The organism is Martelella alba (assembly GCF_006516955.1).
Classification (GTDB): domain Bacteria; phylum Pseudomonadota; class Alphaproteobacteria; order Rhizobiales; family Rhizobiaceae; genus Martelella; species Martelella alba.
The window spans coordinates 1-57,671 of record NZ_VHLG01000010.1; the positions used below are offsets into that span (position 1 = coordinate 1).

Here is a 57,671-nt window from a genome sequence, read left to right on the forward strand (position 1 = left end):
ATTGCCCTTGTCTGCTGCTTGCTGGAAGAAGTCGACAGCCTTGGCCTCATCCATGGGGACGCCGGTGCCGGACTGATAGGCCCGGGCCAGTGCGAGCAATGCGCCTGAATTGCCCTTGTCTGCTGCTTGCTGGAAGAAGTCGACAGCCTTGGCATCGTCCTGCTCAACGCCATCACCTGTACTGTAAGCTCGGGCGAGCTTCATCATCGCCGAGGCATCTCCGTCGTTGGCGCGTTGTTCCAATGCAGGTACATCAAGAGTGGCATCCTGAGCGAATGAGGCGGCAGGGGTCAGTGCGATCATGATTGCACCGATGGCTGATAAATAGGCTTTTTTAGGCATTTTTGCCTCTCCAGACTGTTGGTTTTGGCTACGAATTTTTCTTAATCCGGTCTTTGCTCCAGATGATTAGGTTAAGCGGTACTTACAAAAACTAAACACGACGGTCGTTTGTTTATCTGGTGAGCCGATGCGCAATGTTCAGGCGCTCAACGCGATCATGCTTTTCGCGACATGCGAGAGGTGCCGACACGTAAGGTGCTATAATGAATGGTTCTGACGTCTGCCTAAAGAGAAAATTTGATTTTTTGATATTCACTGGCATTTTGGTCCCCGCATCATGCTGGTTGCGGCTTTATTCGTGCCTTTCGTCCGCCTCCCTATCGTAAGGAAGTCATTATGGATTATGTCAAACTTGGCCGCACGGGCCTCGATGTTTCACGCCTCTGCCTTGGTTGCATGACCTATGGCGTGCCGGAGCGCGGAACCCATCCCTGGTCGCTTCCGGAAGAAGAAAGCCGGCCGTTTCTGAAGAAGGCCGTGGAACTCGGCATCAATTTCTTCGATACGGCTAATGTCTATTCCGACGGTACGTCCGAGGAGATTGTCGGGCGCGCGCTGAAGGAGCTTCTGCCGCGCGACGAGGTCGTGATCGCGACCAAGGTTTTCAACCGTATGCACAAGGGGCCGAACGGTGCGGGCTTGAGCCGCAAGGCGATCATGCAGGAGATCGATAATTCTCTGCGCCGGCTCGGGACCGACTATGTCGACCTCTACCAGATCCACCGTTTCGACTACCACACGCCGATCGAGGAGACGCTGGAGGCACTGAGTGATGTCGTGAAGGCAGGAAAGGCGCGCTATATCGGCGCGTCTTCGATGCATGCCTGGCAGTTCGCCACGATGCTGGCAACCCAGAAGGCCAATGGCTGGGCGCGCTTCGTGTCAATGCAGAATTATGTCAACCTGCTCTATCGCGAAGAAGAGCGCGAGATGCTGCCGCTTTGTGCTGCCGAGGGGATCGGCGTCATTCCGTGGAGCCCGATGGCGCGTGGCCGGCTGACCCGGCCCTGGGCGACGGTGACGGAACGTTCAGAGACCGATGATTTCGGCAAGTCGCTCTATGTGGCCAGCGAGGACGCTGACCGGGAAGTCGTGAATGTCGTTGCCGCCATTGCCAATGAACGCGGTGTTCCCATGGCCCGTGTGGCACTGGCCTGGATTCTGTCCAAGGATGTGATCACCGCCCCGATTGTCGGCGCGTCCAAGCCACACCATCTGGAGGATGCCGAAGCGGCGCTGTCGTTTCACCTGTCACCGGAAGAAATCGGGCGGCTGGAAGCGCCTTATATTCCGCACCGGGTGATGGGTTTTTCCTGAACACCTCAGACCATTTTCAGACCGGCCAGCACATCCGAAACGGCCGATATAAAGATGGATACTTTGGGTGGCAGCATCAGGCGGGTCGGGAAAATGGCATAGACCGCTGTCGTTTCCGGGCAGGCGTCGGTGAGCGTGATGGCGCGCAGGCGTCCGGCTTCCAGATCGTCGGCGACGTTCCAGTGCGCAAGCACAGTGATGCCGGTGCCAGCAAGGGCGGCGGCATAGATCCCCTCAATGGAATTGCAGGTGAAGCGACCGTTGATCTTCAGCCGCTTTTCCCCATTCGACGTTTCGAAATGCCAGTGCTGTGCCGATGCGACAGTCAGGCAGGAATGATGCGCGAGTTGGTCCAGCCTTTCAGGCACGCCGTTCCGCTCAAGGTAATCCGGGCTTGCGACAAGCAGGCGCCGGTTGTCGGCGAGCTTGCGGGCGATCATTTCAGAATCACGCAGCCGTGCAATGCGGATGGCGAGATCCGTTCCGTTGGCCACGAGATCGGTCATGCCGTCATTCATGTCGATGTCGAGGCTCAGTTCGGGATGACGGGCGAGCAGGCCCGGGGCAAGCGGGGCAATGATCTTGCGCGAAAAGGGGATGGATGCCGAGACCCGCAACCGCCCGGTCACCCGCCCCGGATCGGTGAACAGGGTTTCGGCCTGCATGGCATTGTCAATGATCGCGCGGGCATAGCCAATCAGGCTTTCGCCCTCCTGTGTCAGCGATAGTGAACGTGTGGTGCGATGGATGAGGCGAACTGACAATTCCGCCTCGAGGGCGGCCAGGCGCCGGCTCGCCAGCATCGGTGTGATGCCGAGCCGGCGTGCTGCGGCAGACAGGCTGCCGCTATCGGCCGCAGCGACAAAGACGTGAAGATCATTGGTGTTCATTATATCACATATCGTTATGCCAGATCATCATATTGGAAGACTACCGGAAAAGACGTTAAAATCATACCTTCCAGCCATGCTTCTTAATGAAAGGCTTTGAACATGAATTCGCAACGCCGGACATCACCGGGCGGGCTTACTCCGGTTGTGCTTTACGCCATGACGCTTGCAGCGGGATTGGCTGCAGCAAATGTCTACTACAATCAGCCTATGCTCGGCCTGATTGAAGCGGATTTTCCGGGTAGCGTGCTGGCCACCTATATTCCCACAGCGACACAGCTCGGCTTTGCCGCCGGATTGTTCTTCCTGTTGCCGCTTGGCGATATTCTCAACCGACGGCGGCTGATCATCACGCAATTCGCCGTGATCGCCGTGGCTTCGGCGTTGACGGCGCTTTCGCCGACACCGTTCCTTCTGGCGCTTGCCTCAATCCTGCTTGGCGCTGGCGCTGCCGTTGCGCAACAGATTGTGCCCTATGCCGCGGCACTTGCCAGCGACAACGCCCGTGGGCGGACGATCGGGACCGTGATGGCTGGTTTGCTGACGGGCATTTTGTTCTCGCGCACGCTTTCGGGTTTTGTCGGTGAGCTTGCAGGATGGCGCTCCATGTTCTGGCTTGGTGTGCCGCTGGCCATTATCGGCGTCGTGTCGATGGCGGCGACACTGCCGGATCATGCACCTGTCTCGCAGATGCGGTATCGCGCCGCGCTTGGTTCGCTGGCCCATTACTGGCGCCAGCATCCGGCCTTGCGCACGGCAGCTTTCGTTCAGGCGGGGCTGTTCGGTGCGTTTACGGCCTTCTGGAGTATTCTGGCGCTCTATCTGGCGACGCCGCTTTTCGGCCTTGGTGCCGACGTCGCCGGCCTGTTTGGTGTTGTCGGTGTTGCCGGCATTCTTGCCGCGCCACTTGCCGGTCGGCTGGCTGATCGGCGTGGACCGCATCTGGTCGTCATCGTCGGTGCGCTTCTGGCGCTGGTTTCCTGGTTGTTCTTCGGCCTGACGGCGTCGCTGATAGTGCTCATTGTCGGCGTTGTCGTTCTGGATCTCGGTATTCAGGGCGCCCTGGTGTCCAACCAGCATATCATCTACGCGCTTGATCCGGCGGCTCGCAGTCGCATCAATACGCTGTTCATGACGGTGATGTTTCTGGGTGGTGCTATAGGCTCTTCACTCGCTGCCTTCGCCTGGAGCCATGGTGGCTGGACACTGGTCAGTCTGGCCGGTATTGGCCTTGCCGGGATGGCCGTATTGCTAAAGCTTGGCAGCCTGATGAGCAGACGCAAGGCTGTTTCACAGCCGGGCGGATAGGAAACCGGACATTCATGACCGGTTAATGGCGGCTGTCGGACTTCGTCCGGCGGCCTTTTTCTGTGCGCAGAAAAACGGGCGGAGCTGCTCTATCGACGCGGCCCCTGAATAGCACAGTCGATGGCAGCTCCGCCTCCGACGCAGCGTTAGCGCGTCGATCAGCGATCCTTAATGTCAATAATATTGACGCTCTGGCTTTTTTTGAACGGAGCGCGGGTCCGGAATGATCTGCTTGCGCAGATCATTCCGGCTTGCTGCCCCTGGCATTGAGCGGAACAAGGTTTTTTTCCTAACCGTCAACAAGGTTGACACTATATGACATCTGATAAAATGACAATCACAGAAACATTAAAATCTGTTCATCTTGTCGGGTGTCGGAGAGGCGTCAGCTGCGCCGCCGCCGCCAGCTGCTCATGCGCTCGTTGGAGATGGATTCATTGGCGACGGTGACCCGCTGCAACATGTTGCGTAAGGTTTCCCGCTCTTCCTGGGTGAGCGTGGCGAAGAAGTCATCTTCCACACGTGCGATAACGGCGATGGCCGCCTTCATCAATTGACGGCCTTTTTCGGTGATGGCGATCTGCTTGGTCGCATGTCCGGTGGCCGGTACCCAGGTGACATAGTCGCGCTCGACAAAGGAGGCGACGAGTTTACTCATGGCCTGTTTCGAGATGCCGGCGCGCTCGGCCATGGAGGTGATACTGGCACCCTCGAACTGCAAAACGCGCACGACGTGAAACTGCGCCGCCGTCAGCTTCTCGAAACCTTCCTCGTGAAGATAAGTCAGAGCCAGCTTGTCAAAGCCAACATGAATGCGATCAAGCAGGCGACCAAAATTGTTCCAGCGGAAAGCTCTCAGTTCGTCATCCATCATATCTGCGTCGTCGCTAATCGGATCTGTCAATTTCGGCTCCCGGCTGATCCAGTCTGAAAGCTCAGCTTAGTATTATGTTCGCGTTAACGGAAGCTGAGCGGAACGTTTTCAGACCTTAGGCGAATATATGATACACCCGGAGGGCCTGTTTCCGGACTACGCAACCACCTGCACGAGACCATGTGGTGCCGAATTTACAATTTATGCAAGTGGCAAATGTTCGAATTCACTTAAATGTAGCCTTTGTTGCGCTACGATTTGAGTTCGCGGCAAAGTTTGGACTTTATGCAGGTTTGTCCATTGGTGATTCGTCTGCGACAGCTGGTAGTTGGGGCGAAGGCACCGGCCCCTTGTAATCGCCCAGGTCAATATTGTGCCGTTTGTAGCCTCTTCGCGATAGCTGGTGGGTGTGCTGTCGGAACCAATAGCAAGCCTTTGCGGAAACGGCCGGTCTTCCAGGCGGCCGAGCGCCGGATTTTCGCGGGTCTACTTGGCGGTTGCCGGTTCAAATATGGGCGGAAGCGGGCGAGGGAGAGCTTGTGTACCAACGTCGCTTTCGCTGACAGTCACCATGCGTTTGCGTTACCCCGTTCCCCAAGCCTGTTGTCTTGCATTGCTGCTGCACATATAGGTTGTTCTGGCCCAGAAGCTGTGTTTGGAAAAGCTTGCACTTGCGTTAAGGAATGGGCCCGGGCACATTTCTCGCTGGAGTGGGGGAGAGAATGCGGAATGGGACGTCGAGCGCTTTTCAGATTGCCCTTGCCGCCTGCCGTGGCTGAACCGCCTTTGATGTTCTGATCTATTTTCTCTCCGGTTGCACGGTTTTGCTACTGCTACGGGCGGAAGCCGTTCGCGCCGCCCGCCCGCGCGTCTCGCCCCGATCCGGTTGATGTCGTGTGACAGCGGCTTTGCGATTTCTATACGGAGAGAAAAGATGAAAAAAATACTGTTGCGGCTGGCCATGGCCAGCGCTCTTATTCTTGCAAGCCAGTGCGGTGCCAGCGCTGAGACCATGCCGCAGGCGGATGCCGGTCAGACGACGGAGGGAACCACCGTCATGCTTGGCGATCTTGCTCTTAGCGGTGCCTTTGCCCGGGCAACACTGCCTGGCGCCCCGGTTGGCGGCGGCTTTCTGACAATCACCAATCATGGTGATAGCGATGACCGGCTCATATCGGCGGCGGCGGATATTGCCGGATTGGTGCAGCTTCACAATATGCGCATGGAAGGCGATGTCATGCGGATGTATCAGATGAAGGATGGTATCGATATACCTGCAGGCGATACCGTGATGCTTGCGCCCGGGGGGCTGCATATCATGTTCATGAAGCTGCATGGGCCACTCGTGGAGGGAGAAACCATTAAGGTGGAACTGAAGTTTATTAAAGCCGGTTCTATAATGGTTGACTTTCCAGTCCTGTCCGTCGCAGCCAGCGCGGCAGCCGGCATGACTGGCAATGACAGTATGAACATGCAGGGCAACTGAGCATACACATCTGGACTTGACCGGGTGTCAGCGCCGTAGGGCGATGTGTGCCTGCGTGAGATGCGCGGACCATCGTCTTGCGGCGCTGTGTTGTCTGGCGCTGACCTGTCTCGGGAGACCGTAAGCCTGAAGCGGGTAGCGCGTGTTGATTGTTCGAAAATCATAACAATATTTTTATCAAGGAAGCTCATCGCTAATGTATTTAAGCTTTTGAATTGAATTGATAAAATTTCCTAAATGTAAAAATGTATATACTAGTAAATATAGACGTGTATAGATAAAATCTATACTATAGAATTTAGCAAATTCACCTTCTCCGAGCCTGATGGCAGCTTTCGGCCGTTAAATAGTCGGCTCGAATCGAATTCCGAAACCTGCACGAAACAGGTCTGTCTGCGTTAACGCGCGGCCCTGGGGGCTTTCGTCGGAACGCTGCTGTGCAATTGCCGCAGCAGTTGGAACTCACTCGAGACATTGGCGGGAACAGCCTGCCGGAATCTGGCTTGCCGGATGCCGGCTGCGTTTTCGCGTCCATTCGAATGCTGGAGTTGGGGACACTCATTTATGACATTGAAAAGATTCATGTTTCCTGGACAACCCGTCCGGGGAGACGGTCCTGCGCGTGCTTGTGCAAGGCCACCGTCATGCGCCGTACGCCGCAGGGAAAGCGTCGATCTTTCTATTGTTGCGGTCTTCTTTGCCGTGCTGCTGGTTACGCTGGCAGTGTGCTTCTCGGCTGCGCGCGTCATGGCGCAGGATGTGCCGACGCTGTCTTGTGACAGTGACAGCCAGATTTTCAATACCGGCTTTAATCCTGCTTCCGGGCAGAAGATTATGTCAGGACCGGATACCTATTGGGAGGTTTCCAACCGGATCGCACCCTATTCCGGCGCCGTGCCGCCAGCAAGCCTGAACTACCAGCGTGCGGTCATCGTTAATAATCCGGTTGGGATCTGGGCAAAAGCGCTCAAGCGGAACACGAACTGGATTTCCTACAGAAATGACGGCCTGCAGGAGCCGGGCAATGCTGCAGCCAACAACCGGGAGTCCAAGTATTACAAGGACGTGTTTTTTCGGTACCGCTTCAATATTGCGGACGGGATTGACCCGAATGCATTCTCTCTAGACATGAATTTTCAGGCCGATGACGTTGTCTATCAGGTCTGGGTCAATGACCGGGCGCAGAACGTACACTCCCCATATGGCGCCAATCCCTATAACAATGACAACTATTCAAGCGGCAAATATACCAACGGGAAGCTTGAGGGCGCCTTTCGTCAGGGGGCGAACGAGATCGTTGTGCAGGTCAAGACCCGGCCGGCACATATTGGCCTGCAGGCTTATTTTGCCGGCAATGCGGGTATCTGCAAGGCTTCGATCAGCGTCGAGAATCAAGCCACCTTTAGCGACGCCAATCGCAATGGTCTGGCCGATGCCGGCGAGACGATCAAATATGATGTCCCTGTCAAGAATACCGGCAGCCTGGATCTAACGGGCCTTTCCGTTTCCAACCCGCCTGTTGAATCGATGAACCCGTCCCAGATCGGCAGCCTGCCGATTGAACAAGATGGTGTCTCCCATGGCAGCTACAGCCTGACCCAGGCGGATATCGACGCTGGCAAGGTTCATGCCGAAGCGACGGTTTCCGGCAGGGATAGCCGCGGCAACACGATTTCCGGCAAGGCTGCGGCCGATACGGTCTTGCCCCGCAAGGCGGCGCTTGAAATCAAGAAAGAGGTTTCCGGCGGCGGTGCAGACTTCTATCCCGGTGCCAGTCTCTCCTACAAGGTCACGGTCACCAATACCGGCAATCTGACGCTCAGCAATGTCACGCTGACAGACAAGACCCTCGACGCACCGCTTGTCGCAAAGGGGGGCTTCGACGGCCGTATGAAGCCCAAAGATGTCGTCGAACTGACGGGCAGCTATACGCCGAGCCAGGCGGAGATCGACAAGGGTTCGCTGACCAATGTGGTTGACGTGACTGCAACCACGCCGCCCGGCGCCGGTTCCAACGGCGGCAACCAGATTTCGGCAAGGGCCGAAGCGACGACCCGCTTTCCTGTGGATGCAGGCATCAAGGTTTTGAAGACCGGCACGCTCGATGACGCGAATGGCAATGGTCTTTACGATGTTGGCGAGACCATCAACTACCTGATTACGGTCACCAATACCGGCGGCGTCACGCTGCGGAACATCCTGCCTGAGGACACGCTGAAGCGGGATGACGGCACAACGCAGAAGATCGCGCTCACGCCGGCAACGCCGCAGGTTCTGGCGCCGAAAGATCACGTTGAGTTCCGGGCCCGCTACGAGGTTACCCAGCATGATATCGATGCTGGCGGCATGACCAATACGGTGATCGCCAGCGGTACTCCGCCCGGTGACGATACGCCGCCGGTTTCAGACGGCGATGAAGCGCGCATCGGTGACCCCAACAACCATGCAGCCATCGACGGTGTTCTGAAAGGAACGCTTGAAGATGCCAATGAAAACGGCATGGGCGACGAAGGTGAAACCGTCACCTTCACGATGGACGTCACCAATACCGGTGAGACCACGCTTGAATCGGTGAATGTCAGGCCAGCGCTTGCGGGCCTTGAGATGACGGCGTCAGAAACGACGCTTGGGCCGAAGGAAACGACGCATTTCACCGGGACCTACAAACTGGCCGCCAAGGATGCCGAAGATGGCCGCCTGCTCAACCAGGCGATCCCGGCGGGCAAGAAAACCGGGGGCGAAGAGGTCACCGGCGAACTGAGCAAGGTTGAAATCACCTGGGCCAGTCCGTCAACGCTCGTCACGCGCAAATCCGGCACGTTCAATGATGTCGACGGGGATGGTTTTGCCAGCGAAGGCGACATCATTTCCTATGCGATTGCCGTCACCAATGAGGGTGGCCAGCGGATCGAAAATGTGAAGCCGGTCGATGACGGGGTCGTGCTTCCGGGCGGTCAGAAGGGATCCGGCACGCTTGAACGCTTCAGCCCGGCTTCCGCCACGCTCGGCCCGGGTGAAACGGTCACCTTCAGGGCGGATTACCGCCTCAGCCTTTCCGATGTGGATCTTGCCGCCGGCGATCCTCAGGGGATTGTCAACAAGGCTACGGCCACAGGGGCGTCCGGTCAGCAGAAGGTTCCGGCCAAGCCGGGTTCGGCAACTGTGGTTCTGCCTGATCTGGCGCCATCGGAAATCAGCCTCACCAAGCAGGCCGGCGTCACACAGATCCGTCGTGGAGACCGGGCGCCATTCACCATCACGATCACCAATAACGCAAAAAACGAGGTTTCGGATCTCAGCGTTGAAGACATGCTGCCTGCCGGTTTCCGCTATACGGCAGACTCGGTCACCCTCAATGGCGAGGCGGTCAAGCCGGTCATTTCAGGCCGTTCGATCCGCGTCGACAAGATCACGGTTGGCTCCGGCGAGACGGCCTATCTCCGCCTCTCGATGACGGCGCTGCCGACGCTGGCACCCGGGGATTACGCGAACAAGGCCAATGTTTTCGACCGTTTCGGACGGCGGCTTGCACTGGAGGCGCGTGCCAAGGTGACGGTGATGCCCGATCCGGTCTTCGATTGCGGCGATATCATTGGCCGGGTTTTCGATGACCGCAATGGCGATGGCTATTTCGACAAGGGGGATCCCGGCATTCCCGGTGCACGGGTGGCAACGGTCACCGGTACGCTGATCACCACAGACAAGCATGGACGTTTCCATGTCGCCTGTGCGGATCTCCCGGACCAGCAGATCGGTTCGAACTACATCCTCAAACTCGATGAGCGATCCCTGCCGACCGGCTACAGGCTGACCAGCGAGAACCCCCGGGTTGTGCGTCTGACAGCCGGTAAGATGACCTCCATCAATTTCGGGGTCAGTGCTGGGCATGCGGTGAATTTCGACATCCTGCCCGAGGCTTTCACGGCGGATACGGCGCTTCTGAAGGGTGAATGGCAGCATGGCATCGATCAGCTGATCGCGACGCTGTCAAAAAGTCCGGCCCGGCTGCGTGTCACCTATCACACGGTTTCCACCGACTTGCTGGCTGACCAGCGGCTGGCCGCCGTCTCGCGCGCGATTGACGCACGCTGGACCGCCGTCGGAGCGCCCTACGAGCTCGATCTCTCCACACGCAAGCAAGTCTCGCAGTGAGCGGGTACCTGCGTCGAAACCTTATACAGGTTGGAACAAATCTCATGAATTCTTCAATGAAAACAAAATTCCTTCTTCTCGGACTCTATGCGTCCACGGCAATGTTCTCCTGGATTGAGGGGGCTCGCGCCGATGATGAACCGGTGCCTTTCGCGATCACCGTGGATGGTCAGCCACTGCTGTCAGGTAATGCGCCGCTTGTGCCATCGGCAGATGGCCAGACCTTCGCTGCACCGGCGGTGCCATCATTTGATCCGCTGGACAATGTCGACATTCAGGTCAAGTTTGATGGACTTGGCGCAAAGCCGGTCCTGAATGTTCTGACACGGGATGTCGAAAAGCCGGTCGGCTATGGTGACACGGTCGACTTCGTGACGAGTTCGAACTATCCCGACTTTATCCAGCGTGCTGAAATCCGCGTTTTCAAAGATGACAAGACCTTCAGTCCCGATAGTGTTCCGATGGATGTCATCCCGGCAAAAGTGAACGGGGACACGCAATGGGTCCTGCCGCCCATACCCGATGACGAGGAGAAGCTCGTCTATGTCCTGCGCGTCTATGGCCAGAACGGGCTTTATGACGAAACGCGCGCGCGCCTGATCCGCCTCAAGCCGACAACCGGTTATCTCAACCAGCCGGGTTCGAAGCTTTCGCGCAGGGCCGGGGCCAGCGGCCCTGAGGACCTGCAGGGCACGCTCGACATGTCGGAAGACTATGCCGGGATCCGCAATATGGTGCTGAATGGCGGCCAGGTCACGGTCTACGGCAAGAATGTGCCTGATGGCTACAGGGTCGAGGCATTGAACGACAATGTTCCAACCGAGGACGGTGCCTTTGTCATCCAGCGCATTCTGCCTGCCGGCCAGCGATCGGTGGATGTGTCGGTGCTCAGGCCCGACAGTCCGCAGGGGCTGGAATTCTCCCGTGATGTCGAAATTCCCGAGAGCGAATGGTTCTATGTCGGTCTGGCCGATCTGACAGTCGGTCAGCGCAGTGGTTCATCGCATATCGAAGATGTCGTTCCCGGCGAATATGACAAGATCTATACCAAGGGTCGTGTCGCCTTTTACCTGAAGGGCAAGATCAAGGGGAAATATCTGATGACGGCCTCTCTCGATACCGGAGAGGGCGAGCTGAAAGATCTGCTTCCCGGGCTCGGAGACAAGAAAAAGCGCGATCAACTGCGCAACCTGAAGGAGGATGACTATTATCCTGTCTACGGGGACGATTCCGTGGCCTATGAGGACGCGCCGACGCGGGGAAAATTCTTCGTTCGCCTTCAGGCGGACAGCAGTCAGGTCATGTGGGGCGAATATAAGGTCAAGATTGACGGAACCGAACTACAGAAGAGCAATCGTGCGCTTTATGGTGCCCAGGCGATCTATCAGCCCAACAGGGCCACGTCGTTCGGGGCGCCGCGGACCAAGGCCCAGCTTTATGCCGCAAAGCCCGACGAGCTGACGGCGACGGACCAGTTCAAGGCGACCGATGGTTCGCTCTACTTCCTCAACCATAATGATCTGGTCAACAGCAGTGAAACGGTGACGGTCGAAATCCGCAACCGCGACACCGGTGAGGTTCTCAGACGGCAGACACTTTCCTATGGCGAGGACTATACGATCAGCTACACGGACGGCCGCGTCCAGCTCATGCATCCGCTTCCTTCGCAGGCCGGCAGCACTGATACGGTCAGGGACGGTGCGATTGGTGGCAATGATGTCTATCTCGTCGTGCAGTACAACTATGAGCCGACCACAACGGATGTTGATGGTTATGTCTATGGTGGCCGGGCCGAGCAATGGGTTGGCGATCATGTCCGTCTCGGGGTGACGGGTTCCTCCGACAATTCAGATGGTGACAGATCCAAGGCCTATGGTGGTGATGTCAGGTTGCGCTATACGGACAAGACCTATCTTGACGCTGAAGTCGCCAAGACCGAGGGATCGATAAACAATCTGTCGACGTCGACGGATGGTGGTCTCAGCTTTGTGTCCCCAGGTTCGGACGGGTCCGGCAAACAGGCGCTTGGCTGGCGGCTTGCCGGTCAGGCCGATCTGTCGGATTTCAGCAGTTCCGCGACGGGGCTTATCAAAGGCTATTTCGACAGCAAGGAGGCAGGCTTCAGCTCCATCACGGAAGATCTGAGTGCTCCGCAGGAGAGCTGGGGGATCAGTGCACGTGAACTGCAGCTGACGCAGGATCTCTCACTGGATTTGTCCTATGATTATTTTGATCGGGACAGCTACTACAATGAGGATTCTGACAGTGTCGTTGCCGGCCGCACCAAGCAGAACGGAAAGGCGTCGCTGTCGAAGGAAATCAACGATCGGCTGACGATGTCCTTCGGACTTGGCTATGTCGTGCAGCGCGATCCGTCCGAACGTGAGGCCGGTCGCTATGGCACCGATGGACGACGCCTGGATACGGGTGTCAGAGCGTCTTATCTGCTCAACGACGAGGTCAGCAAGATCTACGGTTTCGGGCAGGTCACGGCCAACCGTCAGGGCAATATCATGCGCAATGACCGTGGCGGTATCGGTACCAATTATCAGCTCACCGAGCGGCTCGGGGCGAATGCCGAAGTCTCTTATGGGACGACGGGGCTCGGTGGTCTGGTCGGGCTTTCCTACAAGACCAGCGATACAGACCGCTATTATATGAATTATGTCCTGGATCCGGATCGTGCCTATGACTGGAACCGCTCCTATGACCTTTCCGGTCGTGATCTCGGACGGCTGGTTGTTGGTGCGGAAAAACAGCTGAATGACATGTGGAGTGCCTATGCCGAAAACAGCTATGATCTTTACGGCGAGCGCAATGACATGTCGAAAACCTATGGCATCAAATTTGCGCCTGACGCTGTCAGGACCGTTGAGGCCTCCTATGCTGGCGGCCAGGTGATCGACAACACGATCAACCCCAGCACCGGTCTCAAAAATGCCGATTCCAACCGTGATTCCTTTGCTCTGGCCTATAGCTATGATGACGACAAGAATTCCGGTATTTCAATGCGGTTGCGCGGCGAAACCATCTTCCAGAATTCTGATGATGGTCGCCGCGATGTCGACACCTATCTTGCAACCGGCTTCCTGAATTATCGCACGAATGACAACTGGCGTTTGCTGACCAGCATTGATGCCGCCTACAACAACAAGGGTGACAACGCCTATTCCACGGTGGGCGACTATATCAACGGCTCGATCGGCTATGCCTATCGGCCGATCGACAATGATCGTTTCAATGCCCTGTTCCGCTATAATTTCGTCTACAACCTGCCGGACAGCAATGGCAGAACGCGTAGCACCGAAAGAAACGACCCAGGTCAGCGTTCGCATATCTTCTCGGCTGATGTTGAGTTTGAAGCGGCCAAGATGCTGACGCTGGGGGCGAAATATGGTTTCCGCATCGGCCAGTCCAATCAGCAGGTCAGCGATCCGCAGAAGGGCCTTTATCTCGCAGGCTGGCAAAACTCCAACGCACAGCTGGCCGTGCTGCGGGCCGACTTCCATGTGGTGGAAAAATGGGACCTCCTCACAGAAGGGCGGGTTCTGTATCAGCCCAGCAGCGATAGTGTCCGCTATGGGGCGCTCGCCGGTGTCTATCGCCAGGTCGGCGAGAATCTCAAGGTCGGCGGCGGCTATAATTTCGGCAGTTTCAGTGATGACCTTGCAGATCAGACCTATAATGATCGCGGCTGGTTCATCAATATTGTCGGCAAGATCTAAGCTAAAGACCGGCGGCATCGGCCGCCGGTCTTTGACATTTGATGTGATTTCAGGCTCAAGTGCTGACGCTTTGTCTGTGTTCTCCAGGGCGGAGCCCGGAATAAAACCATAAAGTGTCCATATTTTAATATCAATCTATGATTGCTTTTTTGGCATTGCGGCAGCTGGCCGGGATGTGTCCTGATGAGAAAAGAGGGAGATTTGGATGATTTCGCGCAGAGGATTTCTTGCTGTCATGGGGGCAACAGTTCCGCTTCTGTCGGCAGGTATTGGCCATGCGGAAGAACAGCCAAGTCCCAGGGCCGTGCTGTTTGACAAAGACGCACCGGTTATCGGCAATCCTGACGGCGATGTCACCGTGGTGGTCTATTTTGACTATCAGTGCAGCTATTGCAAACGCGATTATCCGATGTTGCGCAAGGCGATTTCCGATGATGGCAATACACGGCTGGTGATGAAGGACTGGCCGATCTTCGGCCCGGTTTCTGCCTATGCGGCGCAATGTGTTTTAGGTGCTGCCCAGCTTGGCCAGTATGAGGCGGGGCTGGATGCCTTGATGCGGGCAACCGGGCGGCTGGAAATGACGACGGTTGACACAATCCTCACCAATGCCGGCCTTGACATGGATGCGCTATCCACGGCTGTGAAGCGCAATAGCCGAAAAATCAACGGTCTGCTGGATCGCAATTATCTTCAGGCAGATGCTTTCGGCTTTATCGGCACGCCCTCCTATATCGTCGACAAGACATTGTTCCCCGGTGTTATCGGTGCAGATGTCCTGAGCGCTGCCATTGCCGAGGCCCGCGCGACCTGAACACCGGCAGAAGGCAAGGGGTATGGTTCGGTTCGGCGTCACAGCGAGACCCGGCGACCGTCCTGCAATGTCAGCTCGACATGCGCTGCCTGCTCCATCGTGACAATGGCGCCGATATAGCCGAGGGTTTCGATTGGTTTCCCGTTGATGGCAGCAATCCGGTCTGTGGTGGCAAGCTTCGCTCTGGCGGCGGCCGAGCCGCGACGGATATAGACGATGTCGCTGGCGTCTGCCGTACTGATTTGCAGGCCATAGCGGCGCAGAGGTGCGGCTGCTTCCAGCGGCGTGTCCGGCTGGCGCGCCAGCAGCAGACGGTTTCCCGGTCCATCGATGCCAACCCGGAAGCGGTTGAGAAAGCTTCCACCGATGGCAGCCCATGAAGCTTTCTGGACAATCACATTGCTGGCACAGACCGTCTGCACACAGACAGGCATGGGGGCTGAAAGGGTCGTCTTTTCACGGCGCTTCATCTGGATGGAATATTCGATGCTATCGCTCCGGTAAGCCATGCCGGTTGTGCTCTTGACGCGGGTATAGGATGAGCCCGTATCGAGCAGAACCTTCTCGAAGGTGCGCCTGCCGACAGAAACAGCCATATGAGGGCGGCTTGTGTGATCGATGGCAAAGGGCAGGCTTGCGGTGTCCTTACCGGCGGGCAGGGTGCCGATAATCATGCGGCCAGCACGATAGTCGAGCGTGAACTGAAGTTTGGCGAGTGCGCTGTAGCCGATAAGGCCATTGATATAGCCGGGGCGCGCCAGGCTGTAGGGGCTATCGGCTGCCTTGAGGCTGTCGGAGACGCAGGTTCCGTCTTCAAAGCAAAGTGAAACTTTGCCCGGCCGGAAATAATCCGGCGCGACCATTGTTCTTGCCGCACCCGTGTCAACCAGCATGGCGATCGGGGCTGCCCCGTTGATGGAGACGCGGACAATCGGATGTACGCCGTTCAAGACGGTGAGCGGAACATCACCGGCGATCGCCAGAACGGGCCCGGCGCCGAGAAAAGCCAGAAAGACAGCGAAGAGGTGGCCAATGCCGCCTGTCAAGCAATCCGGTCTCATGCGTTTGTCCTCTCCATCGTCGGCGGCAGGAAACGGCCATATTTGCCGACAGGATCGCAAGAGCACAACCGAAATTTCAGAACTGTTGACGGACGGGGCCGGCTGCTGCCCGTCATTGCCGAATGCATCACATTGCGGAGGGGATTTCTCTCTGGAGCGGGTGCAGGGAAGGCCAAACGATGGGCGGAGGCTATGAACGCCGCCACAGGGGCGGCGTTCATGGCTGGCTATTTCTGCTTTTCGGCAAAGGCGGCACGGCCGGCGCTGTCGAGCGCAGCAAATTCGGCATCCGTCAGCTTGAGGGCTGCTGCGGCGACATTTTCTTCCAGATGTGCGCGCTTGGATGTACCGGGAATCGGCAGTATGACCGGGCTACGTCGCAGGACCCAGGCAAGAGCGACCTGGCCCGGCGTGGCATTATGGGCCTTGACGATGTCATCCATGATCGTGCCCGGCCCGGCCAGTGCGCCGGCAGCGAGCGGAAACCAGGGAATGAAGCCGATCCCGTTTTCTTCGCAATAATCGAGCACGGCTTCGCTGGTGCGATCGACGAGATTGTACCGGTTTTGCACTGTGGCGACCTTGAAATGGCTTGAGGCTGCCTTGATGTCAGAAACCGAGACTTCCGAGAGACCTGCATGGGCGATCAAGCCTTCTTTCAGAAATTCGGCAATAGCGCCGAACTGCTCGTCAGCGGGGACTTTCGGGTCAATCCGGTGAAGCTGCCAGAGCGGAATCTGCTCCAGCTTGAGGTTGCGCAGGCTCTTGTGCACCTGCTGACGCAGATATTCCGGTCGTCCGACAGGTGGCCAGATACCCGGTCCGGTGCGGGTCAGCCCGCCCTTGGTGGCGATGGTGAGCCCGGAATAGGGATACAGGGCCTCGCGGATCAGCCATTCGGACACATCCGGCCCGTAACTGTCTGCTGTATCGATGAAATTGACGCCGAGTTCGGGCAGGCGCTTCAGCGTTCTGAGCGCCTCGTCCCTGTCTGCGGGTTCGCCCCAGACGCCCGTGCCGGTGATGCGCATGGCGCCGAAGCCGAGCCGGTTAACCGTGAGATCGTCGCCGATTTTGAATGTGCCGGATTGAGCCGCGTCGGTCATGGAATTCTCCCTTGATGAAACGAGACGGATTTTAATGCCGCGGTGAGAAGTTGAGCGGCATGAAAGATCTTGGCTCTTGTCACATGGTCAGCTGGTGACCGCGTTTCAATGGAAGGGCGCGCATTTGCGACAGATTGCCGTTATGTGCGGTGTGTTTTCCCGAAGTGGGATCCATCCTATCCGCAAAAAGCGAGGCCATTTTCGCGCAGGCCCTGGGCAAAGGCATCGGTAACCTGCACCAGAGGGCTTGTGTCGACATCGCTTTGGCCGGCGGCGATCAGAGCGGCGAAATGACGGTAGAGCGTTGCATATTCCTGTTCAGCCTGATCGCAGATGATCTCGCCGTTGTGCTGCAGCCGCATGCCGCTGCGATCGATGGCAACGAGACCATCATCGGTCTCGATGAGGATGGTTTTGTTATCGTCACCGGTTTGCCGCCAGTCGAATTCTGCCGTGACGGGCAGGCCGTCAGCGCCTGCAAGCTTCAGATATGCGGCGATCGGCGCATTGCGGCTTTCGGGGTAAACGAGGCGGGCGGATTCTAGCTGCAACGGTACCGGCAGAATATGGTTCAAGAGCGCCAAGCCATTGATACCGCTATCAAAAACGCCAAAGCTCTCACGGCGCCAGATCCAGGTCTGGTGTGGATGCCAGCGGCGCACATCTTCATTCCAGCGCAACGTCGCGGACCGGACCATGCATTGCCCGAGCAACTGGCGGGCTGGTTCGGCAGCCGGGGCAAAGCGGCTATGCCAGCTGGTGAAGAGGGTAAGCCCCCGGTCTTCTGCCTCCCGTTTGAGCTTCGCCATGTCTGTCAGGCTTGTGGCGGGCGGCTTTTCGAGCAGCACATGGCAGCCAGCCTTCAGCGCCGCCATGGCCAGCGGGAAGCGGACATGCGGGGGAACGCAGAGGGCAAAGGCATCGACATTGCGATCGGCCTCAAGGAGTGCGTCCATCGAGGCAAAGGCGGGGCTGATATCATCGGGCAGGAGCGGGTCGACAACGCCAGCCAGTCGAAAGTGGCGATCGGCGGCGATCGCCGGCAGATGCTGGTCACGGGCAATCTTGCCGAAACCGACAATGGCAATGCCGATCTGTGTCATGCTCTCCCCCGTTTATCCGCCGCGCCGGTTCTCCCCGAACAGGAATCGCGCAGCGGATGCGCATATCTTCCGTTTATCCCTGCTTAAGCAGGAGGGGAAGCGGAGGCCATGATGCCGGTGCGATTTTTCTCCATTTGAACCAGGGCAGGGCGGTTATGTGGCGGCCTGGCGGGTGGAAAAGAGATTGGCGAGCTGTTTTTCGATCAGTGTCAGCACCCGCCAGACCGGCGGCGAGGGCGAACCGTCTGCGCGCTGGATCAGCGAATAGGGGCTGACATTGATCTCCTCCTTCAGCGGTAACTGGCAGACCCGGCCGCCGAGAATGCCGTCTTTCTGAAAGAAGGCGGCGACGGGCCGTGCCACCGGGCTGATCGCATCGGTCTCGGAGATGATGGCGAGCGTCAGCAGTGCCGAAGTGGTCACGAGAATATGTTTCGGCAGCATCAGCCCGTGAGCGAGAAGGTGGACCTCGATGGAGCGGCGCAATGGTGATCCGGCGGGCTGCAATACCCAGTCATAATCAAGGCAATCGCCGATCGACAACGTATCGGCACTGGCAAGCGGGTGATCGAGCCGCGCCATAAGGCTGACCGGTTCAAAACCGATCGGGCGCATGGTCACGGTCTTGGCATCCATGTCCTCCGGCAGGCGGCCGAGATAGAAATCGAGATTGTAGGAAAACAGCGCCTCCGACAGCTTGTCGGAGGTATCAACCTGCACCGTCAGCTCGATTTCGGGATAATCGCGGCGCAATTCGCGGATCACCGGCATGACGATCTCAAGTGAGGGACCGGTAACAGCGCCCATCCGCACCGAACCGCGCGCGCCGGCGGCCATCTGGGCGATTTCCCGATGGCTTTCATCGAGCTGATGCAGAATGACAACGGCGCGCTGGGCAATGGCATAACCGATCTCCGTCAGCACAACACCACGGCCGTGGCGGTCATAGAGCTTGGCACCGACCGTATGTTCGAGTTCGCCGAGCAGGCGCGACGCGGCTGACTGGGTCATGCCGAGCTGGGCGGCGGCGGCCGAGATCTGGCCGCTGCGTTCGAGGATCGAGATCAGCCGGAGTTGCGAAAAACGTAAACCCCTGCGGATAAACTCGTCTTCGAGGAAAATCTGCTCCTTGCCTGCCATAGGATATACCAATTTCGCTATATCTATTGAGTTATTATTCATTTGAACGTCTAGCACAAAATTGCAACTATGGCTTCAGCGATTTGGCCGAAATTTTTATTTAACGCCCTGAAATTAAATCGTTAAATGTGAAATTGCGGTTGCTCGCTCCATAGCTCGGGCGCTCTGTTTGCGGCCGAAGGGGAGGTTGACGAACAATCAGACTGCAGGCCCCGGCCGGAGGTTTCCGGAGCGGGACAGGACAGTTGTGCCCGAAACATCCGCTGGACGCTTCTGGAGGTGGAGGCGCGTGTGGTGAGGGTGGTGTTTGTCGCTAATTTACTGACCTGACGGCGAGTGGAACGCTTGCGTCATCGTCCGCTTTCTGGGTGGACATTCTGTCGGGTGTGAACCGGGGAGGACCGGTTGGCCCGACGATAACTGGGAGGACTTTTCATGAAAGCATTGCTTTTGACGACCGTTGCCGCGCTTGCAATGAGCGCTGCTGCCGCGTCGGCCGAAACGGTCGGCTTTTCGCAGATCGGATCGGAATCGGGCTGGCGCGCCGCCGAGACGACCATCACCAAACAGCAGGCTGAAGAACGTGGCATCGATCTGAAATTCTCCGATGCACAGCAAAAGCAGGAAAACCAGATCGCAGCAATCCGCTCCTTTGTGGCGCAGGGTGTTGACGCGATCTTTCTGGCACCGGTTGTTGCAACCGGCTGGGACAGCGCGCTGGAAGAGGCAAAGGATGCCGGCATTCCGGTGATCCTGCTCGACCGCCAGGTTGATGCGCCCGATGATCTTTACATGACGGCTGTCGGCTCCAATGTTGTCCATGAGGGCGAAGTTGCCGCCAACTGGCTGATCGATACGGTCGGCGACAAGGATTGCAACGTGGTTGAACTGGAAGGCACGACGGGCTCTTCCGTTGCCATCGACCGCAAGAAGGGGTTTGACGACACGGTCGCATCGCATCCCAACATCAAGATCATCCGCAGCCAGACGGGCGATTTCACCCGTTCGCAGGGCAAGGAAGTCATGGAAAGCTTCCTGCAGGCGGAAAATGGCGGGCAGAATATCTGCGCGCTCTTCTCGCATAATGACGACATGGCCGTTGGCGCCATTCAGGCCATCAAGGAAGCTGGCCTGAAACCCGGTTCCGACATTCTGGTGGTCTCGATTGATGCCGTCCCGGACTATTTCCAGGCGATGTCCGAAGGTGAGACCAATGCCACTGTCGAGCTGACCCCCAACATGGCCGGTCCGGCCTTTGATGCACTCGCTGCCTACTGGAAAGACGGCACCATGCCGCCGAAATTCATCCAGACGGAATCGAAGCTTTACACCCAGGCTGACGATCCGGCCGGCGAATATGCCCGCCGCAAGGACCTTGGTTACTGAGGTCCCCTCCCGAGCCGCCGGGGCCGTTTCATCGGTCCCGGCGGGTCAAGCCTGGGCCTTGCGCCCGAACCGGGGTGAAGTGAAATGCTACTGGAAATTCAATCTCTGACGAAAACCTTTCTGGGCATGACGGCACTCGATCACGTCAATTTCGAGCTGGTTGCAGGAGAGGTCCACGCGCTTTTGGGTGAAAATGGCGCCGGTAAGTCGACGCTGATCAAATGCCTGACCGGCGCCTATCACCGCGATGCCGGATCCGTCACGCTCAATGGCGAGCCGATCTCACCGCGCTCCACGTCGGAAGCGCAGGAACTGGGCATCGGAACCGTCTATCAGGAGGTTAACCTCCTTCCCAATCTGACCGTCGCGCAGAATCTGACCTTTGGCCGCGAGCCGCGCCGTTTCGGTGTGATCGATAACCGCGCCATGAAGATCGAAGCGCTGAAAATGCTTGAAGGCTACGGCCTTGATATTGATGTCAGTCGCGATCTCGGCAGCTATTCCGTCGCGGTACAGCAGATTATCGCCATTGCTCGCGCCGTGGCGCTTTCCGGCAAGGTGTTGATCCTTGACGAGCCTACGGCCAGTCTCGATACCCGCGAAGTGCGCATGCTTTTTGATGTTGTGCGCCGGCTGCGCGATGAGGGGTTGGGCATTATTTTTGTCTCCCACTTTCTCGATCAGGTCTTTGAACTGACGGACCGGATCACGGTTCTGCGCAATGGTCGCAAGATCGTCACCGAGAAGACGGCCGATCTCGACCGGGTCCGGCTGATTTCGCATATGCTTGGCCGTGAGCTGGAAGGCGAGGAAGGCGAGGGCGCAAGGCGGCCAACGGAAGGCCGGGTCGGTGCGGAACCGATCCTGACCATGCGTGGTCTCGGTCGCAAGAATGTGGTCGAACCCTTTGATCTCGATGTTCACAAGGGCGAAGTTGTCGGCCTTGCCGGGCTTTTGGGCTCCGGGCGAACCGAAACCGCACAGCTGGTTTTCGGCGTGCGCCATGCCCAGACCGGCACGATTTCGGATCAGAAGGGGCCGCTGAAAATCACAAGCCCGCGTGACGCGATCGCTGCCGGTTTCGGCTTTGCCCCGGAAGATCGCAAGACCGACGGCATTATCGCCGATCTTTCGATCCGTGAGAATATCGCGCTGGCCATGCAGGCCAGACGCGGCTGGGCGCGGCCGATCCCGCGCGCAGAACAGGACCGGATTGTCGCCGACTATATCGAAAAACTCGATATCAGGACGTCAGGTCCGGAGAAACCGATCGGCGAACTGTCCGGCGGCAACCAGCAAAAGGTGGTGCTGGCGCGCTGGCTGGCGATGAACCCGCGCTTTCTCATTCTCGATGAGCCGACGCGCGGCATCGATGTCGGCGCGCATGCGGAAATTCTGCATCTGATCCAGGAAATCACCGCCGAGGGCATGTCTATCCTGGTGATCTCGTCCGAGCTTGACGAACTGATCGCGGTTGCCGACCGGGTGATCGTGGTGCGCGATCGCGCCCATGTTGCCGAACTGGTCGGCGAAGAGATCGTCTCCGACAATATCGTCCGGGCGATTGCCACCTCGAAGAAACAAGAGGAGGTCGCGTGATGCCGCAGGGAATCAAGCGGGTCTTGCCGCAACTTGTCACGCTGGCCTTTCTGGTGGCACTGGTTTCGGTGTTCTTTCCGGCCTTTTTGCAGGTCGATTATTCCTCCGGCCGCTTTGTCGGTCCGGTCATTGATGTGCTGAAACGGGCAGCACCCGTGGCACTCCTGTCCATAGGCATGACACTGGTGGTCGCTACCAAGGGCATCGACCTTTCGGTCGGTACGGTGATTGCCATTACCGGCGCGGTTGCCGCTGCCACGCTGACGGCGGGCTACGGCATTCCGGCCGCGATCTTCATGGCGCTGGTCGCCGGGCTGATTGCCGGACTTTTCAACGGCACGCTGGTTGCCTTTATCGGCATTCAGCCGATTGTTGCGACGCTGATCCTGATGATCTCGGGACGCGGCATCGCCCAGCTGATCACCGAGGGCCGGATCCTCACCTTCAACGCGCCGGGTTTTGCCTGGCTCGGCTCCGGCGCTCTGTTCGGCATTCCGGTGCCAACCGTGATCTGGTTCCTGGCTGCCGTGATTGCCATTCTGGTCATGCGGCGCACCGCGCTTGGTCTTCTGGTCGAAGCCGTCGGCGTCAACATGAAGGCGGCCTCGCTTGCCGGCGTCAATGCGCGGGTGCTGCTGATCGCCGTTTATATGGCGTCAGGCCTTTGCGCTGCCGTTGCCGGCATCATCACCGCAGCCGATATTCGCGGGGCGGATGCCAATAATGCGGGCCTCTGGCTTGAACTCGATGCGGTTCTGGCAACCGTCATTGGCGGCAATTCGCTGCTTGGCGGCCGGTTCTCGATATCGGCTTCCGTCATTGGCGCACTGATCATCCAGACCATTGATACCGGCATTCTGCTGGCGGGCTTTCCGTCTGAATATAATCTGGTCATCAAGGCGGCGCTGGTGGTCATTATTCTGGTTATGCAGTCACCCAATATCGTTGGTGACCTGAAATTCTTCCGTCAGGATTTCTTCCGTCGCGGTGCATCTGCCACGACGAATGATCCGGCTGTTCGCAGGGGGGCAAAATGAAAAATCCGCGTCTTTATCCGCTGTTTGCCACCATCGCGATTTTCGTCGTTGCCTATGCGATCTGCTACACGCAATTCCCGACCATGCTGTCGACCCGTGTTGTCGGCAATCTGCTCACCGATAATGCCTATCTTGGCATTGTTGCCGTCGGCATGACGGTGGTGATCCTGTCAGGCGGTATTGACCTCTCGGTCGGTTCGGTGATTGCCTTTTCCGGGGTCTTCATCGCGGTTCTGCTGCGTGATACCGGACTGCATCCGCTGATCGTCTTTGCCATGCTGCTGGTGGTCACCACCGCTTTCGGTGCGGCGATGGGCTTTTTGATCCATAAACTTGCCATGCCGGCCTTTATCGTCACGCTGGCCGGCATGTTTCTGGCGCGCGGCGTTGCCTATATGATGACGATCGATTCCATTCCGATTGCCGATCCCTTCTTCAAGGCATTGCAGAAGACCTATTGGATTATGCCGGGCAAGGGGCGGCTGACGCTGATCGGCATCATCATGCTGCTTGCCTTTGTCATCGGCCATATCGTCGCCCACAAGACCCGCTTCGGCGCCTCCATCTTCGCCATTGGCGGCGGTGAGCAGACGGCCAAGCTGATGGGCGCAAAGGTAGGCCAGACGACGATCGCCATCTATGCCTTTTCCGGTTTCATGGCCGGGCTCGGCGGCATTGTTTTCGCCATCTATACCGGTTCGGGCTATCCGCTGGCCACCGTCGGCACGGAACTGTCGGCGATTGCCACCGTTGTCATCGGCGGAACGCTGCTGACGGGTGGCGCCGGCTATGTTTTTGGCACGCTGTTCGGCGTGTTGACCATGGGGTTGATCCAGACTTACATCGTCTTTGACGGGACGCTTTCGAGCTGGTGGACCAAGATGGCAATCGGCATTCTCCTTCTTCTCTTCATCTTGCTGCAGAAGGGGCTCCTCAAGCTGACCGTGGCGCGCAGCGCTCCGGCCTGATCTGATCACAAAGACCATCGGCGTGGTCAACGCGCCGATGGTGTCTACAACCCATAAAAACAGTCCCAGCAGGGAGTACACCGCAATGTCCAGGGCCAATAAAGCCTTTTCGATCGGCCTTGATTATGGCACGAATTCCGTTCGCGCCCTCGTCGTCGGCTGTGATGATGGCTTCGAATACGGAACCCATGTGTTCAATTATCCAAGCGGCGATCAGGGCGTGCTGCTCGATCCGGCAAATCCGCTTCTCGCCCGCCAGAGCCCGGCCGATTATCTCGCCGGTCTTGAAGCAAGTGTGAAGGGGGCACTTGCTGCCGCGTCAAGCCATCCCGATTTTTCGCCGGAGCGCGTGGTCGGTATCGGCGTTGATACGACGGGGTCGAGCCCGCTGCCGGTGGATGCTGAAAACCGTGCGCTCGCCATGGATCCGCGTTTCACCGACAATCTCAACGCCTATTGCTGGCTGTGGAAGGACCACACCTCATGGCGCGAGGCCGGCAGGATCACCGAGCTTGGCAAAGCGGAACGGCCGCAATATCTCGCCATGGTCGGCGATACCTATTCGTCGGAATGGTGGTGGTCGAAAATCTGGCACTGCCTCAATGTCGATCCGGCTGTCTTCGATGCCGCTGCGTCCTGGGTGGAAATTGCCGACTGGATCCCGGCCGTGCTTTCCGGCGTCGAAAAGCCCGCCGATATTCGCCGCGGTGTCTGTGCTGCCGGTCACAAGGGGCTCTATAATCCGAAATGGGGCGGGCTTCCCGACAAGGAATTCCTCGCAATGCTCGATCCGAAGATCGCCAGATTGCGCGACCGGCTTTACGAGACGGCGCAGGATATCGCCACACCTGCCGGGTCGCTTTCGGCTGACTGGGCGGAAAAGCTCGGCCTGCCGGAAGGGATCATGATTGCCACCGGTGCTTTCGACAATCATCTGGGCTCGATCGGCTGTGGCATTCGCGAAGGCATGCTGGTCAAGGTCATCGGCACGTCCACCTGCGACTGCGCCGTGGTGCCGCCGTCGAGCGGGACGGACACGATCCCGGGTCTCTGCGGCATTGTCGAGGGCTCGATCCTGCCCGGCTATTTCGGTATCGAGGCGGGCCAGTCTGCCGTCGGTGATATTTTCAAATGGTGGGTTGAACGCGTCTGCAAGGGCGATGCCTCGCTGCATGCCGAGCTGACGGAAGAGGCAACCGCCATGAAGCCGGGTCAGAGCGGGCTGATTGCGCTTGACTGGAACAATGGCAATCGCACCATTCTCGTTGACCAGCGGTTGACCGGTCTGATCATGGGGCAGACGCTCTACACCACGCGTTCGGAAATCTACCGCGCGCTGGTGGAGGCAACCGCCTTTGGTGCCCGCGCCATCGTCGAGCGGATGACCGATTTCGGGGTGCCGATCAATGAGGTGGTCTGCGCCGGCGGCATTGCCGAGAAAAATCCGATGCTGATGCAGATCTATGCCGATGTGATGAACCGCTCGATGCTGGTGACCCGCTCGGCCCAGACCTGCGCGCTGGGTGCGGCTGTGGCTGCCGCCTCGGTTGCCGGTGTTCATGACACACTGGCAGAAACCACGGCAGCAATGACGGGACTGAAGGATATCCGCTACGATCCGATCCCGGAAAATGTCGCCGTCTACGAGAAACTCTACGGGCTCTACATCACGCTGCATGACGGCTTTGGCGGCGTCACCCGCGATGCCGATTTCTCCACCGTGATGAAGGAACTCATCGATATTCGCGACGAAGCCAGGGCGTAACGCCCGGCCGTCGGCAAGCATTTGAAGTTTTGAAAGGGAATGATCATGCTCGGCTTGAAGCCTGTCAAAATCTGGTTCGTCTGCGGCTCGCAGCACCTTTATGGCCCGGAAACCCTGGCTCAGGTGGATCAGCAGCTGGCGAAGATTACCGACTATCTGTCGAAGGAAGCCGGTCTGCCGCTTGAAATCGTCACCCAGCCGGTGGCCAAATCCACCGCCGAGGTGACGGATCTGTGCATCCGCGCCAATGCCGATCCGGAATGCGGCGGACTGATCTTGTGGATGCACACCTTCTCGCCGGCCAAGATGTGGATCCGCGGCCTGTCGCAGCTCACCAAACCCTTCATGCATCTCCATACCCAATTTGCCCGCGAATTGCCGTGGGATACGATCGATATGGATTACATGAACCTCAACCAGTCCGCCCATGGTGACCGCGAGGCCGGTTTCATCCATTCGCGCCTGAGGCTTGGCCGCAAGGTTGTTGTCGGCCACTGGACCGACCCGGATGTTCACGCCCGCATTGATGCCTGGATGCGCGCCGCACGTGCCTGGCACGACTGGCAGGGCGGTCGCTTCTGCCGCTTCGGCGACAATATGCGCGAGGTTGCGGTGACGGAAGGCGACAAGGTCGCCGCCGAAATGGCCTTCGGCTTTTCGGTTTCCGGTTACGGCATCATGGATCTGGTCGACGTGATGTCCGGCATCGCTGACAGCGATGTTGCAGCGCTCGCCGCCGAATATGAGACGATCTATGATGTGATGCCGGTGCTGAAGAAAGGCGGCGACAAGCATCATTCGCTACTGCATGCCGCCCGCCAGGAACTGGCGCTCAAGGCCTTCTTCGCCGAAGGCGGCTTCAAGGGCTTCACCGACACATTTGAGGATCTGCACGGCGTTGAGCAGCTGCCGGGCATTGCCTCGCAGCGGATGATGGCGGCCGGTTTCGGTTTTGCCGGTGAGGGCGACTGGAAGACGGTGGCGCTGGTGCGTGCGCTGAAGGTGATGGGCCATGGCCTGTCCGGCGCCACCTCCTTCATGGAGGATTATACCTATCACATGGTCCCCGGCGCCGAGCAGGTGCTCGGCTCGCATATGCTGGAAGTTTGCCCGACGATCGCTGCCGACAAGCCCAAGGTGGAAATCCATCCGCTCGGCATTGGCGGCAAGGCTGACCCCGTCCGTCTGGTGTTCGATTCCCGTCTTGGTGACGCGGTTTCGGCGAGCCTGATGGATATGGGCAACCGTTTCCGCCTGCTGGTCAATGAGGTGACGACAGTCGAACATCCCGCTCTGCCGAACCTGCCGGTGGCCAGTGCGGTCTGGGAATGCAAGCCGGATTTCAAGACGGCGCTGCAGTCCTGGATCCTTGCCGGCGGCGCGCATCACACCGCCTTCTCCTTCGATGTCACCACCGAAATGCTGGAAGACTTTGCCACCATGGCCGGTATCGAGCTGGCGGTGATCAATGCCGACACGACGATCCCGCAATTCAAGCAGGACCTGATGACCAACGAAGTCTACTGGCATATCGCCAAGGGCTTCAGGTCTTAAGGAGGGGCGGATGTCTGTATACAAGGAGATCCGGCGCGAGGCCTATGAAGCCAATATCGCGCTGCCGAAACACGGGCTGATTAACCTGACCTTCGGCAATGCCAGTGCGGCGGATCGTGACCGCGCCGTTTTCGCCATCAAGCCGAGCGGTGTCGATTACGACGAACTGTCGCCCGATAACATGGTGGTGGTCGATTTCGAGGGCAAGATCGTCGAGGGGAATATGCGCCCCTCGTCGGACACGCCGACCCATCGCTGCCTGCTGATGGCATTTGAGAGTATCGGTGGTGTGGTGCATACCCATTCCAGCCATGCCACCGCCTTTGCCCAGGCGGGCAGGCCGATCCCGAATTTCGGCACAACCCATGCGGATTATTTCTACGGCGAAATTCCGGTGACCCGGAAAATGACTGCCGAAGAAATCGCCAGCGCCTATGAATGGGAAACCGGCAATGTCATCCTTGAGCGCTTCAAGGGGCTCGATCCGCTGGATTTCCCGGGCGTTCTGGTCAATCGCCACGCGCCTTTCACATGGGGTAAATCGGTGGCCAAGGCGGTTGAAGTCGCGGTTGCCGTCGAATGCATCGCCCATATGGCGATGATGTCGATGCAGCTGAACCCCGGCCTGCAGCATATCGAGCAGGAATTGCTGGACAAGCATTTCCTCAGAAAGCACGGCAAGAACGCCTATTACGGCCAGCCGGGCTGAATGGTGTTTTTGAGGCTGTTTCAGGCGGGCGCGACTTCGGTTTCGCCCGCCTGTTCATTTGCGCCGCGTTGGTGACGACGGAATAATGATGCGGCTAACGCCAGTACGCAAAATTCTAGACGATCTTTCCGCAGTGAGCCTGCATAGGATCTACAGCGGGGCATTGCAGATCTAGACGGAGCAGCGATATTCCTTCGAAAGGTAGAGAGTTTGCCACCTCATTTCTGATAGCCGCTATATCAGGCTCTGGCGCGCAGAGCTTTTACGAGGGGCAGCCGGGTGGCGGAGAAGGCGGGAATTAAGCCTCCGATCATGCCAATTGCAAGTCCCAACAGGCCAGCCGTCAACATCACATGCGCATTCACAGCAAGCTGGAAAGCCATGTTGACATTGTTGGCACCGATCGTGCTGGCGCGCCAACCGTTGAACAGGAGCCATGATGCGGCAAGACCGATCGTGACACCGGCTGCGGCAAGCACAATGGCCTCGACCCAGGTCGCGACAAAGGCCGACAGGCGGCTGAACCCGAGCGCACGCACCGTAGCGATTTCGACCGTTCGGTCGGATACTGAACTCATCATCGTGGTGAATGCGCCGGCGGTTGCGCCAAGGGCCATAAGCAGTGCAAGCGGCCATCCGAACAGCCGGATGAGATTGGCTGTTCTGGACGACTGCCCGGCATATAGATCAGCCTCGGACAGGATGACCAGAGGCGTTGCGGTGATGCCGTCCAACGCGGTTTTGAGTTTGGTGATCCCATCCCCGTTTATAAGACGCAGACGCAAACTCTGCACCTGGCCTTGTTTGTCGAAGGTCGAACGGACGGCATCGAGATCCGCCCACAACTCGGACTCAAAGGCGCTGCCATGCGCTGAAAAATGCCCGACCACCGTCCAATCCACCGCACCCAGCCGCACCTTGCTGCCGATTGCGAGGGTCGTAAATTCCGACGCGATCCTGTCTCCGACGACGATTTCGCGGCTGCCAGACGCGGGAAGGCGACCGGCCGTCAGGGCGATCCCGTCGCGAAGAGACAAACCGGCCGGGTCCATGCCGCGCAAGGCCAGGACTTTCGCGCTGTTGGCCCCGTCTTGCCGCATGTCCACTGGCACGACAATTTCGCGCGACATGACCAGATTGCCAGCCGCATCCCGCTGGACTTCAAGATGGTTTGACATTGCCTCGATGGTGCGGATCACATCCGCCGGAATATCGGAACCGTTCTCCTGATTGGTTCCGCCGCCGAGAATGACCGCGACAGAAGGAGAACCCGTAACGTTCAGCGCATTTTCAAATCCTGCTGCCATAGACAGGAAACCGGTGAGCGTGCAGACGACGAGTGTCACGGAAAGCGCCATGGAAATGGCGAGTGGAAAACGTCGCGGCAGGCTCAGCAGGTTGACTTTGACCATCGCGGATATCTGTTTCAGCTTGGACATCATCTCTATCTCACTCTGAATGCTGTGGTGATGGGAATACGCATGGCGTTGATGGCGGGGATCAGTCCGGTCGCCAAGCCTAGGGAAGCGGCAATCGCAACGCCCTTCGCAAACACCGCGAAGGAAAAGACGAGACCCAATGCTGGTCCGCTGAAAACGGTGCCTAGTTTTGCCAGTATGAAGCCGAGCGCGCTGCCTGCGGCAAAGATGACAAGGGTTTCGGAAAGGACGAGCATCAAAATCCGAGCGCTAGAAAAGCCAAGAGTTTTGAGGACACCGATCTCGAAACTCCGCTCGCGCACGGCAAAAGCCATGGCATTGATGATGATCATGATGAGAGTGATGAAGGCCGCGCCGGTAACCAGATGTATGATCAATCCAATATCGGCATACTGACGCAGGAAGGCTTCGAGAAATTGCTTTTCCGACTGGGTCCGCGTTGGCGTAGCCGAATTGGCAAACAGCGCGTCGATTTTGGCAGCGAGTATGCCGGGTGATACACCCGCTGCAGGCCGCACCGCGAAAACATCGACCGTATCTTTGCCCGCCGCCCGGGAAGCGTTGATATAGGAATAGTTGGCGAGGATGAAATAGGTGTCGGTGCTGGCATTTTCGCCGTCAAAGATGCCGGCAATCTCAAACGGCCAGTTCCGTCCGCCGTCCTTTCTGGCTACCTGGAAGGCGGTGAGGGTGATGTGCTGCCCGACAGTCCAGCCTTGCGCCTTCGCCAGCGCCCGGCCGACGAGAACCTTGTCCCCTGTGTCTGAGAGCGCGGAAACCAGTTCAGGCGTCAGGCCAAGCTCCTTGCCGCTGACCTTGAATATTGTTTCAGGGTCCGCGGCGCTGACGGCGACACCATTCTTTTCTATCTCCACAAAGCCGCGCAGGCGGGTCGCATAGCTGACAGCCGCGACGCCGGGCGCAGAGGCAATCCGCGTCAGATATGCCATTGGCAAAGGCTGGGTGAGCCCTGCGGCATTCTTCACACCGAGAAGGTTGTCGCTTGCGCCAGCGCTGCCTTGCGTACCGGCGAGAAAACTGCCCGTCAGGCTGTAGATCAGGAAGGCGACAGCGACGCAGAAGATCAGCATCGCTGTGCGCATGGGCTTGCGCCATGCATTCTTTCTGGCAAGGCTGAGGAAACGCATCACGCAGCCCTCGTTTCTTCGACGAACGCGCCCTTGTCGAGATGCAGCGTCCGGCGAGAATAAAGGGCTGCGCGGGGATCGTGGGTGACCATGACGATGGTCTTTCCCAGCTCTCGGTTCAGAAGGCGCAGCATGTCCAGAACATCGTCTGCGGATTTGCGATCGAGATCGCCGGTCGGCTCGTCGCAGAGCAGCAACGCCGGATCGGCGGCAATCGCACGCGCAATGCCGACCCGCTGCTGCTGGCCACCCGACATCAGGGAGGGATATTGCTTTTCACGGCCTGCAAGACCGAGAAGATCGAGAACCGTGGCCACGCGCGCGCTGCGCTGCGCAGCGGAAATCGGCTTCAGCAGCAAAGGCAGCTCAACATTTTCTGCCGCCGTCAGCATCGGCAGGAGATTGTAGAATTGGAAAACGATGCCCATGTTGTGAGCCCGCCATGCCGAGCGCGCTGCTTCACCCAGCCGGTCTAACCTGGCGTTGCCGATGCGAATTGCGCCCGCGTCGGGAGCTTCAATACCGGCCAGCATGTTGAGCAGCGTCGATTTACCCGATCCGGACGGACCCATGATGGCGACAAAATCACCGCGTGGGATATCCATGTCGAGATTGGCAAAGATTGGGATCATCTCGCCGCCGATGGCGTATGCTTTCCGCACGGCCTTTAGCGAAATATAGGGGTTTTCCCGGTTTGCGAGTGTCATGGCGTCAGTTCTCCCGATGCGGATTTGGATTGTGGAATTGTGATACGAATGCGCGCCGCCATCTGAGGCCGGATGCCATCCGGTGGATTGATCAGCGACAGGCGGAGCCCGATCGTGCCTTTCTCCAGCGAAGCGACGGGCGCAATTTTCTGCAGTTCAACAGGAAAGGGGTGATCAGGAAGCCCGTCGAGCACGGCTTCACCGGCAAGGCCGGACCGAAGACGGTCGAGATTTGCTTCCGCGACATCGGCGTCAATCACCATGCTGGTGGTATCGGCAATCGTCAGGAGGCTCTGGCTTTCGCGAACGCTGTCGGCGCGGGCAAGCACCCTGTCGCCAAGATGGGCATTAAGCTGTGTGACCGTTCCGGCGAAAGGTGCGCGCACAACCAGCGCTTCGATATGCTGCCTTGCCTTTTCCACAGCAAGATCGGCCTGCCGGATCGCTTGTGTGGCTTGGTCAACGACGTTTTGCGCCGTACGCCAGGCGATTTCGGCCTCCTCAAGCTCCTTTGCGGAAACGACATTGCCCTTTGCCAGCAGCCTGTAGCGGTTGAGCGAAGCCGACGCCTCTTCCAGCGCGATTTTCTTGCCCCTCAGAGTGATCACGTCCGAGACCCTGGCGGCCTCGGCCTGTTCCAGCGACAGATGGGCGGTGGCATTATCGATCGTGACAAGGATCTGGCCAGCGATGACCCGATCGCCGACTTCGACCGAGATCCCCGTTACCGTTCCCTCATATTTGGAGTAGACGACCGTTGAGCGCGGGGCGACGACAAAGCCGGAGCCGGCAATCTCGCCTGTCGCCGGCGGCTGTATTCTTTGTTGGGTTGCTGCATCAGCATTCTTCGCTGAGGAAGAGGGGCCGGTCTCATTTTCCTGGCCGTGCGTGATCGCCGTCGAAGGTTGCTGACTGGTAAGCGCCAGTCTGATGTGATCGACCAGGTCCGGCTGTTCTACCATGGCGCCCGCCGCGATGAGGGCGAAGAGCGGAATTGCGGTGAGCCACCATAAGTGTTTGCGGCGTTGTGGAGGCGCTTGCGGAGGTGGTTCCAGCGAGAGGGACCGGAGTGTCTCCGCAAGTTTGCGGTCTTGCTCGTTGAGTGTGTTCATGCCGGCACTATCGCCGGCTCAGATGCCCAATCTCGACCTTGAACGCGATAGCGGACGTGCTTGATCGCGATTTAGTCCGTGCAGCCGGCCGGTTCAGTCGGGATTTCTTGCCATTTGCCGTTGTCGCCATTCAACCGGTGTCATGTCAGTGACACGACGGAATTCGCGATTGAAATTGGACTTTGTCTGAAACCCGGCCTCAAGCATGATCTCGGTTACCGATCTGTCGGTATCTGCAAGCAGGCGGCACGCTTCGTCAACGCGGAACTCGTTGACATATTGCGAGACGTTCTTGCCAGTTCCACGGTTGATTGCCGCGGAAATCTGCCGTGCCGGAATCAGCGCTTTTCGCGCCAGCCGGTCGAGATTGAGGTCCGGGTCACGATAGAGAGACCTGGTGGTCATCAGTGCGGCGACCACATCGAGCGTTTGCTTGTCTTCAAGACCGGCGAGCTGTGGTTTGGGATCCTCGGCCTCGACGGATGTTCGGCTTTGAACGACGATAAATCCTGGAATAGACAGGATGAGCAGGGCAAGAAGATTGCCGAAAACCACCAAGCTCGGCGCGTATTCGCCATGGGTCCAGGCGATATCGAGGGAAACGCTGAGGTCGAGCAGGGCCGACAGCACCAAAGCGAGAGCGGCAAAGATGAACACGCGATGGATGGGCACGGCATTTTCAAACGGCGCTCTTTGCAAAACATCCGGCCCCGCCCGCATGAGATACAGGATTGCTCCGGCATAGCCGATGAAAAGCATTGGCAAGATGAAATCGATCGCGCCTGCCCATGTCGTCATTGAGATCGCGATGATGACGACGATGGCGATGATCGGGATGAAGTACATCGAGAAGCGGGCATAGCGTGAGCCGCCGTCCGAGCGTACAAGCTTGGAAATTCCGCTATAGACCAGCGATGGCATGAGAGCCGCGCCGAGGGGCATTAAATACCGCGTTGCCTCGATATCATATCCCCAACGCAAGCCGGACAAAAACGCCTGAAAGGCTGCAAGCAAAATGAGCGCGAGAAATGGCTTGTTCCGTGAGGAACCAGTCGGCGCACTTTCATGATCAGCTCTCATCACGAGGGCGAACAGAACAAGCAGCAGGACGGTGACGACAAAGGAAAGCGGAATGAGCGGCATGGAGATCAGATTTCAACTTGGTTCACAGTAGGATGAATGTTCTTTCATCAGAAATGCGCGTTTGCGACCTTGAACACGTTTTAGGTCGAAATATCTGCGACAGTTATGGCGCGTGTAAACCATTTTGCGGTCCTGCTTACGCAACGATTTTACCGAAACCTACCCTTCTCTCCAGGTCGAGATCGAAGCGGCCGTAGGCTTTGTCGTGTGCATAGATCAACGGCGTGAGGCCGCGACAATCTTCCGGCGTCATACGGCCTTCCCATACCGGTTCGCTCAGCACCGTTTGCGGCATGCGGGTGTTCACATAGACGAGCGAGGCTTGGAGAGGATGCCGTGCCAGGACCGAAACTTCCTGCTCGTCGAAGCGGCTTTTCACCATTTCACTGCCCTTGCCGAACAGATCGCCGGGCGAACGCCCTGCCATCGGGGCTGAATGTGTTACGGCTGGAAATCGATCTGAATATTGCCGCTCTCAGGTGATCTTGCGGTTGAACGAGGCTGTTCAAGGTGCTGTAATTCCATTATTGAGGGTTGAGATGTCTTTTATAGTTCAACCCAGCTTTGCTCAATAACGGCTTCCATGGCGACATAGCTGGTTGTCGAGCTGACGAAGGGGAGTTCGGAAATCCGGCCTGCCATGATCTCGCGAAAATGGATCATGTCGCGCGATCGGACCTTCAGTTGGTAGTCAAAGCCGCCTGTGATCATGTAGCATTCCTCGACTTCCGGAATACGGCGGACGGCTTCGTTGAATTGCAGCAGCGCCTTTTCCCGCGTGTCCGTGACCTTCAGGGTCACATAGGTGACATGGGTGAGGCCGAGCTTGATCGGAGAGAGAATGGCGCGGTAACCGGTGATCAGCCCCATGGCCTCCATCTGCCGGATACGCAGGGTAACCGGGGTTTTTGAAAGCCCCACCATGCGCGACAGCTCTGTCAGAGGAATGCGCGCATTATCGACGAGGATTTCCAGGATCCTGCGGTCAATTGCGTCGATCTTGGCTGCTGATACCATATTAAACCTGAATTTTGGTCTGATCGACCAAGCCTTTAGCATTCTTCAGTCGCATGGTCCAAGGAATTGACGATAACCTCACAAAAAACCGAGGAACAGCATGACCAATATCAACTTCGCTACATTGAATTTTGCGGCAAAATTTGCCGATGAAAAGCGCTGCCTGAAAACGCTGGTTGATGAGGCAGGTTTCAGCTTGGACGAGCGCGCGGCGATCAGCACGCGCGCTGCTGATCTGGTTCGCCGCATTCGCAGCGAGAGCAAGCCGACCCTGATGGAGCATTTCCTCTCCGAATACGGGCTCTCGACCCGCGAGGGGGTGGCGCTGATGTGTCTGGCCGAGGCGATGCTGCGCGTGCCGGACCGTGATACGATTGATGCGCTGATCGAGGACAAGATTGCGCCGTCGGAATGGAACAAGCATCTGGGTACCGCCGCGTCCTCGCTGGTCAATGCCTCGACCTGGGGGCTGATGCTGACGGGTAAGGTGCTGGACGAAAAGACCGAGCCGGGGATCGCCAACACGCTGCATGGTCTGGTCCGACGGCTTGGCGAGCCGGTGATCCGCACGGCTGTGACCCGGGTGATGAAGGAAATGGGGCGTCAGTTCGTGCTTGGCGAAACCATTGAGGGCGCGCTGAAGCGCGGCGAGGCGCGCAACAAGCAGGGCTTTACCTATTCCTTTGACATGCTGGGCGAGGCGGCGATGACGAAGGCAGATGCCGAACGTTATGCGCGCTCCTATGAAAATGCCATTACCGCCATTGGCAAGGCGGCGGTTCATGCCGCGACGGTTGACAATCCCGGTATCTCGATCAAGCTTTCGGCGCTTCATCCGCGCTATGAAGTGGCCAAGGAAGAACGGGTTATGGCGGAGCTGGTGCCCGTTGTCACCCGGCTGGCGCGGCAGGCGAAAGAGGCGGGCATCGCGCTTCATGTCGATGCCGAGGAACAGGCCCGGCTGGTGATCTCGTTCAAGGTGATCGAAGCGGTGATGGCCGATGAGGCCCTTTCCGGCTGGGATGGTTTCGGCGTTGTGGTTCAGGCCTATGGCAAGCGCGCGGGTGCCGCCATCGACGCGCTTTACGATATGGCGATGCGCTATGACCGCAAGATCAATATCCGTCTCGTCAAGGGTGCCTATTGGGACACGGAGATGAAGCTTGCCCAGGTCAACGGCATGCCGGACTTCCCGCTGTTCACCTCGAAGACGGCGACGGATGTCTCCTATCTCTGCCTGGCGAAAAAGCTCTTTGCCATGGGCGATCATATTTTCCCGCAATTCGCCTCGCATAATGCCCATACGATTGCCGCGATCCTGGAGCTAGCCGATGGCAGGCCGTACGAGTTGCAGCGCCTGCATGGCATGGGTGAACGGCTGCATGATATTGTGCTGAAGGAAACCAGGGGCCATTGCCGCATCTATGCCCCGGTCGGGGCGCATCGTGATCTTCTGGCCTATCTGGTGCGCCGCCTGCTTGAAAATGGCGCGAATTCCTCCTTCGTGCATCAGATCGTCGATACCGCAATCACCCCTGAGACGGTCGCGCGCGATCCCTTTGACGGGCTCGAAAGCGCCAGGGCACCGTCAGGGCTGAAGCCGGTCAGCGCGGTTTTCGGCGAGGACCGCGTCACAGCGCGCGGCTGGGATGTGAGTGATGATGGCGTGCTGGCCGAGATTGAAGCAGCGCGGACCGTTGATCTGCCGAAGGGCGCGCCGCTGACCGTTTCGCCACCGTCGGGCACGGCGCGGATGGTGCATAATCCTGCCACGGGCGAGCAGATTGCCGAGGTGGTTGATGCCGACGCCGCAACCGTTTCGCGCGCGCTTGAAGATGCCAGCCCGTGGAGCGTTCCGGCCACCGAACGGGCCGCGTGCCTGCGCCGCGCGGCTGATCTTTACGAAGAAAGCTACGGCGTTTTCTTCGCGCTTCTGGCCCGTGAGGCGGGCAAGACGATCGCCGATGCCATCGGCGAAGTGCGCGAGGCGGTGGATTTCCTGCGCTATTATGCAAACGAAGGTGAAAAGATCGACGCCGCGCCGCGCGGCACATTTGCCGCCATCAGCCCCTGGAATTTCCCGCTTGCGATTTTCACCGGCCAGATTTCAGCCGCTTTGATGGCCGGCAATGCCGTGCTCGCCAAACCGGCGGAGCAGACATCGCTGATTGCCTGCAAGGCGGTAGAACTCCTGCATCAGGCCGGTGTGCCGCGTGCAGCGCTTCAGCTTCTGCCGGGCGATGGCCCGACGGTCGGGGCACAGCTTTCCGCCGATCCGCGTATTTCAGGCGTTGTCTTCACCGGCTCGACGGATACAGCCAAGCGGATTGCCGGATCGATGGCCGATAATCTCGCGCCCGGTGCGCCGCTGATCGCCGAGACCGGTGGCCTGAACGCGATGATTGTCGACAGCACGGCGCTGCCCGAACAGGCGGTGCGCGATATCGTCGCCTCGGCCTTCCAGTCGGCCGGCCAGCGCTGCTCGGCGCTTAGATGCCTTTATATTCAGGAGGATACGGCCGATCATGTGATCGCGATGATCAAGGGCGCGATGGACGAGCTTGCACTGGATGACCCGTGGAACTTCGCCACCGATGTCGGCCCGGTCATCGATGCTGAAGCACGGGACGGCATTCAGGCCTATCTTACGGAAAAATCCGGCCAGATCCTGCATCAACTGGCTCCGCGCGGCAGTGGCACATTCATTGCGCCGACGCTGATCAAGGTCGATGGCATAGACGGGCTGGAGCGCGAGATCTTCGGGCCGGTCCTGCATGTCGCTACCTTCAAGGCCCGTGATCTCAACAGGGTTGTTGAAGATATCAACGCCCGCGGATTCGGGCTCACTTTCGGTCTGCATACCCGCATTGATGATCGTGTTCAGGATGTCGCCGAGAGCATTCATGTCGGCAATATCTACGTCAACCGAAACCAGATCGGCGCGGTGGTCGGTTCGCAGCCCTTCGGCGGCGAGGGGTTGTCAGGCACCGGGCCAAAGGCGGGCGGGCCGCTCTATCTGCCGCGCTTCTATGCACCGGAAGAGGCCCATGCCAAGCCCGGTAAATGGACAAAAGCCGCAGATCTCGACGCCGTTTCGGCCAGGCTTGCAGCTATGGCTGAGGAAAAATGCGGCGAGGAGATCATGCCCGGTGTGACTGGCGAGTTGAACCGACTGGCCTTCTATTCCAGACCGCCGCTCCTGTGCCTAGGTCCCGGCCGGGCAGCTGCACTGGTGCAGGCCGATGCGGTTGAGGCGCTGGGTGGCAAGGCTGTGATGGTCGAGGGTGACGCCGACGCGGAAAAAATCGCAGCGCTGGCGGGCTTTTCCGGCTGCCTCTGGTGGGGCGGTGACGCGGAAGCCGCTCGGTTCTCGAAGGCGCTGGCAAAACGGGAAGGGGCGATCCTGCCACTGATCACCGCCATGCCGGATCGCGCCCATGTCCTGCATGAACGCCACCTTTGCGTCGACACCACGGCGTCCGGCGGCAATGCCGCATTGCTGGCCGGCTGAGATCACCAACAGGTACAAAAATGTGATCGGACGCCAGCTCATCGCTGGCGTCCGATCACTGCTAAAGTCATTTTGTGCAACTTCTAAATTAAATGCAACAGTCGCACCAGAGCAAAAAGTTGATCCTCCGATCCGAGCGGCTGGCCCGGGCTGCAAGGAGGAGCGGGCGCGGGCCTAGAGACGCCTTTCGGCTTTCGCTTTGCCGACCAGAGAGCAATCAAGGACGGACGTAGCCAATGTCAGCAAAGCGCCCGCGTTCCGGACGTTCTCGATCGAATTTTTGCTTACTGAAAGCCGCCATAGTTATGCACTCGTCGAGTGGCAACCGATTGCCTCGGAATATCTATTCGAATTCCCGTCGTCCAGCTGGAGGACGTTCGAACGCCGGTCTCCTGCTCAAAGACCTTGAGCAGGTCGGGGTCGATATAATCTGACCAGTTCTAGACATGAATTTCATCTGCCGCTGTGGAATGGGCTGCCAACAGTCCCGCGGCCAGGGTCGTCAATACTGTCTCCATGTGTGTGTATCCCGCTGCTGTTCTGTTTTCCCATCTTGGGCAAATGTTTCCGGCGCTTGCAACATGCAAAACCAAAGTAATGCGAATAACCGCTTTTATCGTCAGGGCCGATCGCAAAAGAGAAGGGGCTGTTGCTTGAATACCGCGTCGCGGGTGACAGTGACTGGTCGGAACGCGCGGTGAACAGGCCCGGTCATTCCGGGGCCCGGCCAGAGGCTGTACGGATGCCGCTTTACTGTTCCAGCGTTAGCGTGCAGATCATCGGGCGGTGATCTGATCCGAGAAGAGGCCCGGTCGAACAGTCCGACAGTTTGTTGCGGCCATTGGCTAGGATGTGATCTATCGGCGATCCGAGCGACTGTAGACCGCGTCGCACGGCCATTCGTGTCGGGAACGGCAGCAATCTCGGTTCTTCATGCAGCTTTCCCTGGCTGACGACATGCTGAAAATTCGGGTCCCAGCGGGTTGCATTGAAATCACCCATCATCAGCATTGGTTCTGTCTGTCTGGATCCTATCTGATCTGCCAGCATGGCAAGATAGTCATTGCGGGCAGCCAGTCCCGGAAAGTTCCGCAAGGTTGAAGCGTGGATCGACCAGACGCCGATCCGGGAACCGTTCACATCCAACCTGGCATACAAAATTGCCCGGCTCCCGACCTGGGTTATCCTTTGCCTGATGATCGGATATTTGGAAAGAAGGACGTTGTCCTGAGCAAGCTTACTGCGATAGGGGAATAACGGAAACAGGCGCGTTGTCACATCAAGATCGCGCGAGGAGAATTCATCAATGGTCATGATGTCAGGCTGTTGCTGGGCGATCCAGCGATAGATATCGCTGCGATCGCGGTTCCCGCCAAGCCAATTATAGGTAATGACTTTGAGTGACTGCCCGGTAGCTGGGCCATTCTTGCGATAGTCAGATAAATAGATCCAGACCAGGCTTACCGCCAGAACCGTGAGCACAAGAGCTGCCGGCCACCTCGCCCTTGCGAAGATTATTGCGGCGAGGGCTACAAGGACGGCAAATGCTATCTCAAGATAGGCCCAGAAAAGATAAGCAACGGCAAAAAGATATGAAATCTGTAACTGAAAGTGCTTTGCGAGAAGAATGACCGTGAGCAGGGTGACCGGCATGAAGATGAGGAAGAGGCGTTTTTGCCTTGGCATCGTGGCTCCAGCTGAATTAAATTTTGTGCTGAAAATAACCATAATTCTAAATTCTAAAATCGGACCGATGGCGACCGGGTATTCATGAATTTAAGTGAAAATGCAAAGAAGCCGATCAAGCAGCCACTATCCTGATAATTAGTAAAACCATTTATGTCTCGCAGCGTTTGACCGGTTCCAGGCGCGTAAAACTGATTTAAATTGCAGTGATGTCGCGTCGGCGCTTAACAAGGCTTCTGGTGATTGCTTGCCTGAGGTGAATCGAAGGAACATCGTGTTGACGCAACGTTCAGGATCGCACGAACCGATAGGGTTGTCCAGAGATCGCGCGCCGCGGCAATTGGGGGTGCCCGCCCTGCACATGAAGGTCGCTGCCGAAACCTTTGACGGAGCAGGTAGACGCGCCCCAGAGGCTCGGTCCGAGGGGATCTCAGAGAATTACAGCTTGGGTGTCCGGCCGGGCAGGCACGATTGCAAATCGCGCATTGTAGTCCTCCATGAAGCTCGGCAAGAACGCATTGCCAGCCTCCATGCTATCGATGCCACAAAGCCTGAGTTCCTTGACCAAACGATCCTGCAGCGTCCGGTTCATCCGCTCCACACGACCTTTGGCCTGGCTCGAATTTGCACAAAGAATCTCTATGTTTAGCTCGCAAAGCGCACGCCCGAACTGGGTCATGCCCTGGCCACCCTTGGCGTCCTTCTTCGCCACTCGGAACACCGAATGCTTGTCCGAATAAAAGGCAATCGGTGCACCATGTTGCGTGAGATAGAGTTCCAGCGCCTCGAAATACGTAAAGGCGCTTTCCGATCGCACAAAGCGCAACTGCATCAACTTACCCGTCGCATCGTCGACAAATACCAGAAGCGAGCAGGGCGGTCCGCGATCCTCAAACCAACGATGCTCGGATCCATCGATCTGAACCAGCTCCCCATAGGCTTCGCGTCGCAGCCGCGGCTGACGAAACGTCCTGCGCTGCTTGCGTGAAAGCCACAAACCAGCATCGACCATCCAGCTGCGTACGGTCTCACGCGACACATGCAATCCATCACGCTCAGCCAGCTTCTCCGTCGCAAGGGTCGGTCCGAAGTCCGCATAGCGTTCACGCACCAGAGCCACCGCAAAATCACGAACCTCGTCGCTGATCCGGTTGTTCGACGGCCGACCGATCGCTTTGCGCCGCCAGTCCGTATCCGATGCACAAGTCGGCGCACCTGACGCTCACTCAGGTCAAGCACATGCGATGCCGACACCATGGTCATCCGGCCGGCAATCACCTTAGACAGAATCTCGATCCGCCGCAGATCGCGTTCGCTCATCGCTATCAATCCCATCTGCAATCTCCCACACGTCATTCAGACCTGAGAGTGTGACATTCCAACTTTGCAAAAGCAGGACAATTTAACTTTGCGGCTACACTTACAAGTGAGATAAGACGCATTATGGAACTTATATCGCATTTTGCGAATGAAAAATCGCATAGCCTTCAGCGTCCTTCTCCGTCGTCGTCGGCAGGCGGGAGAGGATGGCGCTCGTAAAGTGGGATAGATTTGCCGAGAAAGTAAAGGCGCCGGATTGCTCCGGCGCCTTCGCGATTTGACGATCAAAACCGATCAGCGATCAGTTCTGCTGAACGGGGCCGCCCATGACGCGCGGTGCGGGCGGGTTGCCAGGCTGACCCTGCTGGAACTGCGGGGCCTGCTGTGCCTGGTTCAGCGGTGCGCGCTGACCGGGAAGCTCGGCGATTGCGACCTTGCCGTCGCCATTGGTGTCCAGCGCCTCGAAGCGCTGTTCGATCATCGGCCGGCCGGTATCGGTGACGAAGGCCTGAAACTCATCGAGTGTGATGAAGCCGTCGCCATTGGCATCATATTTCTGGACATTGGTCAGAAGGCCGGGACCACGCGGGCCACCGCCGCGCATATTGTCACGATCAAAACCCTGCTGCGGACCGGGTGCCTGCCGGTTGCCCATCATGCCCTGGCCATAGGCCGGGCGGTCATCATTGCCGCGCATGGCCATCATGCGGCCACCCATATCGTCACGGTCAAAGCCGCGCTGCGTGCCGTTGGCCTGCGGGCCGTTGAACTGAGGCTGGCCATTGCCGGGGCCGAAGCCCGGACCGCGCATATCACCACGCGGGCCGTTCATATTGGCCTGCATCCGGTCCTGACCGGGGCCGCGATCAAAACCTGGTCCGCGATCGCCGACCGGGCCGGTCGCATCGCAATCAGCCGGGGGCTGGATATTGCCGCGCATCGGGCCATTGCCCTGCGCGGGACCGGCGGGTCCCTGACCGTTCATCATGGCGGGGCCTGCCCCTTGCGGGCCGCTGCCCTGCGGGCCGTAGCCCTGGCCGCGCATCGCCATCATGTTGCCGCGCTGACCGGCATTGTTCTGGCCGGCAAACTGACCCGGGCCGGCATTCATCGGACCGTTGCCGTTGGTGGCGGTCTGCTGCGTGGCATAGCGCGGTGCGTTGACGCTGCCGGTCACGTCCTGTGCGAGTGACGGGATGGCCGATGCGCCGAAGAGAACTGCGACAAGGCTGGTTGCCAGGATCAGATTGCGTTTCATAACATCACCTCTTGTGTTCGGTGTTTCGATGACCCCAATCTGGTCGCCTCCTGTCGCAGGGCGATGCCGAAAAGATCCTCAATTGTATCCATTTGTCGCAAGTCCGGCTTCTGATACAAATCGCGACACAGTTTTCCACGTCCCATGCCGAAGTTGCGCTACAACGTAAACATGACAAAAGAACCGCATATTCTGATCGTTGACGATCATCGGGAAATTCGCGACGCCGTTCGCAGCTATCTGGAGCGCAACGGCTTCCGTGCCACCACTGCACGCGATGCCGCTGAAATGAACGAGAAGCTGCGCGCCGGGCAGTTCGATCTGATTGTTCTTGATGTGATGATGCCGGGCGAAGACGGCATTTCCGTTTGCCGGCGGCTGAGCGCGGAGGGTTCTGTTCCGATTCTGATGCTGACGGCGCTTGGCGAGGAAACAGACCGGATTATCGGCCTTGAGGTCGGCGCGGACGACTATCTGCCGAAACCGTTCAATCCGCGTGAACTGCTGGCGCGGATCCGCGCCATTCTCAGGCGCTCCGAACGCCAGCCGAAGGTCGCTGGCGCGCCGACTGGCGAAAAACTTCGTTTTGCCGGCTGGACACTTGATACCGATACGCGGCGGCTGATTGCAGAAGACGGGCGCGAGGAAAGCCTGACCACCGCCGATTTTCGCCTTTTGACCACGCTTCTGGCGCGGCCGCGTTTTGTCATGAGCCGCGATCAGCTTCTCGATGCAACGGCCGGCCGCGCTGCCAATGTCTTCGATCGGACGATCGATAACCAGATCAGCCGGTTGAGACGCAAGATCGAGCAGGATCCAGCAGCGCCGGAAATCATCGTCACGGTGCGTGGCGGCGGCTACAGCCTCGCCGTTGATGTGGAGCACCTGTCATGAAATGGCTGCTGCCAAAGACCTTGCGTGGACAGATCATTCTGCTGATCGTCATTGCGCTTGCTCTGGCGCAGGCCCTGACGCTGTGGCTTTTTGTCGACCAGCGCGCGCTTGCCGTGCGATCTGCGCTGACGCTGGAGGCAACCGACCGGACCGGCAATACCGCACGCCTTCTGGAAGATGCGCCGCAGGATCTCTGGCCGGATATTCTTAAAGCAGCCAGTTCGACGCTGGTGCAGTTTGCCGTCTCCGATGCGCCTTCGGTTGCCGATGGCAGAGGCACTGCTCCGTCCTGGGTCAGCCAGCGTATCCGGGCCGCCCTCGGCAATAGCGATCCTCAGGCTGTTCGGGTCGAATTGAACACGGTGCATTCTGGTCCACCGCCGCCGCCTGCCCCTGCCGCGGTGCCTGCGCCTGCTGGTGGCGCGATGATGGGCAGTGGTTCCGGGCAGGGACCGGGTGCCATGACGGGCGGCAGCATGCAGGGCATGCGCCCGATGCGCCAGCCGGGCAGCGGCCAGCCGGTAAACCGCGAGCCGGTCAGTGCGATCGAGCTCAATCTTTCCGTGGCGCTGAGCGACGGCAACTGGCTGAATGTCACCTCGCGTTTTCGCGATCCACCCTATCAGTGGGTGTGGAAAGAGGCCGCACCCTTCGCGTTGACGGCCGCTTTGCTTGCTGCCGTTTTATGGTTCGCGCTGGCCCGGCTGGTTGGGCCGCTGAAACGGCTCGGCCGTGCCGCAGACCGGTTGGGTCGCGGCGAAGATGTTGAGCCGCTGCCGCTTGGCGGGCCGGCCGAGATGCGCCAGCTCGCGACATCCTTCAACGACATGCAGGCCCGGCTCGACCGCTTCGTGCGTGAGCGGACCCAAATGCTCGGCGCGCTCAGCCATGATCTGCGCTCGCCGCTGACGGCGCTCAGGGTGCGGGTCGAGATGGTCGATGACGATGAAACCCGTGAACGCATGACCGCGACCATTGAGGAAATGCGGGAGATGGTCGAGGCGACCCTGTCCTTCTCCCGTGGTGCAACCGTCGCCGAACCGGCCGAAGATGTGTCGCTTCGCGACTTTCTGCTTTCGCTGGCAGAGACCTGCCGTGAAACCGGGGGCACCGTCCATACCGGCCAGATTGCCGATATTCACCTGCGGCTCAGGGTGACGGCAATGCGCCGGGCCTTGCGCAACCTGGTCGAAAATGCCATCCGCTACGGCCACGAAGCCAGTGTCTCGGCCAGTGTCGACAATCGGCACGCCGTCATCTTTATTGATGACAAGGGGCCCGGCATTCCCGATGACAATATGGAGCGGGTGTTTGAGCCTTTCGTGCGACTGGAAACGTCGCGCTCGCGCGAGACCGGCGGCGTTGGTCTGGGCCTCGCCATTGCACGGACGACGATCTTTGCCCATGGCGGTGACATCGCGCTTGAAAACCGCGCGGAAGGCGGCCTTCGGGTAACGGTAACGCTGCCGCTCAATGACCAGGAATGAAGGGGAGGCTGCGGCGGCGGCCGCATAAAAAAGCGCGATCCACGTTTCCGGGAAGGAATGTGAATCGCGCAAATAGCGATCCGGGTGCGCCGTAGACCGCATGAAACAGGTCAATCTTCGTTCAACAGGCCTATCAGCTTCAGGGCGACGCCCTGCGATCCCTGCAGCTTCAGACGGCCTGTCGAAAAGGCCAGCATCGGGCTCAACCGTCCGGCAATCAGCTTGGCCAGATTGTCGGACGACAGTTTCAATATCGTATCGGCTTCTGCAAAACCGTCAACTTCGCTGATCACGGCCTCATTGTCCGTGGCATCCAGCAAGAGGCTGCCGCCATCGGTGAGATCGAAGCGAATACGGTATCCCAGCGTTTCCAGCTGATCGGCCCGCTCCTCCATGGCCGCAATCAGCATCGCGCGCTCTGCCATATCAGTCCCCTTCCCCGCCTGTCGGCTGGGTGTTTGCGCTAGCTTAAACATAGATACGACGAAAGGCGAATACGACTTTCGTACCGAGCGGCTGGCGTCTAGAACAACGCCTCATCCAGCTCCATCATCGACGTCTTGCCGGCGCGAATGGCGGCAACGAGACCTGCCGCCTGCGGCAGGATCCGGTCCATATAAAAACGGGCCGTCACCAGCTTGGCCTTGTAAAAGGCCTGGTCGTCGCAATCACCGTCCAGTGCCTCATGGGCGATCCTGGCTGATTTGAGCCACATGAAGCCAAGCGCCACCAGACCGAACAGCCGCAGATATTCGGTGGCGGCGGCGCCGGCCTCTTCCGGGTCGCCGAGCCCCTTCTGGGCAATCTTTGCCGTTGCCAGCTGCAGCCCGCCAAAGGCTTTTGCCAGCGGTTCGGCAAGTGGCGCCAGCCGGTCGTCATCGACAGCGGCGTCGATTTCGGCAAGCACCGGGTGGAAGAAAGAGCGCAGGTAGCGGCCCATATGGGCGGGCATCTTGCGGCCAACGAGATCGAGGGCCTGGACCCCGTTGGTCCCTTCATAGATCATCGAAATGCGGGCATCGCGGACATATTGCTCCATACCGTGGTCACGGATAAAGCCGTGGCCGCCATAGACCTGCATGCCGATCGAGGCACTTTCAAAACCGAGATCGGTAAACAGCGCCTTGACGATTGGCGTCATCAGTGCGGCGAAGTCTTCTGCTTCCGCCCTCACCGTCTTGTCGGGATGATGCTTCATCATGTCGAGCGTGCGCGCCACCCAGCCGCCGAGCGCCCGGCAGCCTTCGGTATAGGCGCGGATCGTCATCAGCATGCGCCGCACATCCGGGTGAACGATGATCGGATCGGCGGGCTTGTCAGGATGTTTGGTGCCGGAAAGGGCACGGCCCTGCAGCCGTTCCCTGGCATAGGCGACAGCCCCCTGATAAGCCGCTTCTCCAACGCCAAGCCCCTGAATGCCGACAGAAAGGCGTTCATTGTTCATCATCGTGAACATGGCGCGCATGCCCTTATGCGGTGCGCCCACCAGCCATCCCGTGGCATCGTCAAAGGCCATCTGGCAGGTGGCTGACGCTTTGATGCCCATCTTGTGTTCCAGCGCCGTGCAGGAAACGCCATTGCGCGGGCCGGGCGTGCCATCCTCCTTCGGCAGGAATTTCGGCACCAGAAACAGACTGATCCCCTTGACGCCGGACGGCGCATTGGGAAGCCGGGCCAGCACGAGATGAATGATGTTTTCGCTGAGGTCGTGATCACCGGCGGAAATGAAAATCTTTGATCCGGTGATCCGGTATGAGCCATCATCCTGTGGCACGGCGCGGGTGCGCAACAGGCCGAGATCGGTACCGCAATGCGGCTCCGTCAGGCACATGGTACCAGTCCAGATACCTGCGACCATTTTCGGCAGATAGGCCTGTTTCAGCTCGTCCGAAGCATGATCCACCAGCGCTGTATAGGCGCCATGGGTGAGGCCGGGATAAAGCCCGAAGGACAGGTTGGTCGAGCAGGTCATTTCCTCGACCAGCTTGTTCAGCGCTTCTGGCAGACCCTGCCCGCCCCATTCTGGATCAGCGGACATGGCTGTCCAGCCGCTTTCGGCAAAGGCGCGATAGGCCTCGGGGAACCCCTTCGGCGTGCGCACCACGCCGTTCTCAAGCCGGCAGCCTTCTTCATCGCCAGACGCGTTGATCGGCAGAAGCTGCTCGGTGCAGAATTTTGCGGCCTCCTCCAGTATGGCATCGGCGAGATCGGGCGTGACGTCTTCAAGGCCGGGAAAGGTCTGATAGTCGGACATGCCGATCAGCTCGTGAAGCACGAAGCGCATATCCCTGATCGGTGCGTTATAGACTTGCATGGGCTTAATTCCTCAACGGGCGTCCGGTTTCAACAACGCTTTCGAAGCGCTGCAATGTCGGGATGGTCCTGACCAGGCGCATGAAGCTTTCATGTTCGAGTTCGAGAATGCGCTCCTCGCCGATCCGGTCGATAATGTCGGTGTCACCGCCGGAGAGAACGGTGGCAAGCTCACCGGCAACCGTGAGATCATGGGGCGTTGCGATACCACGCCTGGCAAAGCCCTCGGCGGCCATCACCATGGCGGCCTTCCCGGCAGGCCCCGGCAATATGATCTCGTCGGCAAGCGGTGGCCTGTAGCCGTCAACCATGGAAAGCGCTTTCTCCCTGGCATCGGCCAGCAGACGGTAGCGGTTCATGGTAACCCCGTCGCCTTTGCGCAGGATCATCATGTCGCGGGCTTCTTCCGCCGATTTGGAGACCGTGGCCGTCGAGATCATCTCGAAGACTTTCGCGGCCGCCGGCATCGGCCCCTTGGGCAGTTTGCCGCTTGTCTGCCAGCGGGTCAGCATTTCCTTGCAGCCGCCCCAGGCGGGGACAAGGCCGACACCGCATTCCACGAGGCCGATATAGCTTTCGGCATGGGCCTGGATGGCATCGGAATGGAGAAGGATCTCGCAGCCGCCGCCAAGCGCCATGCCGGAGGGCGCCGCCACCACCGGAAAATCAGCATATTTGAGCTTGCGATAGGTCGACTGTCCGGCCGAAACCAGTTTGTCGATCTCGCCCCAGGCGGCAATGTTGGCAGCGAAAAGCGCGAGCCCGAGATTGGCCCCGACGGAAAAATGCGTGCCCTCATTATAGATGACGAGTGCCTTGAAACGCTTCTTCACCAGCCCGATTGTCTTGTCGAGCAGCGCCATGATCTCGGCATCCATGGCATTGGCCTTGGAGGTGAATTCGAAACAGGCAACGCCGTCGCCGATATCCCAGAGTGCTGCGGATGCGTTCTTAAGCAATGGTTCGCTGGCGCGCTTGATATCCTCCAGCATGATCACGCCTTCAGGACGGACAATATCGCGATAGATGCCGTCGAGACCCAGCACCTGGCGGCGCCCGTCTTCGATCCGGTAAAAGCTGCGATTGCCGAGGCCTTCGAGAAGCGCAGGCACCGCCATGCCCTCGGCCTTCATCCGCGACACCAGCCAGTCGGCGCCGATCATGTCAATCAGCTCGAAGGGACCCCATTTCCAGTTATAGCCAAGCCGCATCACCTCATCGATGGCGGCGATATCATCGGCCACTTCGCCGGCGATGGATGCAGCATAGGACAATGTTGCCGCCATCACTGAAAAGGCATAGGCGCCGAGACGATCATCAAGCGCCATGACTTCGCGTGGCTTCTTCGCAGCCTTCAGCGCCGGATCTGAGGGTTTTTCGGAAAGCCGGTATTCACCGGTGTCAAGGTCGATCGCCTCCTTGATCTTCTCGCCGCCGGACCGGTTCAGACGGTAGAAACCGCCCTTGCCCTTGCGCCCGGTATAGCCTTCGGCAATCATTTTCGTGACCAGCGGCAGATCGGTATTGGTGTCGTGAAACAGATCCCCCTCCGGCAACGCCGCTTTCAGGCTGACGCCGATATGCGGCATGAGATCGAGACCGACCAGATCGATCAGCCCGAAAATGCCGGTTTTCGGAATGCCGAAGGGACGTCCCATCACCGCATCGGCTTCTTCGATGGTCAGCCCGTGCTCGATTGCCTTGATGACGCCAAGCTGGATCCAGGTGACGCCGAGCCGGTTGGCGATGAAGCCCGGGCGGTCATGGCAGGTGATCACGCTCTTGCCGAGCTTGCGGTCGGCGAAATCGGCAACCAGTGCTGCCAGTGCCGGATCGGTCTTTTCGCCCTTCACCAGTTCCATCAGCCGCATATAGCGCGGTGGATTGAAGAAATGGGTGATCATGAAATCGCGGGCGAAATCCTCCGGCATGCCGGAAACCAGTGTCTCAAGCGGAATTGTCGAGGTGTTGGACGAGATCGCACTCCCCTTGCGGCGCACCGCATCGATCCGGCGATAGAGCGCCTGTTTGATATCAAGCCGCTCAACCACCACCTCGATGATCCAGTCAACCTGGCCGAGTTGTTCGAGGTCATCCTCGATATTGCCGGTTTTGACCAGCGCCATGGCCCGCTTTGACATGAAGGGAGCCGGATCGGCCTTCTTCATCTTTGTCAGCGCCGTTTCTGCAATGATGTTACGGTTTTCAGCGCCTTCGGGAACGATATCGAGCAGCAGAACCTCATGGCCGGCATTGGCCACCTGCGCGGCGATACCGGAGCCCATCACGCCTGCGCCGATGACGGCGACTTTCTTGATTTCAGCCATCAGACACGCTCCAGAACCGTTGCGATCCCCTGCCCGCCGCCAATGCACTGGGTGGCGAGTGCGAACCGGCCGCCGTCGCGGGCGAGAAGGCTGGCCGCCTTGCCGACAATGCGTGCGCCTGTGGCGCCCAGCGGATGGCCGAGCGCAATGGCGCCGCCATCGATATTGACGGCTTCGTCTTTCAGCGCCAGTTCGCGCATGCAGGCGATTGCCTGGGAAGCGAAAGCCTCGTTCAGTTCGACAACGTCGAGGTCGTCAATGGCGATGCCCGCGCGGGCGATGGCCTTTTTCGTCGCACCCACCGGACCGATGCCCATCACATCCGGCGCGCAGCCAGCAATGCCGACGGATGCAATGCGGGCAAGCGGTGTGAGGCCGTGTTTCAGGGCATAGTCCTCTGAGCAGACCAGCACGGCCGATGCGCCATCGGTAAGCGGCGAAGATGTTCCGGCGGTCACCGAGCCGTCCTCCTGAAAGGCCGGTTTCAACCCGGCCAGGATTTCGGCCGTTGTCCCGGCCCGGATGCAGCCATCTTCCGAAACGGCCGATCCATTGCTCCCGATCGCGACGATCTCATCCTGCAATCGGCCCTGTGCCTGTGCTGCGGCGGCTTTCTCATGGCTGAGCACGGCGAAGGCTTCCTGTTCGGTGCGGGAAATCTGCCAGCGCCGGGCGACGTTTTCCGCCGTATCGCCCATGCCCATGTAGGCGGCGGGCATTTTTGCGGCGAGTGACGGGTTTGGAAGCGGGTTGTAGCCCATCATCGGTACGCGGCTCATGCTTTCCACACCGGCGCAGATGAAAACCTCGCCAGCACCGAGCTGGATCTGGCCTGCGGCCATGTGGATCGACTGCATCGAGGAACCGCAATAGCGGTTGACGGTGACACCGCCGACCGAAAGCGGCAAATCTGCCATCAGCACCAGCATACGGGCCAGATTGAAGCCCTGTTCAGCCTCTGGAAACGCGCAGCCAAGGATCAGGTCTTCAACATGTTCGGGATCGACGCCGGTGCGTTCGATCAGCCCCTTGATCACCTGGGCTGCGAGATCATCGGGGCGGACCCTTTTCAGGTCGCCTTTCTGGGCAAGAGTAAAGGGCGAGCGCTGATAGCCCGCGATCACAACATTGATCATGGCGTCCTCATGGAAATCAGGTTTTGCAGGGAAAATGCGTGTGTGATCTGTCCCGTCGATTGGACAGGCTGAACTGTTCGGCGGGCCGTGCGGCGCTGCCGTTTAACATATGGAAAGGCGGGGTCATCAACACCGCGCCATCCGTCAGTAAAGGTAAATGTCAGCTTGCGAGCTGATCCTTCGCGGAGCGATCCGAAAGACGGATTTCGGTCTCGTTCAGAACCTGCTTCAGCTCGCTGAGTGTCAGATCGAGCGCAATCTTCTGATCCTCCAGAAGCGCAATCCGGCTCTGGACCGCCTTCTGCAGGGCCGTCAGCTGTTCTTTCTGGGTTCTGTCGATCTCGTAGAGATCCAGAAACTCCTTGATTTCCTGAAGCGAAAAGCCAAGGCGTTTGCCGCGAAGGATAAGAATGAGGCGGGCGCGATCCCGGCTTGTATAGATGCGAGTCTTGCCCGCGCGGCCGGGGCTGATCAGACCCTTCACCTCGTAAAAGCGCACTGCCCGTGCCGTCAGACCAAGCTCGTCGGCAAGCTGGGTTACGGTGTAAAACTGATCCGTCACGCGAAACCTTTTCGTTACATAACGCTTGATCATAGCGACCTCCTGGCTCAAGCGTCAACATGGGCAGGCCTCCGATCTGCTTCGTCCTGACGGCATAGATGTGCATTGCGCTCTTCTTCGATCAGTTCCTTTTTGGAAAGTTTGCCGATCAGCGTTTTCGGCAGGCTGTCGCGGATCTCGATCGCCTTCGGGCGTTCGATTTTCGACAGCCGCTCGGCGAGAAAGGCCTGCAATGTTTCCGGCGTGACCGCGTTGCCGGGCCTGATGGTTACAAAAGCCTTAGGGCTTTCGCCGCGATAGGGATCGGGGACACCGATCACCACCGCTTCGGCCACGCTATCATGCTCGTATAGCGCTTCCTCGATCACGCGCGGATAGACATTGTAGCCTCCGCAGATGATCAGATCCTTGATCCGGTCGACCAGGAAAAGGTAGCCATCCTGATCGAGATAGCCGATATCGCCGGTGCGCACCGCATCGCCGACAAGTGTGGCGGCGGTCTCGGCGGTGCGGTTCCAGTAGCCCGACATGTTCTGCGGTCCGCGCACCCAGACCTCACCCCTTTCGCCGGTGGCGAGGATACGGTCCGGCTGGTCTGGATCGTGGATTTCAACAATGGTGCCGGGCAGTGCCTTGCCGGCAGAGCCGTCACGCACGGCCGAGCCGTCGAAGGGGTTGACGGAGACGACAGGTGAACACTCGGTCAGTCCGTAGCCCTCGCAGAGCGTGCAGCCGGTGAGTTTTTCAAACTGCGCCCGGACCTCGTAGGGCAGCGGTGCGCCGCCCGAAATGCAGAGCCTGAGCGAGGTGATATCAATCTTCCGGGTCATCGCCACGGCATTGATGGCGCTGTATATTGTCGGAACCGCGGGGAAGAGCGTCGGCCGGCGCTTCTCCATCAGCGCGATCAGCTCATCGCGGTTGAAACGCGGTACCAGGATCTGCAAGGCACCGATCTCGATCGCCAGCAGCATGATCACGGTCATGGCAAAGACGTGGAACAGCGGCAGAACACCGACGATCGTCTCCACGCCTTCTCGCAACATGTCCGAGCCCTGATGCGTGATCATCTGCCGGGCATTGGAAATGAGGGCGGCATGGGAGAGCATCGCGCCCTTTGAAACCCCAGTCGTACCGCCTGTATATTGCAAAACGGCAATATCGTCTGGAGAGAGTGCAATGGCAGGAAGCGGTCTGCCCCTGCCCCGGCGCATCACTGTGTCATAGCTGATATGGACGCCGTCTCTTGGAATGGCCGCCTTTTCGGACCGTTTCAGCAGCCTGAACGCCAGGCCCTTGGCGGGCGGCAGCGCATCCGCCATCGGGCAGACGATGACATGCCGGAGGCCGGATTCCGAAACGATATGGCCGAGATTTTCATAGGCGGCTTGAAGATCAAGCGTGACCATGATCTCGGCACCCGAATCGCGGATCTGTGCCAGAAGCTCGCGGCCGGTATAAAGTGGGTTGAAGTTGACAACGATGGCACCGGCCTTGAGTGCTGCGAAATAGCAGATCATCGAATAGGGCGTATTGGGCAGGCAAAGTCCGAGCCGGGTGCCCTTCTTGACGCCGATCGCGGCGAGGCCGGATGAAAAACGGTCGATCAGACGGCCGATTTCACCATAGGTGTAATTGCGGCCGTAAAATTCGATTGCAGGCCGCGTTGAAAATCGCCGGACGGCTGCATCAAAAAAGGCCGGTAGCGTCAGCCCTTCATCCGCGCGGCTGAACAGATGGGCGCTGGTGCCCCGTGTCTGCAATAGGTCGTTGCTGCCGGCGGCTGCGGCCGGCTTTGCAAAATCTTGCTGTCTCACGTCTCCTCCCTGGATAGTGCCGGCCCCTCCTCAAAGGCCTGTGGCAGTATCTTCTTCTCGACATGACTGATAGGGTATATAGTATACGTATACGTCATGCCATTCAAGCAAAAGGTTGACGGGTGTCAAAATTCTGGTGGTCTATCCTGATCCACCAGCTGTTCAGGAGCGAATACGATGTATGTCTGGCGCAGATTGTTGATGACGATCGGCCGCAGCCGGTTTCAGCCGAAGCTTCAGCCGCCGCAGGATATTTCCACGGTCTGGCTTCGTGTCTGGCCGCAGGATCTCGACCTCAACATGCATGTCAACAACGGTCGCTACCTTACCTTGATGGATATAGGGCGCATGGACCTGCTTTTCCGCTCCGGACTTGCGCAGAATATGCGTCGGAATAGGTGGATTCCGGTTTTGACGGGGCTGAATGCGCGTTATCGCCGATCGCTTGGGCTGTTTTCCCGCTTTGCTTTGGAAACCGAAATTGTCGGCTGGACGCAGCATTCCCTGTTCATGGAGCATCGAATCGTGACGGCAAAGGGTGAGCTTGCTGCAAGCGCAGTCGTGCGGGCGGTGGTGCTGAAGCCGGGCGACAGCAAGGAAAAGGTGACGACGGCGGAATTTTTCGCACCGCTCGGCTGTCTGCCGGAAAGCCCTGCCCTGCCCGAAACCTGCTTGCTGTTGCTCTCGCCCTCCGAGCGGGCGGCAATGGCGTCGGCAGCATGAGGGTAAGGGGCAACAAATGCCCTGAGGAGGAGGATAAATGGTTACGCTCGTTGAATTCAAATCGCGGTTACGCCTGCCGGTGATCGCCGCACCGATGTTTCTCGTATCTGGTCCCGATCTGGTCATCAATGCCTGCAGGGCCGGGATCTGCGGCACGTTTCCGGCGTTGAACCAGCGCAGCACGGCCGGGTTTGCTGCCTGGCTGGACGAGATCGAAGCTGGCCTTGCCGATCAGCCCGAGGCCGCCCCCTTTGGGGTCAATCTGATTGTTCATCGCTCCAATAGCCGGCTTGAGGCCGATCTTGACGAAGTGGTGCGTCATCGTGTGCCGCTGGTGATCACCTCCCTTGGCGCGGCGCGTTCGGTGGTTGAGGCCGTGCATGGCTATGGCGGCCTTGTGTTTCACGATGTGATCAGCCGCCGTCATGCTCAAAAGGCTGCGGATGCCGGTGTCGATGGCCTCATCGCGGTTTCAGCCGGTGCTGGCGGTCACGCCGGAACGATCAACCCCTTTGCGCTCATTTCGGAAATCCGCGCGGTGTTTTCTGGGCCGATTGCGCTTTCAGGAGCGATTTCCAGTGGCGCGCAGGTGCTGGCGGCGCAGGCTGCGGGTGCGGATTTCGCCTATATGGGGACCCGTTTCATTGCGACGCGCGAGGCGCTTGCAGCGGAGCCCTACAAGGCGATGCTGGTATCGGCGCATGCCAGTGATATCGTCTATACGCGCGAGATTTCAGGTGTGAACGCCAATTTCCTGCGCCCCAGCATTGTCGCGGCCGGCCTTGATCCGGATGCCCTGCCGCCCCACGGGGCACCCGATATTGCCAGTGAGGCGAAGGCCTGGAAATCGGTCTGGTCCGCCGGTCATGGCGTTGGTGCGATTAGTGATATTCCAGGTGTCGGCGCGCTGGTCGATCAGCTGGAGGAAGACTATCGCGCAACGCTGGCGCGTCTTTGTCATTGAGGTCATGCATAAAGGACGCCACGGGCAGAGCCCGTCCTGTCTCCTGATCAAAGCTTGCGCTCAAGTTCCGGCACGGCCTCGAACAGGTCTGCCACAAGACCGTAATCGGCAATCTGGAAGATCGGTGCATCCTCATCCTTGTTGATGGCGACGATGATTTTCGAATCCTTCATGCCGGCGAGATGCTGGATGGCGCCGGAAATGCCGCAGGCGATATAGAGTTCGGGTGCGACCACCTTGCCGGTCTGGCCCACCTGCCAGTCATTGGGAGCGAAGCCGGAATCAACTGCCGCGCGCGATGCACCGACGGCGGCGCCCAGCCGGTCGGCAAGCCCTTCAATAAGGGTGAAGTCTTGCCTGGAGCCGACCCCCCGGCCACCGGAGACGACGATGCGGGCCGAGGTGAGTTCCGGACGGTCGCTGGCAGCCAGCTGATCGGCGATCCAGGCCGAACCTTCCGGTTCTTCCGGCACGGGAACAGGGGTGATGCTGGCGGCCGGTCCCTCACCTGCTGCGGCGAAGCCAGAGGTGCGGATGGTCAGCACCTTGATCCGGTCACTACTTTTCACGGTCTGGATCGCATTGCCGGCATAGATCGGCCGGGCGAACTGGTCTGGCCCGTCAATGGTGGTCACATCGGAAATCACCATCACATCCAGCAACGCGGCGAGCCGCGGCATGACATTCTTTGCGGTGCTCGTGGCGGGGGCGGCAATGATGGCGTAATGCTCGGCGAGGCTGGCGATCAGGGCCGCGAGCGGTTCGGCGCGCTGATGGGCAAGAGCAGGCGCTTCGGCTGAAAGCACCTGCGATACCCCTTTGATTGTTGCAGCCTCCCGTGCGGCCTGACCCGTCTGAGCATCTGCCACGAGCAGGGTTATGGCGCCAAGCGGGGCAAGTGCGGCGACCGCCCGCGCTGTCGCATCGCGCATCAGTCTGCCATCCGCCGTTTCGGCCAGAACGAGTATGGTCATCAGATCACTCCTGCTTCCTGTTTCAGCTTTTCGACCAGGGCATCCACCGAGGCAACGCGGACGCCGCCCTTTCGCCCCTGCGGCTCCGCCGTTGCGACGATTGCGAGCCGTGGCGTGATGTCGACACGGAAGTCTTCGGGTGTTCGCTCCGTGAGCGGCTTTTTCTTTGCCTTCATGATGTTGGGCAGGGATGCATAACGCGGCTCGTTGAGCCTGAGATCGGTCGTGACAATGGCCGGCAATGTGACACGGATCGTCTGCAGGCCGCCATCGACCTCACGAATGACCTCTGCCGTGCCATCATTCACCGTGAGCTTTGAGGCGAAGCTGGCCTGCGGCCACCTAAGAAGTGCGGCCAGCATTTGCCCGGTCGCGTTCATATCGTTGTCGATCGCCTGCTTGCCGGTGATGATCAGATCCGGCGTTTCCTCATCGGCCACAGCCTTCAGCAGCTTGGCAACGGCAAGCGGTTCGATGTCGATGGCTGGATCTTGCGCGGTTATGATCAAAATGGCGCGGTCCGCGCCCATGGCGAGCGCGGTTCGAAGCGTTTCCTGCGCCTGTTTCACTCCGATGGAAACGGCGATGACTTCCCGGGCGATGCCTTGTTCCTTCAGCCGGATCGCCTCCTCCAGCGCGATCTCGTCGAAAGGGTTCATCGACATTTTGACATTGCCGAGATCGGGTCCGGATCCATCGGACTTCACACGGATCTTGACGTTGTAATCAACCACCCGCTTGACGGGCACCAGTATTTTCATCGCTTGCCTCCTCCGCAAGACATGTCGGCATCCGCTTTCAGGCTGGGCGCCATGTTGATGATAATTACCAATACGATATATAAATGACGTATAGGTTATATGCAACCTGTTGCCGACGGCTTGCCCTAGGCTGTCGGCCGGAAGAGGGATTTGTGGCCGTAGGATCTTTACCACGGAAGAATTCATGCCTATATTCCCATCAGAAAGGAATTAGCCATGCTTCATCCTGTCTCTGCGCAAAATGTGCCTGATCGCGGCGCGATCCTGACCAAGGCCGTATCGCGGGCCGGTGACCGGCTTGGCCTGTCCGGCCGGGTGCTGGCCGATGTGCTTGGCGTGTCCGAAGCGCAGATCTCGCGCTATCGCAGGGGCGAGGCCATTCTCGCCGAAGGAACAAAACCGTTCGAACTGGCTGTGCTCATGGTCCGCGCCTTCCGGTCGCTTGATGCCATCACTGGCGGGGATGAAACGGTGGCGCGCGCCTGGCTGACAGCGGAAAACGGAGCGCTTGGTGCACGCCCGGTTGATCGAATCACTTCTATTCAGGGACTTGCCGATGTCGTCGCCTATCTGGACGCCCGCCGCGCTCCGCTCTGAGGCGCATGCCTATTCCGGCAAGGGCTGGCGGCTGGTGGAGGCGCAGCATCTGGTTTCAACGCAGAAGCTGGTCGATACAGCCGACGAGCAGGAGGCACTTGAGGATATTCTCGAGACGACCAAACCGCCGGTTCCGGCTGGTTGCCGCCATCTGGACTATCTTCTTTCAACCCCCTTTCGCTATCGTCCCTACCCCTTTGGCTCGCGCTTCCGCCGGGCCGGGATCACGCCTGGCGTCTGGTATGGTGCAGAACGGCCGGAAACGGCGGTGGCTGAGATGGCCTTTTATCGCCTGCTGTTTTTTGCCGAGAGCCCCGACACGCCATTTCCTGACAACGCAGCGGACTATACCGCGTTTTCCGCCTCTCTTCACGTTGACCGGGCGCTCGATCTGACCGCCGGTGGCCTGGCGGCGGATGCGGCCTTGTGGACCCATCCA

43 protein-coding genes and 2 pseudogenes (1 of these 45 running past the window's edge) are annotated in these 57,671 nt (G+C 58.8%); 20 read left to right on the forward strand and 25 right to left on the reverse strand.

The window, feature by feature from the left end:
• The coding region (locus FJU08_RS14425; RefSeq protein WP_141149927.1) for a tetratricopeptide repeat protein at window positions 1-342 on the reverse strand (342 nt) is incomplete at its 3' end.
• Between the two features lie 336 nt (window positions 343-678).
• On the opposite strand from FJU08_RS14425, the gene FJU08_RS14430 reads away from it, so the two are divergent.
• Window positions 679-1,659, forward strand: a complete 981-nt coding sequence (locus FJU08_RS14430; protein ID WP_141149729.1) for an aldo/keto reductase — start codon at window positions 679-681, stop codon at window positions 1,657-1,659.
• Between the two features lie 5 nt (window positions 1,660-1,664).
• Here the strand turns inward: FJU08_RS14430 and FJU08_RS14435 are convergent, their stop codons facing one another.
• Entirely contained in the window at window positions 1,665-2,549 is an 885-nt protein-coding gene (locus FJU08_RS14435) for a LysR family transcriptional regulator (protein ID WP_141149730.1), read from the reverse strand.
• Window positions 2,550-2,651: 102 nt separating this feature from the next.
• On the opposite strand from FJU08_RS14435, the gene FJU08_RS14440 reads away from it, so the two are divergent.
• Window positions 2,652-3,857: an MFS transporter gene (locus tag FJU08_RS14440; RefSeq protein WP_235890723.1), complete on the forward strand. Its 1,206-nt coding sequence runs from the start codon at window positions 2,652-2,654 to the stop codon at window positions 3,855-3,857.
• 385 nt (window positions 3,858-4,242) lie between these two features.
• Here FJU08_RS14440 and FJU08_RS14445 read toward each other — a convergent pair whose 3' ends face one another.
• Complete coding sequence (locus tag FJU08_RS14445; protein WP_141149731.1) at window positions 4,243-4,761, reverse strand: MarR family winged helix-turn-helix transcriptional regulator; 519 nt, start codon at window positions 4,759-4,761, stop codon at window positions 4,243-4,245.
• A gap of 904 nt (window positions 4,762-5,665) precedes the next feature.
• Here FJU08_RS14445 and FJU08_RS14450 point away from each other — a divergent pair.
• The 4 genes from FJU08_RS14450 (at window position 5,666) to FJU08_RS14465 (ending at window position 14,908) form a co-directional block, all read left to right on the forward strand.
• On the forward strand, window positions 5,666-6,217 hold the full coding sequence (locus FJU08_RS14450) for a copper chaperone PCu(A)C (protein WP_235890725.1): 552 nt from the start codon (window positions 5,666-5,668) through the stop codon (window positions 6,215-6,217).
• An 834-nt stretch (window positions 6,218-7,051) separates the two neighbouring features.
• Window positions 7,052-10,369, forward strand: coding sequence for a DUF7507 domain-containing protein (locus FJU08_RS14455; protein ID WP_181409856.1), 3,318 nt, complete (start codon window positions 7,052-7,054; stop codon window positions 10,367-10,369).
• 56 nt (window positions 10,370-10,425) lie between these two features.
• Complete coding sequence (locus tag FJU08_RS14460; protein ID WP_141149734.1) at window positions 10,426-14,094, forward strand: TonB-dependent receptor; 3,669 nt, start codon at window positions 10,426-10,428, stop codon at window positions 14,092-14,094.
• A gap of 205 nt (window positions 14,095-14,299) precedes the next feature.
• Window positions 14,300-14,908 (forward strand): DsbA family protein, encoded by a 609-nt coding sequence (locus FJU08_RS14465; protein ID WP_141149735.1) that lies wholly within the window; start codon window positions 14,300-14,302, stop codon window positions 14,906-14,908.
• 38 nt (window positions 14,909-14,946) lie between these two features.
• Here the strand turns inward: FJU08_RS14465 and FJU08_RS14470 are convergent, their stop codons facing one another.
• From FJU08_RS14470 to FJU08_RS14485, 4 genes are all read right to left on the reverse strand, one after another.
• Complete coding sequence (locus FJU08_RS14470) at window positions 14,947-15,969, reverse strand: hypothetical protein (RefSeq protein ID WP_141149736.1); 1,023 nt, start codon at window positions 15,967-15,969, stop codon at window positions 14,947-14,949.
• A 227-nt stretch (window positions 15,970-16,196) separates the two neighbouring features.
• On the reverse strand, window positions 16,197-17,075 hold the full coding sequence (locus FJU08_RS14475) for an aldo/keto reductase (protein ID WP_141149737.1): 879 nt from the start codon (window positions 17,073-17,075) through the stop codon (window positions 16,197-16,199).
• A 176-nt stretch (window positions 17,076-17,251) separates the two neighbouring features.
• Window positions 17,252-18,178, reverse strand: a complete 927-nt coding sequence (locus FJU08_RS14480; protein WP_141149738.1) for a Gfo/Idh/MocA family protein — start codon at window positions 18,176-18,178, stop codon at window positions 17,252-17,254.
• 153 nt (window positions 18,179-18,331) lie between these two features.
• Window positions 18,332-19,318, reverse strand: a complete 987-nt coding sequence (locus tag FJU08_RS14485; RefSeq protein ID WP_181409857.1) for a LysR family transcriptional regulator — start codon at window positions 19,316-19,318, stop codon at window positions 18,332-18,334.
• 435 nt (window positions 19,319-19,753) lie between these two features.
• On the opposite strand from FJU08_RS14485, the gene ytfQ reads away from it, so the two are divergent.
• The 7 genes from ytfQ to araD all read left to right on the forward strand — a co-directional run bounded on the left by ytfQ (window position 19,754) and on the right by araD (window position 28,336).
• Window positions 19,754-20,704, forward strand: coding sequence for a galactofuranose ABC transporter, galactofuranose-binding protein YtfQ (gene ytfQ / locus FJU08_RS14490; protein WP_141149740.1), 951 nt, complete (start codon window positions 19,754-19,756; stop codon window positions 20,702-20,704).
• An 84-nt stretch (window positions 20,705-20,788) separates the two neighbouring features.
• Window positions 20,789-22,303 (forward strand): sugar ABC transporter ATP-binding protein, encoded by a 1,515-nt coding sequence (locus FJU08_RS14495; RefSeq protein WP_141149741.1) that lies wholly within the window; start codon window positions 20,789-20,791, stop codon window positions 22,301-22,303.
• Complete coding sequence (locus tag FJU08_RS14500; RefSeq protein WP_141149742.1) at window positions 22,303-23,340, forward strand: ABC transporter permease; 1,038 nt, start codon at window positions 22,303-22,305, stop codon at window positions 23,338-23,340. Before FJU08_RS14495 ends, FJU08_RS14500 begins: the two co-directional genes overlap by 1 nt.
• A complete protein-coding gene (yjfF, locus tag FJU08_RS14505) occupies window positions 23,337-24,308 on the forward strand; it encodes a galactofuranose ABC transporter, permease protein YjfF (RefSeq protein ID WP_141149743.1) in 972 nt (323 codons plus the stop codon). Before FJU08_RS14500 ends, yjfF begins: the two co-directional genes overlap by 4 nt.
• Before the next feature lie 85 nt (window positions 24,309-24,393).
• A complete protein-coding gene (locus tag FJU08_RS14510) occupies window positions 24,394-26,073 on the forward strand; it encodes a ribulokinase (protein ID WP_141149744.1) in 1,680 nt (559 codons plus the stop codon).
• Between the two features lie 45 nt (window positions 26,074-26,118).
• Window positions 26,119-27,627, forward strand: coding sequence for an L-arabinose isomerase (araA, locus tag FJU08_RS14515; protein WP_141149745.1), 1,509 nt, complete (start codon window positions 26,119-26,121; stop codon window positions 27,625-27,627).
• A gap of 10 nt (window positions 27,628-27,637) precedes the next feature.
• Complete coding sequence (araD, locus tag FJU08_RS14520) at window positions 27,638-28,336, forward strand: L-ribulose-5-phosphate 4-epimerase AraD (protein WP_141149746.1); 699 nt, start codon at window positions 27,638-27,640, stop codon at window positions 28,334-28,336.
• 239 nt (window positions 28,337-28,575) lie between these two features.
• Here the strand turns inward: araD and FJU08_RS14525 are convergent, their stop codons facing one another.
• The 7 genes and pseudogenes from FJU08_RS14525 to FJU08_RS14555 all read right to left on the reverse strand — a co-directional run bounded on the left by FJU08_RS14525 (window position 28,576) and on the right by FJU08_RS14555 (window position 34,902).
• Window positions 28,576-29,778: an ABC transporter permease gene (locus FJU08_RS14525; RefSeq protein ID WP_141149747.1), complete on the reverse strand. Its 1,203-nt coding sequence runs from the start codon at window positions 29,776-29,778 to the stop codon at window positions 28,576-28,578.
• Window positions 29,779-29,780: 2 nt separating this feature from the next.
• Window positions 29,781-30,923, reverse strand: coding sequence for an ABC transporter permease (locus tag FJU08_RS14530; protein WP_141149929.1), 1,143 nt, complete (start codon window positions 30,921-30,923; stop codon window positions 29,781-29,783).
• Complete coding sequence (locus FJU08_RS14535; RefSeq protein WP_141149748.1) at window positions 30,923-31,630, reverse strand: ABC transporter ATP-binding protein; 708 nt, start codon at window positions 31,628-31,630, stop codon at window positions 30,923-30,925. Before FJU08_RS14535 ends, FJU08_RS14530 begins: the two co-directional genes overlap by 1 nt.
• Window positions 31,627-32,592, reverse strand: a complete 966-nt coding sequence (locus FJU08_RS14540) for an efflux RND transporter periplasmic adaptor subunit (protein ID WP_235890727.1) — start codon at window positions 32,590-32,592, stop codon at window positions 31,627-31,629. Before FJU08_RS14540 ends, FJU08_RS14535 begins: the two co-directional genes overlap by 4 nt.
• A gap of 243 nt (window positions 32,593-32,835) precedes the next feature.
• Window positions 32,836-33,885, reverse strand: a complete 1,050-nt coding sequence (locus FJU08_RS14545; RefSeq protein WP_141149750.1) for a helix-turn-helix domain-containing protein — start codon at window positions 33,883-33,885, stop codon at window positions 32,836-32,838.
• Window positions 33,886-34,021: 136 nt separating this feature from the next.
• A pseudogene (locus tag FJU08_RS14550) lies at window positions 34,022-34,285 on the reverse strand (Tn3 family transposase); the annotation flags it as partial.
• A gap of 146 nt (window positions 34,286-34,431) precedes the next feature.
• The gene (locus FJU08_RS14555; RefSeq protein WP_141149751.1) at window positions 34,432-34,902 is read right to left on the reverse strand and encodes an Lrp/AsnC family transcriptional regulator; all 471 of its coding nucleotides are present in this window, start codon (window positions 34,900-34,902) and stop codon (window positions 34,432-34,434) included.
• A gap of 100 nt (window positions 34,903-35,002) precedes the next feature.
• On the opposite strand from FJU08_RS14555, the gene putA reads away from it, so the two are divergent.
• Window positions 35,003-38,413 carry a bifunctional proline dehydrogenase/L-glutamate gamma-semialdehyde dehydrogenase PutA gene (putA, locus tag FJU08_RS14560; protein WP_141149752.1) on the forward strand — a complete coding sequence of 1,137 codons (3,411 nt, stop codon included), beginning with the start codon at window positions 35,003-35,005 and terminating at the stop codon, window positions 38,411-38,413.
• Window positions 38,414-39,163: 750 nt separating this feature from the next.
• On the opposite strand, the gene FJU08_RS14565 is transcribed toward putA, so the two are convergent.
• From FJU08_RS14565 to FJU08_RS14575, 3 genes and pseudogenes are all read right to left on the reverse strand, one after another.
• Complete coding sequence (locus FJU08_RS14565; protein WP_141149753.1) at window positions 39,164-40,141, reverse strand: endonuclease/exonuclease/phosphatase family protein; 978 nt, start codon at window positions 40,139-40,141, stop codon at window positions 39,164-39,166.
• A gap of 409 nt (window positions 40,142-40,550) precedes the next feature.
• Window positions 40,551-41,434 (reverse strand): annotated as a pseudogene (locus FJU08_RS14570) (ISNCY family transposase); the annotation flags it as partial.
• A 286-nt stretch (window positions 41,435-41,720) separates the two neighbouring features.
• Window positions 41,721-42,677 carry an EF-hand domain-containing protein gene (locus tag FJU08_RS14575; RefSeq protein WP_141149754.1) on the reverse strand — a complete coding sequence of 319 codons (957 nt, stop codon included), beginning with the start codon at window positions 42,675-42,677 and terminating at the stop codon, window positions 41,721-41,723.
• 171 nt (window positions 42,678-42,848) lie between these two features.
• Here FJU08_RS14575 and FJU08_RS14580 point away from each other — a divergent pair, with 171 nt between their 5' ends.
• Window positions 42,849-43,571, forward strand: a complete 723-nt coding sequence (locus FJU08_RS14580; protein ID WP_141149755.1) for a response regulator — start codon at window positions 42,849-42,851, stop codon at window positions 43,569-43,571.
• Entirely contained in the window at window positions 43,568-45,058 is a 1,491-nt protein-coding gene (locus tag FJU08_RS14585; protein WP_141149756.1) for an ATP-binding protein, read from the forward strand. The genes FJU08_RS14580 and FJU08_RS14585 overlap by 4 nt, the downstream gene beginning before the upstream one ends.
• A 110-nt stretch (window positions 45,059-45,168) precedes the next feature.
• Here FJU08_RS14585 and FJU08_RS14590 read toward each other — a convergent pair whose 3' ends face one another.
• The 6 genes from FJU08_RS14590 to FJU08_RS14615 form a co-directional block, all read right to left on the reverse strand.
• Window positions 45,169-45,483, reverse strand: a complete 315-nt coding sequence (locus FJU08_RS14590; protein ID WP_141149757.1) for an SCP2 sterol-binding domain-containing protein — start codon at window positions 45,481-45,483, stop codon at window positions 45,169-45,171.
• Window positions 45,484-45,581: 98 nt separating this feature from the next.
• Window positions 45,582-47,372, reverse strand: coding sequence for an acyl-CoA dehydrogenase C-terminal domain-containing protein (locus FJU08_RS14595; protein WP_141149758.1), 1,791 nt, complete (start codon window positions 47,370-47,372; stop codon window positions 45,582-45,584).
• Window positions 47,373-47,376: 4 nt separating this feature from the next.
• A complete protein-coding gene (locus FJU08_RS14600; protein WP_141149759.1) occupies window positions 47,377-49,698 on the reverse strand; it encodes a 3-hydroxyacyl-CoA dehydrogenase/enoyl-CoA hydratase family protein in 2,322 nt (773 codons plus the stop codon).
• Window positions 49,698-50,834: a thiolase family protein gene (locus FJU08_RS14605; RefSeq protein ID WP_141149760.1), complete on the reverse strand. Its 1,137-nt coding sequence runs from the start codon at window positions 50,832-50,834 to the stop codon at window positions 49,698-49,700. The genes FJU08_RS14600 and FJU08_RS14605 overlap by 1 nt, the downstream gene beginning before the upstream one ends.
• A gap of 160 nt (window positions 50,835-50,994) precedes the next feature.
• The gene (locus FJU08_RS14610) at window positions 50,995-51,429 is read right to left on the reverse strand and encodes a MerR family transcriptional regulator (RefSeq protein WP_141149761.1); all 435 of its coding nucleotides are present in this window, start codon (window positions 51,427-51,429) and stop codon (window positions 50,995-50,997) included.
• Window positions 51,430-51,443: 14 nt separating this feature from the next.
• Window positions 51,444-53,213: a long-chain-fatty-acid--CoA ligase gene (locus tag FJU08_RS14615; protein ID WP_235890737.1), complete on the reverse strand. Its 1,770-nt coding sequence runs from the start codon at window positions 53,211-53,213 to the stop codon at window positions 51,444-51,446.
• Window positions 53,214-53,414: 201 nt separating this feature from the next.
• Here FJU08_RS14615 and FJU08_RS14620 point away from each other — a divergent pair, with 201 nt between their 5' ends.
• Together FJU08_RS14620 and FJU08_RS14625 are read left to right on the forward strand one after the other, a co-directional pair.
• Window positions 53,415-53,936, forward strand: a complete 522-nt coding sequence (locus FJU08_RS14620; protein ID WP_210245236.1) for an acyl-CoA thioesterase — start codon at window positions 53,415-53,417, stop codon at window positions 53,934-53,936.
• Between the two features lie 37 nt (window positions 53,937-53,973).
• The gene (locus tag FJU08_RS14625) at window positions 53,974-54,900 is read left to right on the forward strand and encodes an NAD(P)H-dependent flavin oxidoreductase (protein ID WP_141149763.1); all 927 of its coding nucleotides are present in this window, start codon (window positions 53,974-53,976) and stop codon (window positions 54,898-54,900) included.
• Window positions 54,901-54,947: 47 nt separating this feature from the next.
• Here FJU08_RS14625 and FJU08_RS14630 read toward each other — a convergent pair whose 3' ends face one another.
• Both FJU08_RS14630 and FJU08_RS14635 read right to left on the reverse strand, forming a co-directional pair.
• Complete coding sequence (locus FJU08_RS14630; protein ID WP_141149764.1) at window positions 54,948-55,874, reverse strand: electron transfer flavoprotein subunit alpha/FixB family protein; 927 nt, start codon at window positions 55,872-55,874, stop codon at window positions 54,948-54,950.
• Window positions 55,874-56,635: an electron transfer flavoprotein subunit beta/FixA family protein gene (locus FJU08_RS14635; protein ID WP_141149765.1), complete on the reverse strand. Its 762-nt coding sequence runs from the start codon at window positions 56,633-56,635 to the stop codon at window positions 55,874-55,876. The genes FJU08_RS14630 and FJU08_RS14635 overlap by 1 nt, the downstream gene beginning before the upstream one ends.
• A 216-nt stretch (window positions 56,636-56,851) precedes the next feature.
• Between FJU08_RS14635 and FJU08_RS14640 the strand changes: the two genes are divergently transcribed.
• Both FJU08_RS14640 and FJU08_RS14645 read left to right on the forward strand, forming a co-directional pair.
• On the forward strand, window positions 56,852-57,232 hold the full coding sequence (locus tag FJU08_RS14640) for an MbcA/ParS/Xre antitoxin family protein (RefSeq protein WP_141149766.1): 381 nt from the start codon (window positions 56,852-56,854) through the stop codon (window positions 57,230-57,232).
• Window positions 57,192-57,671: the 5' portion of an RES family NAD+ phosphorylase gene (locus FJU08_RS14645; protein WP_141149767.1), read on the forward strand. Its footprint extends 297 nt past the window's final position; the window shows 480 of its 777 coding nt (coding positions 1-480); it begins with the start codon at window positions 57,192-57,194; the stop codon falls past the right edge of the window. The genes FJU08_RS14640 and FJU08_RS14645 overlap by 41 nt, the downstream gene beginning before the upstream one ends.

What these genes read in the sequence shown, in the direction of transcription:
- FJU08_RS14430 (WP_141149729.1), top strand. Translation starts at nt 679, where the DNA reads ATGGATTATGTCAAACTTGGCCGCACGGGCCTCGATGTTTCACGCCTC.
- FJU08_RS14435 (WP_141149730.1), bottom strand. Translation starts at nt 2,549, where the DNA reads ATGAACACCAATGATCTTCACGTCTTTGTCGCTGCGGCCGATAGCGGC.
- FJU08_RS14440 (WP_235890723.1), top strand. Translation starts at nt 2,652, where the DNA reads ATGAATTCGCAACGCCGGACATCACCGGGCGGGCTTACTCCGGTTGTG.
- FJU08_RS14450 (WP_235890725.1), top strand. Translation starts at nt 5,666, where the DNA reads ATGAAAAAAATACTGTTGCGGCTGGCCATGGCCAGCGCTCTTATTCTT.
- FJU08_RS14455 (WP_181409856.1), top strand. Translation starts at nt 7,052, where the DNA reads ATGTCAGGACCGGATACCTATTGGGAGGTTTCCAACCGGATCGCACCC.
- FJU08_RS14460 (WP_141149734.1), top strand. Translation starts at nt 10,426, where the DNA reads ATGAAAACAAAATTCCTTCTTCTCGGACTCTATGCGTCCACGGCAATG.
- FJU08_RS14465 (WP_141149735.1), top strand. Translation starts at nt 14,300, where the DNA reads ATGATTTCGCGCAGAGGATTTCTTGCTGTCATGGGGGCAACAGTTCCG.
- FJU08_RS14470 (WP_141149736.1), bottom strand. Translation starts at nt 15,969, where the DNA reads ATGAGACCGGATTGCTTGACAGGCGGCATTGGCCACCTCTTCGCTGTC.
- FJU08_RS14475 (WP_141149737.1), bottom strand. Translation starts at nt 17,075, where the DNA reads ATGACCGACGCGGCTCAATCCGGCACATTCAAAATCGGCGACGATCTC.
- FJU08_RS14480 (WP_141149738.1), bottom strand. Translation starts at nt 18,178, where the DNA reads ATGACACAGATCGGCATTGCCATTGTCGGTTTCGGCAAGATTGCCCGT.
- FJU08_RS14485 (WP_181409857.1), bottom strand. Translation starts at nt 19,318, where the DNA reads ATGGCAGGCAAGGAGCAGATTTTCCTCGAAGACGAGTTTATCCGCAGG.
- ytfQ (WP_141149740.1), top strand. Translation starts at nt 19,754, where the DNA reads ATGAAAGCATTGCTTTTGACGACCGTTGCCGCGCTTGCAATGAGCGCT.
- FJU08_RS14495 (WP_141149741.1), top strand. Translation starts at nt 20,789, where the DNA reads ATGCTACTGGAAATTCAATCTCTGACGAAAACCTTTCTGGGCATGACG.
- FJU08_RS14500 (WP_141149742.1), top strand. Translation starts at nt 22,303, where the DNA reads ATGCCGCAGGGAATCAAGCGGGTCTTGCCGCAACTTGTCACGCTGGCC.
- yjfF (WP_141149743.1), top strand. Translation starts at nt 23,337, where the DNA reads ATGAAAAATCCGCGTCTTTATCCGCTGTTTGCCACCATCGCGATTTTC.
- FJU08_RS14510 (WP_141149744.1), top strand. Translation starts at nt 24,394, where the DNA reads ATGTCCAGGGCCAATAAAGCCTTTTCGATCGGCCTTGATTATGGCACG.
- araA (WP_141149745.1), top strand. Translation starts at nt 26,119, where the DNA reads ATGCTCGGCTTGAAGCCTGTCAAAATCTGGTTCGTCTGCGGCTCGCAG.
- araD (WP_141149746.1), top strand. Translation starts at nt 27,638, where the DNA reads ATGTCTGTATACAAGGAGATCCGGCGCGAGGCCTATGAAGCCAATATC.
- FJU08_RS14525 (WP_141149747.1), bottom strand. Translation starts at nt 29,778, where the DNA reads ATGATGTCCAAGCTGAAACAGATATCCGCGATGGTCAAAGTCAACCTG.
- FJU08_RS14530 (WP_141149929.1), bottom strand. Translation starts at nt 30,923, where the DNA reads ATGCGTTTCCTCAGCCTTGCCAGAAAGAATGCATGGCGCAAGCCCATG.
- FJU08_RS14535 (WP_141149748.1), bottom strand. Translation starts at nt 31,630, where the DNA reads ATGACACTCGCAAACCGGGAAAACCCCTATATTTCGCTAAAGGCCGTG.
- FJU08_RS14540 (WP_235890727.1), bottom strand. Translation starts at nt 32,592, where the DNA reads ATGGTAGAACAGCCGGACCTGGTCGATCACATCAGACTGGCGCTTACC.
- FJU08_RS14545 (WP_141149750.1), bottom strand. Translation starts at nt 33,885, where the DNA reads ATGCCGCTCATTCCGCTTTCCTTTGTCGTCACCGTCCTGCTGCTTGTT.
- FJU08_RS14555 (WP_141149751.1), bottom strand. Translation starts at nt 34,902, where the DNA reads ATGGTATCAGCAGCCAAGATCGACGCAATTGACCGCAGGATCCTGGAA.
- putA (WP_141149752.1), top strand. Translation starts at nt 35,003, where the DNA reads ATGACCAATATCAACTTCGCTACATTGAATTTTGCGGCAAAATTTGCC.
- FJU08_RS14565 (WP_141149753.1), bottom strand. Translation starts at nt 40,141, where the DNA reads ATGGTTATTTTCAGCACAAAATTTAATTCAGCTGGAGCCACGATGCCA.
- FJU08_RS14575 (WP_141149754.1), bottom strand. Translation starts at nt 42,677, where the DNA reads ATGAAACGCAATCTGATCCTGGCAACCAGCCTTGTCGCAGTTCTCTTC.
- FJU08_RS14580 (WP_141149755.1), top strand. Translation starts at nt 42,849, where the DNA reads ATGACAAAAGAACCGCATATTCTGATCGTTGACGATCATCGGGAAATT.
- FJU08_RS14585 (WP_141149756.1), top strand. Translation starts at nt 43,568, where the DNA reads ATGAAATGGCTGCTGCCAAAGACCTTGCGTGGACAGATCATTCTGCTG.
- FJU08_RS14590 (WP_141149757.1), bottom strand. Translation starts at nt 45,483, where the DNA reads ATGGCAGAGCGCGCGATGCTGATTGCGGCCATGGAGGAGCGGGCCGAT.
- FJU08_RS14595 (WP_141149758.1), bottom strand. Translation starts at nt 47,372, where the DNA reads ATGCAAGTCTATAACGCACCGATCAGGGATATGCGCTTCGTGCTTCAC.
- FJU08_RS14600 (WP_141149759.1), bottom strand. Translation starts at nt 49,698, where the DNA reads ATGGCTGAAATCAAGAAAGTCGCCGTCATCGGCGCAGGCGTGATGGGC.
- FJU08_RS14605 (WP_141149760.1), bottom strand. Translation starts at nt 50,834, where the DNA reads ATGATCAATGTTGTGATCGCGGGCTATCAGCGCTCGCCCTTTACTCTT.
- FJU08_RS14610 (WP_141149761.1), bottom strand. Translation starts at nt 51,429, where the DNA reads ATGATCAAGCGTTATGTAACGAAAAGGTTTCGCGTGACGGATCAGTTT.
- FJU08_RS14620 (WP_210245236.1), top strand. Translation starts at nt 53,415, where the DNA reads ATGACGATCGGCCGCAGCCGGTTTCAGCCGAAGCTTCAGCCGCCGCAG.
- FJU08_RS14625 (WP_141149763.1), top strand. Translation starts at nt 53,974, where the DNA reads ATGGTTACGCTCGTTGAATTCAAATCGCGGTTACGCCTGCCGGTGATC.
- FJU08_RS14630 (WP_141149764.1), bottom strand. Translation starts at nt 55,874, where the DNA reads ATGACCATACTCGTTCTGGCCGAAACGGCGGATGGCAGACTGATGCGC.
- FJU08_RS14635 (WP_141149765.1), bottom strand. Translation starts at nt 56,635, where the DNA reads ATGAAAATACTGGTGCCCGTCAAGCGGGTGGTTGATTACAACGTCAAG.
- FJU08_RS14640 (WP_141149766.1), top strand. Translation starts at nt 56,852, where the DNA reads ATGCTTCATCCTGTCTCTGCGCAAAATGTGCCTGATCGCGGCGCGATC.